Annotated in this window: 28 protein-coding genes and 6 pseudogenes; 20 read left to right on the forward strand and 14 right to left on the reverse strand. The window is 70.4% G+C overall.

Annotation, left to right across the window (positions count from 1 at the left end):
* Positions 1-550 precede the first annotated feature (550 nt).
* Genes ACZ5GT_RS05710 through ACZ5GT_RS05720 form a run of 3 tightly spaced genes read right to left on the reverse strand, consistent with a single transcriptional unit; the run spans position 551 to position 2,453 of the window.
* Positions 551-1,381, reverse strand: coding sequence for a methyltransferase domain-containing protein (locus tag ACZ5GT_RS05710; RefSeq protein ID WP_469014808.1), 831 nt, complete (start codon positions 1,379-1,381; stop codon positions 551-553).
* A complete protein-coding gene (locus tag ACZ5GT_RS05715) occupies positions 1,378-1,527 on the reverse strand; it encodes a hypothetical protein (RefSeq protein ID WP_469014811.1) in 150 nt (49 codons plus the stop codon). Before ACZ5GT_RS05715 ends, ACZ5GT_RS05710 begins: the two co-directional genes overlap by 4 nt.
* Positions 1,528-1,541: 14 nt before the next feature.
* The gene (locus ACZ5GT_RS05720; protein ID WP_469014814.1) at positions 1,542-2,453 is read right to left on the reverse strand and encodes a methyltransferase domain-containing protein; all 912 of its coding nucleotides are present in this window, start codon (positions 2,451-2,453) and stop codon (positions 1,542-1,544) included.
* Positions 2,454-2,990: 537 nt separating this feature from the next.
* On the opposite strand from ACZ5GT_RS05720, the gene ispH reads away from it, so the two are divergent.
* The 3 genes and pseudogenes from ispH to ACZ5GT_RS05735 all read left to right on the forward strand — a co-directional run.
* The gene (gene ispH, locus ACZ5GT_RS05725; RefSeq protein WP_469014817.1) at positions 2,991-3,941 is read left to right on the forward strand and encodes a 4-hydroxy-3-methylbut-2-enyl diphosphate reductase; all 951 of its coding nucleotides are present in this window, start codon (positions 2,991-2,993) and stop codon (positions 3,939-3,941) included.
* 262 nt (positions 3,942-4,203) lie between these two features.
* Positions 4,204-4,440, forward strand: a pseudogene (locus ACZ5GT_RS05730) (1-deoxy-D-xylulose-5-phosphate synthase N-terminal domain-containing protein); the annotation flags it as partial.
* Positions 4,436-4,798, forward strand: a pseudogene (locus tag ACZ5GT_RS05735) (transketolase C-terminal domain-containing protein); the annotation flags it as partial. The pseudogenes ACZ5GT_RS05730 and ACZ5GT_RS05735, both read left to right, overlap by 5 nt.
* Positions 4,799-4,871: 73 nt before the next feature.
* Here ACZ5GT_RS05735 and ACZ5GT_RS05740 read toward each other — a convergent pair.
* The gene (locus tag ACZ5GT_RS05740; RefSeq protein WP_469014819.1) at positions 4,872-5,174 is read right to left on the reverse strand and encodes a LuxR C-terminal-related transcriptional regulator; all 303 of its coding nucleotides are present in this window, start codon (positions 5,172-5,174) and stop codon (positions 4,872-4,874) included.
* Between the two features lie 587 nt (positions 5,175-5,761).
* On the opposite strand from ACZ5GT_RS05740, the gene ACZ5GT_RS05745 reads away from it, so the two are divergent.
* Both ACZ5GT_RS05745 and ACZ5GT_RS05750 read left to right on the forward strand, forming a co-directional pair.
* The gene (locus ACZ5GT_RS05745) at positions 5,762-7,102 is read left to right on the forward strand and encodes a jacalin-like lectin (protein WP_469014822.1); all 1,341 of its coding nucleotides are present in this window, start codon (positions 5,762-5,764) and stop codon (positions 7,100-7,102) included.
* 186 nt (positions 7,103-7,288) lie between these two features.
* Positions 7,289-8,665, forward strand: a complete 1,377-nt coding sequence (locus ACZ5GT_RS05750) for a glycoside hydrolase family 43 protein (RefSeq protein WP_469014826.1) — start codon at positions 7,289-7,291, stop codon at positions 8,663-8,665.
* Positions 8,666-8,724: 59 nt separating this feature from the next.
* Here the strand turns inward: ACZ5GT_RS05750 and ACZ5GT_RS05755 are convergent, their stop codons facing one another.
* The 7 genes from ACZ5GT_RS05755 to ACZ5GT_RS05785 form a co-directional block, all read right to left on the reverse strand.
* The gene (locus ACZ5GT_RS05755; protein WP_469014829.1) at positions 8,725-11,661 is read right to left on the reverse strand and encodes a glycosyl hydrolase; all 2,937 of its coding nucleotides are present in this window, start codon (positions 11,659-11,661) and stop codon (positions 8,725-8,727) included.
* Positions 11,662-12,118: 457 nt separating this feature from the next.
* Positions 12,119-13,870 carry a CocE/NonD family hydrolase gene (locus ACZ5GT_RS05760; RefSeq protein ID WP_469014835.1) on the reverse strand — a complete coding sequence of 584 codons (1,752 nt, stop codon included), beginning with the start codon at positions 13,868-13,870 and terminating at the stop codon, positions 12,119-12,121.
* A 19-nt stretch (positions 13,871-13,889) separates the two neighbouring features.
* Positions 13,890-14,831, reverse strand: coding sequence for an MBL fold metallo-hydrolase (locus tag ACZ5GT_RS05765; protein WP_469014839.1), 942 nt, complete (start codon positions 14,829-14,831; stop codon positions 13,890-13,892).
* A 49-nt stretch (positions 14,832-14,880) separates the two neighbouring features.
* Complete coding sequence (locus tag ACZ5GT_RS05770; RefSeq protein ID WP_469014845.1) at positions 14,881-15,804, reverse strand: alpha/beta hydrolase; 924 nt, start codon at positions 15,802-15,804, stop codon at positions 14,881-14,883.
* A gap of 5 nt (positions 15,805-15,809) precedes the next feature.
* The gene (locus ACZ5GT_RS05775) at positions 15,810-16,934 is read right to left on the reverse strand and encodes an FAD-dependent oxidoreductase (protein WP_469014848.1); all 1,125 of its coding nucleotides are present in this window, start codon (positions 16,932-16,934) and stop codon (positions 15,810-15,812) included.
* A gap of 25 nt (positions 16,935-16,959) precedes the next feature.
* Positions 16,960-17,913, reverse strand: coding sequence for a phosphotriesterase family protein (locus tag ACZ5GT_RS05780; RefSeq protein ID WP_469014854.1), 954 nt, complete (start codon positions 17,911-17,913; stop codon positions 16,960-16,962).
* Positions 17,914-17,963: 50 nt separating this feature from the next.
* Positions 17,964-18,938: a phosphotriesterase family protein gene (locus tag ACZ5GT_RS05785; protein WP_469014861.1), complete on the reverse strand. Its 975-nt coding sequence runs from the start codon at positions 18,936-18,938 to the stop codon at positions 17,964-17,966.
* 232 nt (positions 18,939-19,170) lie between these two features.
* On the opposite strand from ACZ5GT_RS05785, the gene ACZ5GT_RS05790 reads away from it, so the two are divergent.
* From ACZ5GT_RS05790 to ACZ5GT_RS05805, 4 genes are all read left to right on the forward strand, one after another.
* Entirely contained in the window at positions 19,171-20,343 is a 1,173-nt protein-coding gene (locus ACZ5GT_RS05790; protein ID WP_469014866.1) for a cytochrome P450, read from the forward strand.
* Positions 20,340-20,528, forward strand: a complete 189-nt coding sequence (locus ACZ5GT_RS05795; protein ID WP_360748075.1) for a ferredoxin — start codon at positions 20,340-20,342, stop codon at positions 20,526-20,528. The genes ACZ5GT_RS05790 and ACZ5GT_RS05795 overlap by 4 nt, the downstream gene beginning before the upstream one ends.
* Complete coding sequence (locus ACZ5GT_RS05800) at positions 20,525-21,667, forward strand: NAD(P)/FAD-dependent oxidoreductase (protein ID WP_469014875.1); 1,143 nt, start codon at positions 20,525-20,527, stop codon at positions 21,665-21,667. The genes ACZ5GT_RS05795 and ACZ5GT_RS05800 overlap by 4 nt, the downstream gene beginning before the upstream one ends.
* A 68-nt stretch (positions 21,668-21,735) precedes the next feature.
* Positions 21,736-22,659 (forward strand): LysR family transcriptional regulator, encoded by a 924-nt coding sequence (locus tag ACZ5GT_RS05805; RefSeq protein ID WP_469014879.1) that lies wholly within the window; start codon positions 21,736-21,738, stop codon positions 22,657-22,659.
* Positions 22,660-22,670: 11 nt separating this feature from the next.
* Here ACZ5GT_RS05805 and ACZ5GT_RS05810 read toward each other — a convergent pair.
* Positions 22,671-22,784, reverse strand: a pseudogene (locus tag ACZ5GT_RS05810) (DUF397 domain-containing protein); the annotation flags it as partial.
* Positions 22,776-23,112, reverse strand: a pseudogene (locus ACZ5GT_RS05815) (DUF5753 domain-containing protein); the annotation flags it as partial. The pseudogenes ACZ5GT_RS05815 and ACZ5GT_RS05810, both read right to left, overlap by 9 nt.
* A 108-nt stretch (positions 23,113-23,220) precedes the next feature.
* On the opposite strand from ACZ5GT_RS05815, the gene ACZ5GT_RS05820 reads away from it, so the two are divergent.
* Positions 23,221-23,574 carry a hypothetical protein gene (locus tag ACZ5GT_RS05820; RefSeq protein ID WP_469014882.1) on the forward strand — a complete coding sequence of 118 codons (354 nt, stop codon included), beginning with the start codon at positions 23,221-23,223 and terminating at the stop codon, positions 23,572-23,574.
* Between the two features lie 562 nt (positions 23,575-24,136).
* Here the strand turns inward: ACZ5GT_RS05820 and ACZ5GT_RS05825 are convergent.
* Complete coding sequence (locus tag ACZ5GT_RS05825) at positions 24,137-25,183, reverse strand: right-handed parallel beta-helix repeat-containing protein (protein WP_469014886.1); 1,047 nt, start codon at positions 25,181-25,183, stop codon at positions 24,137-24,139.
* A gap of 428 nt (positions 25,184-25,611) precedes the next feature.
* Between ACZ5GT_RS05825 and ACZ5GT_RS05830 the strand changes: the two are divergent.
* The 10 genes and pseudogenes from ACZ5GT_RS05830 to ACZ5GT_RS05875 all read left to right on the forward strand — a co-directional run.
* Positions 25,612-27,609, forward strand: a pseudogene (locus tag ACZ5GT_RS05830) (glycoside hydrolase family 2 TIM barrel-domain containing protein); the annotation flags it as partial.
* 45 nt (positions 27,610-27,654) lie between these two features.
* Positions 27,655-28,485, forward strand: a pseudogene (locus ACZ5GT_RS05835) (beta-galactosidase small subunit); the annotation flags it as partial.
* Positions 28,486-28,600: 115 nt separating this feature from the next.
* On the forward strand, positions 28,601-29,656 hold the full coding sequence (locus tag ACZ5GT_RS05840; RefSeq protein WP_469014889.1) for a LacI family DNA-binding transcriptional regulator: 1,056 nt from the start codon (positions 28,601-28,603) through the stop codon (positions 29,654-29,656).
* 432 nt (positions 29,657-30,088) lie between these two features.
* Complete coding sequence (locus ACZ5GT_RS05845) at positions 30,089-31,408, forward strand: extracellular solute-binding protein (RefSeq protein ID WP_469014892.1); 1,320 nt, start codon at positions 30,089-30,091, stop codon at positions 31,406-31,408.
* Positions 31,409-31,463: 55 nt separating this feature from the next.
* A complete protein-coding gene (locus ACZ5GT_RS05850; protein WP_469014894.1) occupies positions 31,464-32,414 on the forward strand; it encodes a carbohydrate ABC transporter permease in 951 nt (316 codons plus the stop codon).
* Positions 32,411-33,316 carry a carbohydrate ABC transporter permease gene (locus tag ACZ5GT_RS05855; protein ID WP_469014896.1) on the forward strand — a complete coding sequence of 302 codons (906 nt, stop codon included), beginning with the start codon at positions 32,411-32,413 and terminating at the stop codon, positions 33,314-33,316. The genes ACZ5GT_RS05850 and ACZ5GT_RS05855 overlap by 4 nt, the downstream gene beginning before the upstream one ends.
* Positions 33,317-33,328: 12 nt before the next feature.
* Positions 33,329-34,009, forward strand: coding sequence for a DUF624 domain-containing protein (locus ACZ5GT_RS05860; RefSeq protein ID WP_469014903.1), 681 nt, complete (start codon positions 33,329-33,331; stop codon positions 34,007-34,009).
* Positions 34,006-36,363 (forward strand): glycoside hydrolase family 95 protein, encoded by a 2,358-nt coding sequence (locus ACZ5GT_RS05865; protein ID WP_469014908.1) that lies wholly within the window; start codon positions 34,006-34,008, stop codon positions 36,361-36,363. Before ACZ5GT_RS05860 ends, ACZ5GT_RS05865 begins: the two co-directional genes overlap by 4 nt.
* 257 nt (positions 36,364-36,620) lie before the next feature.
* Positions 36,621-37,649: a hydroxyacid dehydrogenase gene (locus ACZ5GT_RS05870; protein ID WP_469014913.1), complete on the forward strand. Its 1,029-nt coding sequence runs from the start codon at positions 36,621-36,623 to the stop codon at positions 37,647-37,649.
* Between the two features lie 39 nt (positions 37,650-37,688).
* Positions 37,689-40,535 carry a hypothetical protein gene (locus ACZ5GT_RS05875; protein WP_469014917.1) on the forward strand — a complete coding sequence of 949 codons (2,847 nt, stop codon included), beginning with the start codon at positions 37,689-37,691 and terminating at the stop codon, positions 40,533-40,535.
* Positions 40,536-40,630: the final 95 nt, after the last annotated feature.

Raw genomic sequence — 40,630 nt, forward strand, 5'->3', positions numbered from 1 at the left:
CCCCGCAACAACAACACACACCAACACAGCATCCCAAAACCTCCCCCTCCCCCCCCCCCCCCCCAAACCCCCCCCCCCCCCCCCCCCCCCCCCCCCCCCCCCCCCCCCACCCCCCCCCCCCCCCCCCCCCCGGTCCCCCCCCCACCAGGATGCCGCCTGGACGCGCCTGGACGGACGTCGCGGATCGGTGGCCGGGTCCGCCCGCCGGTGATCTCGGCGCCGCGGATGAGCGGCAGCGCCGGCTGCGGCCCCGAGCGGGGCGTCGACGACGTCGTGGTGCGGGGCGCGGGCCTTGTCGCGCTCACGGCCGGATCGCACCGCGGAAACCCGGATCGGTCGGCCGTCGCGGAGACGACATGGCCGTCGGGGCGGGGATCACGACCAGGTCGGTGGGGCTCGCCGTCCTGTCGGGGTTCACACGTGTCAGGACGGCCTGCTCGGCCTGCACCAGTGCGTGGCGCAGGCCGAGGGGTGTGTGCGGCGAACAGGCCGACACCTTCGTGCGGGTGCCGTCAGGCGCCGGTCTGAAAACCGGGGACGGCGCCCGCGGTCATGCGCGGACCGCGGTCAGGAAGAGGTAGCCGCTCTCCGGGATGGCCCCGAACCTGCGCACGAAGTCGATGAGCGAGTCGGCCTTTTCCTTGCCGACCAGATCGGACAGCTTGTCGCGGACGGTCTCGAAGGCGTCGGCCATGAGCCCGAGGGTACGGATGACGTTGTCGGTGATGTCACGGATCTCCACGTCGACGAAACCGTTGGCGGCCAGCGCCGTCCGGTATTCGTCCACCGTGCCCAAGGAGCGCACCGCGTAGTTCTCGCAGATGTGGTCCAGGACCACGCGTCCCTCAGGGCTGACCGGGCCGCGCTGGATGACGTCGGCGACGGCGAGGCGGCCGCCGGGGCGCAGGACGCGGGCGGTCTCGGCGAGCACCTGGCCACGGTCGGGCATGTGCCACATCGACTCGAACGCCCAGGCCGCGTCGAACGAGCCGTCGGGGAAGGGCATGTCCATCGCGTCCGCGAACTGGAACGTGGCCCGGTCGGCGAGCCCGGCCTCGGCCGTGAGTTCCGTGGCCTCCGCCACCTGGATGTGGCTGACCGTGATGCCCACCACGTTCACGTCACAAGCGCGGACGAGCCGCCGCGCGGGATGGCCGACGCCGCAGCCGATGTCCAGGACCCGCTGGCCGGCCTCCGCGGCGAGACCTGAGATCATCAGGTCGGTCAGGCGGTCGGTGGCTACCTCGACGGAGCTGTCGTCGGCGTCGTTCTCCCAGTAGCCGTAGTGGATGTTGCGGCCCCACGCGGACCCGTAGATCCGGCCGAACCCGTCGTACACGTTGCGGACGTCGCTGTGAGCGGGAGCCTGTTCGAGCGTCATGACGAACTCCGTATTGTCGTGAAGGTGGCGGGAAGCCGGCGGCGGTTCAGCCGTACCGGCCGGCCGACGCCGTTCACCTCGGCGGCGGGCCTGTCCGCGGCGTCTTCCGTGTACCGGCCGTCGACCGTGCGGACTTCCGGCACCATGTCCCGTTCCTTGCTCACTTCTTCAGCTCGAAGCGCAAGAAACCCAGCTTCAAGCCCCCTGCTTGCCATTCGGCGCCAAGCGCCTGGTTCGCCATCAGGGATATCCTCAGATTCCTGCGGTCGACCGGCGAAAGGCTGCTGTCGCTGTCCAGTACCGCCTTCGTCCAGGCGGTGCTCTCCTCCCAGAACGGCGAGGTTTCCTGCGTGGCGTCGACGTCATCGACCAATTCAAAACCCGCGGACTTCGCGGCTTCTGCATAGTCGAGCACCGTAGCCGGTTTTGTGTAGAAGTATTCGGCCCACACGTCGGCCCCGTGAGGGCGTGTGATGAATACTTCCTCGATGCACACGCTCCCGCCCGGACGAAGCACGCGCGCCAGACGCTCGAACCACTGGGGACGGTTGAAGTATCCGCTGCTCTCGATCGCCACCGCCGCGTCGTAGGGGCCGTCCAGGGGAAGATGCATCGCATCACAGACCAGCGTTCGGACCTTCCCGTCCAAACCGCATTCCCGCACGAACCCGTCAATTATCGGCGCGTGTTCCTGCGCATTGGTGACCGCTGTGACGTCGGCGCCGTACTCCTGCGCCCAGAAGAGCGAGCCCCCGCCGAGACCGCAGCCGACATCCAGGATCCTCCCCGACAGTCGGTGTTCAGCGCCCCAGATCTTGGCCGCGTACCGCAGCAGACCCTCTTGGTGATTCCGTATGCTGTCGCGGATGGCATCCGGCGTCGCGTCGTGAGCATGCGGTGGCGTTTCGGAGGAGGGGTAGTGGCCTACATGATAGTGAATCCTGGGTCCAGGCCCGTATTTGCGAACAAGCCTGGCTGTTTTGTCGTCGTAGTATTGGCCGACTATTCTTACCTCGTCCTGAGACTCCAGCGCTGTTCGGGGTGAACTTGAAAATTCATCCAGATTCGACACGGTCACTCCTCCAGAGCTCGGATGCCGACGACATTGGCGAATTACCTGCTGCGGTCGTTGCGCTGTGGTCGTTGCGCTGCGCTCGTCATGATTCCGGCGAGGATACGCGGTTCGACAGGGATCGCTGGACCGGATTCCATGTTCAGAAGCGGTTTGCGGCACGAGCAGCGCCTCGCGAGAAATGCAGAGCCGCCCTCATGATCCGGGATCTTGAGTCGTCCCGAAATCAGGTGGCCGCTATTGGAATCCATCCTGTAGGGCAGCCCTGGTCGTGTCAACGACGTGGCCTGAGCATCTTCGACTTTAGGAAAAACCCCAAAGACGACGGCGTAAGGCCTGGATTGGACTATCCTGCGGAATGGTAACCGCCGGGCGGCACCGAAGGCCGCACTTCGAGTCCGGCTATCAAGCCGGCACCCGACGGCGGACAAGACTTCCTGAGAAGGACTCGGTTTCCACCGACCCGCAGGGATGCCCTGTTCGGCAACGCAAGCCAGGCGTTCCGACGCGGACGTCATGGCCCGGAACGGAGTGGGAATGAGTGGCGGTAAGCAGGTCCTGCTGGCCGAGCCACGCAGTTTGTGTGCCGGTGTACGCCGGGCGATAGCCATCATCGACCTCGCGCTGGAACAGCACGGCGCGCCGGTCTACGTCCGCAAGGAGATCGTGCACAACCACTACGTGGTGCGCGAGTTCCAGCGCCGCGGTGTCCGGTTCGTCGACTCCGAGCAGGAAGTGCCGGAGGGCGCGGTGTGTGTCTTCTCCGCGCACGGCGTCTCCCCGCAGGTGCGGCAGAACGCGGACGCACGCGGGCTGGACGTGCTCGACGCGACCTGCCCCCTGGTGGCCAAGGTGCACCAGGAGGCGCGCCGGTTCGCCCGGGACGGGCGGACGTTGCTGCTGATCGGGCACGCGGACCACGAGGAAGTCGAGGGCACCTACGGGCACGCCCCCGACCGGACCGTCATCGTCGAGACGGTCGCCGACGCGGAGGCACTGGACCTTCCCCCCGACGCACCGGTCGCGTACCTCACCCAGACCACGCTCTCGGTGGACGAGACCAGGGACATCATCGCCGTGCTCCGGCGCAGGTTCACCGACCTGCGCGGGCCCGCCACCGACGACATCTGCTACGCCAGCCAGAACCGCCAGGACGGCATCAGGGCCATTGTGGACCGGTGCGACCTGGTGCTGGTGGTCGGTTCGACCAACTCCAGCAACTCGATCCGGATGGTGGAGGTGGCGCGCAGGCTCGGCGGCAGGGCCGAACTGGTGCCGGACGTGACCCATTTCGACCCGGCGTGGCTGGCCGGCGTGAGCACGGTCGGCGTGAGCGCCGGGGCGAGCGCGCCGGAGATCCTCGTCGACCAGCTGCTCGACCGGCTCGCCGAACTGGGTTACGCGGACACGTCCGTGGCACGGGTGGCGACCGAGGACATCGTGTTCTCCCCACCCACGCGGCTGACCGGAGCGGCGGACGTGCCGTGACCGATCGGTACCGGGCGACCCCTGCCGCTGATGACGCCGGCAAGGACTCCGCCGGCCAGAGCGCATCAGCGGTGAGCCGCTTCGGCCGTCGTCCCGACCTGCCCGACCAGCCGCGGCCATCAACTGCTGTGCGGGTCCCTCCAGGCGTCGGCCGGCACACGAGGCCGTCGGCCGAACCGGCGTCGCGCCGGGCGGTCGGCCCGATCTGACCGAGAGGGCGGCCGCGGCCGCCCACCACACCCAGTGAGGAGCACTGTTCGACATGGCGCTCTTGGAAACCGTGCGCCACCCGGCGCGGCTGCGTGAGCTGACCGCCGGGGAGCTCCGCGACCTCGCCGGGGAGATCCGCGCGTTCCTGATCGAGCGGGTCTCCACGACCGGGGGACACCTCGGGCCCGACCTGGGGGTGGTCGAGCTGACCATCGCGTTGCACACGGTGTTCGAGTCCCCGCGGGACCGATTGCTGTGGGACACCGGGCACCAGTCCTACGTGCATCGGGGTGACGGTGGTGGACCCGAGGTGGGTCACCCCGGTCAACCCCGCGCTGGCCGATCTGGCCCGCCGCCACCGGCTCGCGATCACGGTCGAGGACAACAGCCGCGTGGGTGGTGTCGGTTCCGCGATCGCGCAGGCGCTGCGGGACGCCGACGTGCACACCCCGCTGCGCGAGTTCGGCATCCCGAGGCGCTTCCTCAGCCACGGATCCAGGGCCGAGGTGCTCGCCGCCTGCGGGCTGACCGCGCAGAACATCACCAGGGTCGTCGTGGAGCTGCTGACCGGCCTCGACACCGTACCGGCGTCCGCAGGCATCGACGACCCCGGCAACTGGCCGGTTCGCTCGGGGGAGGAACATTGACGACCGTCGATCCGGGAATGCGTCCCAGTTCATACGTGAACGCACGGATCACGAACTCGCGAACCGCCGAGCATCATTCGACAGCTTCACACGCAATGCGCGGGGGCCATGAATCTGTTCGCAGAATCTGGAGGACGAAAGCCCTGGAGACCAACGCGACACGATTCGGCGCCTGTAGCTTGTCGGACATGACGCGGACGTGATAGTCGATGGTCTTCGAGCTGAGGTACAGCTCTCTCGAAAGCCGCCCGCTGGAGAAGCCGGCCGCAACACCTTCCAGGATCCTGGCCTGAATCGAGCTGAAAACCCAGCCACCGACCGGCTGGAACACTTCGCGGCAACTCTGATCACCATGCATGGCACCCACCCATTCCATACAGCCCGGCTACGCCAAGACCGTAAACGGATAAATGCCGAGCGAGAAGTACCGGCATGTGAATCTAGGTGTACCCCTAGTTTTTGCCGCCGCTGCGCCGCCACAAGCCGTCGACTTCCGGCCAACTTGGAATTTCCGCCAAATTTTACGGAATTCCGGCCTTGCCCGTATTGAACTCTTTCCGACCCGTCGGGCGACATGGGCAGCCGGGCCGGCAGACGGGTGCGGCTCCTGTCGGATGAGTTTTCGGCCAAGCATCAGAGGCTTCGTGCGCTTGTCTACCCGTCGGGCGTCGGCGTGTCCAGTTCTGCCCCGCGTTCCCTGTCCGCTCTCCGGCCCCCGGGTCGCTCGCCGTCGCGTTCGGCGCGGCCGGGGACACGCCGGCGGCGGCCCGCGTGCGGCACCCCGCAGCGGTGGCCCGCCCCTGCGGCGCCGACGCGCCAGAACGGGACGCGCGGGAAGCGGCGGGACATCCGACCGTCCTTCACAGGTAACCCGAACATCGCCCGGACGAGGGGTAACCGGCGGTAAGTTCTGCCGTGCGCAGTTCTGTCATGTCCCCATCCACACCGCTCAGGAGACTCCCCATGCGCAGACTCCTCGCCTGTCTGGCGACGGCAGCCGCCGTCCTCGGCGGGCTCACCACCGCCGCCCCCTCCGCGGCGGCCGCCGACGGGGGCGCCTTCAGCGTCCTCAGCTACAACGTGGCCGGCCTGCCCGAGAGCCTGTCCAGCGCGCCGACACCCCGCGAGCCGAGCACCACCGAGATCGGCAAGCGCATCGCGCCGTACGACATCGTCCACGTGCAGGAGGACTTCAACTACCACGCCGCCCTCTACGCCGGCGACACCTCCCACGCCTACCGCACCCCCACCAGCGGCGGCGCGGGCATCGGCAGCGGGCTCAACACCCTCTCCAAGATCCCCTACGACGTGGACGACTTCGAGCGGGTGCGCTGGAACTCCTGCCAGTACGACTCCGGCGACTGCCTCACCCCCAAGGGCTTCACGTTCATGCGCGTGCGCCTCGCCGAGGGCGTCTACGTGGACTTCTACAACATCCACACCAACGCCGGCACCAACGACGGCGACCTCGCCTCCCGCGCCGACAACCTCAACCAGCTCAGCGGCTTCATCGCGAGCCACTCCGCCGGCAACGCGGTCGTGGTGATGGGTGACACCAACACCCGCTACACGCGCACCGGCGACACGATCGCCGAGTTCGCCGCCGCCAACGGCCTCACCGACGCCTGGGTCCAGCTGGTCCGCGGCGGCACCCCGCCCGCCAAGGGCAGCGACGCGCTGGTCTGCGACCAGTCCCAGCCGACGGTGCCCGACACCTGCGAGGTCGTGGACAAGGTCCTCTACCGCAGCAGCAGGCTGGTCTCCCTGAACGCCACCTCCTACGGCAACAAGCACGCCGGTTTCCTCACCGACGACGGGCTCATGCTCTCCGACCACGACCCGATCGCGGTGGGCTTCTCCTGGTCGCGCAACTCCGCCTACCAGCTGAGCGACCAGTTCGGCGGCCCGCACGGCGACTACTTCACCGACATCGACAAGGTTCCGGCGGGCGCCCGCGCCACCGCCGTCGGCCTGCGCGCCGGCTCCCGCGTCGACCAGATGAACGTCACCCTGAGCGGCGGCGCCACGCTCGCCCACGGCGGCACCGGCGGCACCGCGTCCTCCCTCACCCTGGGCAGCGGCGAGTACGTGACCACCGCCTACCTGTGCCAGGGCGTGAAGGACGGCCACACCCGGATCTTCTACGCCAAGTTCACCACCAACCTCGGGCGCACCCTGGCCGGCGGCTCGACCACCTCCGACTGCGTCACCCGCACCGCGCCCTCCGGCTGGCAGATCGCCGGGTTCCACGGCCGGAGCGGCGACGAGGTCGACAAGATCGGCTTCATCTACACGCAGCGGTAAGGGAGTTGCGGGCGTGGCCGGTGCGCACAGAAATCACCAAGGACAGCCCAGGTGATTGACGCGCACATGGCCACGCCCTACCTTCTGACCGATCAACCGAACTCTGTTCGGTATATCGATCACAACGTTCAGTGTCCTGCCGTCCTGCAGTCCTCAAGGGCCCCCCGCACACCCCTAGGAGCACGCATGGCAACGTCCCGCCGCCACTTCCTCGGCCTGGCGGCCACCACCCCCCTGGCCGTGACCGGGGCGATGAGCCTCGGCGCCGGTACCGCGCACGCCGCCGGCTCGGCGTACGTGATGTCCTACTTCACCGAGTCGACCAGCCTCGGCGACGGCACCGACTACGGTCTCCACCTGGCCGTCAGCACCGACGCGTTGAACTGGACGCCGCTGAACCAGAACAACCCGGTCGTCACGCCCACCGAGGGCGCGCTCGGGCTGCGCGACCCCTTCGTCCTGCGCAAGCAGGACGGCACCTTCGTCGTCCTGGCCACGGACCTCAAGGGCACCGACTGGAGCTACGTCAGCCAGTACGTCCACGTCTGGAACTCCACCGACCTGCGCACCTTCACCGGCTACCACCGGCTGAAACTGCACGACATGAACACGCACTGCTGGGCGCCCGAGGCGTTCTGGGACGCGGGCCGGGGCCAGTACGCCCTCATCTACTCCGCGGTGAACTCCAGCGGCCACAACGTGATCATGGTCAACTACACCACCGACTTCGTCACCGCCTCGGCGCCCCAGGTCTTCTTCGACCCCGGCTACGACGTCATCGACGGCGACATGGCCGTCGGCGTGAACGGGGTCAACTACCTCTACTTCAAGAAGAACCAGACCCTGGTGGGCGCGCGGTCCACTTCCCTGGACCCCGGGAGCTTCACGGAGTTCAGCACCCCGGCCGCCCACGGCGGCACCGAGGCCCCGACCCTCGTCAAGTCCCTCACGTCGAACACCTGGTACCTCTGGGGCGACACCTACACGCCGAACGGCGTCTTCTACGCCTGGCAGTCCACCGACCTCGCGTCGGGCACCTGGACCGCGCTCGACCAGCGGACCTACACCCAGCCGGTCAACTCCAAGCACTGCGGCATCACGGCCATCAGCACGGCCGAGTACGACAACCTGGTCGCCGCGTGGGGCACGCCGGCCTGGAACCGTCTCAAGTCCTACAACTACCCGGCGCGTTACGTCCGCCACTCCAACTGGGTGGGCCGGATGGACGAGTACCCGATCGACCCGTACAAGGACACCCTGTGGAAGCTCGTCCCGGGCCTCGCGGACGCCTCCGGGGTCTCCTTCCAGTCGGTCAACTACCCGACGCGCTACCTGCGTCACTACGACTACCAGCTCCGCCTCGACGTCAACGACGGCACGTCGACGTTCGCGGCGGACGCGACCTTCCACCGCACCGCGGGGCTCGCGGACGCGACCTGGACGTCGTTCCGCTCCCACAACTACCCCACGCGCTACATCCGGCACTCCGACTACGTCCTGCGCATCGACCCCGTCTCCACGGCCACCGAGCAGCAGGACGCCACCTTCCGCGTCGGGTACTGACGCGCGTCAGCCGCTGCGCGGTGCCCGTCTCCACCGGGGAGCCGGGCACCGCGGACGGATCAGGCGTACGGGAGGTGCACCACGGAGCGGCTGCCCGTGCCCAGGGTGCTGGACTTGACGCCGATGGCGCTCCAGACCTTGAGCTGGACCGTGCCGCCGTGCAGGTCGCAGGCGGTGCCGGTGGCGGAGGCGAGCCCCGTGCTCTCGGTGTAGTGCTCCCAGCCGGGGATCGGGTCGGTGGCGAAGTAGCGGTAGGTCTCGGTGCGGTCCCAGCTGCCGTCACCGGTGCAGTCGTAACCGATCTGCAGCTGAACGGCGTTGCCGACCACGGTGTCGGCGTCGACCGCCAGGTCGAACGAGGCGTTGCCCGCGCCGCGGGTCAGGTCCAGTCCGGTGGCGGTGAAGGTGACCGGCTTGTACGGGGTGCCGTCGTGGTTGCTGCCGTCCGCGGAGGGCACCGTGACGCTGCCGGAGTCGCCTTGGGCCGCGGTCAGTTCACCGCCGGCCTGGAGGTACAGGGTCGGTGAGGATCCGCCGCCGGGGGGTGTGCTGGAGCCGGTGGGCGACGGCGAGTCGGTGGGCGTGGCCGAGCCGGTGGGGGACGGGGAGTCGGTGGGAGAAGGCGAGTCGGTCGGGGAGGGGCTGGTGCCGCCCGTGGCGTTCCCTCCGCTCCACTTCAGGGCCCCGGTCGCCACGGTCCGGCCGGCCGGCACCTCGACCGCGGTGCCGTCGGAGAAGTGCACGGTCGCGTCCTGGCTCGTGACGTTGGCGGCGACGTAGGTGCGCTTGCCGTCCTTCACGAAGGCGGCCGCCAGCGGGCTGTCCGCGGTGACCGAGGTGTCGACAGTCCCCAGCGCGGCGAGGTTGCGGATCCAGTGGAAGGTGTGTGCCTTGCTCTCGCCCTCCTCGGAGGTGAAGGAGTTGTCGGCGCGGAAGGCGGAGAGCGCCGCGTCGCCGTCGCCGAGGGCCAGGTACTCGTACCAGATGTCGGTCCAGATGGTGGGCCGCGTCTTGCCGCTCTGGTCCAGCATCTCCTGGTAGTTGGCCTTGACGTAGTCCGGGTCGTCGCCCAGGTAGAGGTGACCGCCGGTCACCGGCAGCAGGTTGATGCCCTGGATCTGCTCGGGCGCGCTGGAGAACCAGGTCGAGTACGCGCCGCCGTTGCCCCACACCATGCCGACTTCCTTGTGCTTGAAGTCGCCGGGGTAGACGTCGTTCTTCGTGTCGAACCAGTAGTCCTGAATCGCGGCGGCCTGCGTGGTGTACATGTAGATGCCGGCGTCGCGGACGGTCTTGTTCCCGGTGGCGATGCCCCACTGGATCAGCGCGTTGTCGAAGTTCATGCCCTCCGACGACGACTCCTGGTTGTTGCCCGCGGCGAACGAGCCGTGCCCCGAGGCCCAGTCGTGGCCGCTGTAGATGTCGAAGTCACGCAGGTAGGGGAAGCGCTTGTCCGAGCGGTCGTAGTTGTTCGCGTCGCGGATGAGCAGGTCGACCATGCCGCCGTACTCGCTCGAGGCGGCCCAGGCCGGGTCGAACTTGGCGAGGGTCGCGGCGGCCGCGACGTAGTAGCCGTAGTGGAAGTGGTGGTCGTTGAGTTCCTGGTCGGAGCCGTAGGAGGCCGGGTAACCGATCAGGGTGCCCCACTTGTCGTCGTAGTAGAACAGGTGCCCCGTCTCGTTCTGCGACGCGGTGAACCAGTCCGTGAGCTTCGACTTGATCGTGGCCAGCGCCGCGTCGCGGACCTCGGTGTTGCCCGTCTGGTCGGCGATCTCCGCCAGACGCGCGGCCCGTCCGAGCCCCTTGCCGGTCCAGTAGGTGTCGTCGCTCTGCTGCCGGGCCGGGTCGGCCTTTTCGGCGTTCAGGTAGTTCTGCAGGGTGGTGCCGTCGGCGCCGGAGCTGTCGGCGACCGCCGGGACCTCGGGCAGGACGCCGTGGAAGACCATGGAGGTGGTGAACGACCCGATGCCCGCGAGGATCTTGAGGGGTCCGCGGGAGGAGACGTAACTCTGCGACAGGGGGCTGCCGGAGGCCAGGTTGCGCCACTGGTGCGGCAGCAGCGCGGCGACCGTGCCGGTCTCCGAGCCTTCCAGCGCCTTGGTGGTGTACCGGTACTTCGTGGTGACCGTGGCGGTGGCCTCGTCGTAGCTGTAGGAGACGGTGGTGCCGGTCACGTGGTCGTACGCGTACTTCGCGAACTCGGCGGCGAGGGCGGCCCGGTCGGAGTCCGAGGTGGACGACGTGGTCGGCAGCACGGCGACGGAGAAGTAGTCCTTGCCGGCCAGCGAGGAGGTGAGGGTGGAACCGTTGACGGACCAGGTGCCGCCGGTCGGTGCGAAGGCCACGTAGTCATGGCCGTTGACCCGGTAACCGATCATCTCGCCCGAGTGCGACCACACGCTGACGTCCGCCCCGGAGGCGGCCTGGATGCGCGCGTCGCCGCCGGTGGCACGGAAGTAGGCGAACGGCAGCCCGGATCCGATGGTCGCCCGCAGCGTGTGCGCTCCGTCGGTGAGCAGCGGGCTGACGGTCCAGTCGGTCCAGTCGTCGACCTTCACCTCGGGCGCCGCGAGACCCGCGACACCGACGGTGAAGTCCTCGGCGTAGTTGTAGTGGTACTCGCCGACGCCCTTGGCGCTGCCGGAGATCGCCGGGGTGGTGCTGTAGGAGACGCCGAGGCCGGCGGACTGCGCCCGGTAGCCGAGGGGCTGGGCGAACAGCGGCTCGCCGTATGCGCAGTTGGTGCGCTTCCACAGGATCGACGACCACCAGTCGTTGGTGGGCACGGCGCCGGAGGGCGCGTTCGACGTCACCCAGTGGCGCGGGTTGGTCGACAGGTCCGCGCAGCCGGAGGGCAGCGGGCCCGGCGGCTGGGTGGTGAAACTGCCCTGGCCGACCGTGCCGGCGCTGGCGGCGTGCGGGGTGAGCACGGTCAGGACGGCGGCGACCAGGGCGATCACGACCCCGGTCACCGTGGCGCAGGGATGGCGGAACACCCGCCGGGGACCCGGTGTTCTCGGGGATCTCAGGGATCTCAGGGTTCTCGGCGGCGGGGCACTGTCTATCGACATGCGGCATCTCCTGCGGGTGGACCGCCGGCGCGCGCGGCACGCGACGGTGACGGGGAGTCGTGCACGTGCGGGGGAACAGCCGAGTGCGGAGGACCGCCGGAAACGGTGGTCATGAGGCCGGGGAGACGGTTCCGCACTCGTTTTGAGAGCGCTCTCAAGACGGGGAGGCTAGGGACCGCCGCCGTCACGTGTCAACACTCCGCGCAACCGGAATTCACCACTCCGTCAACGCGCCGCAACGCGCGGCGGGCCGGAAAGGGCCGGTCGGAGGGCATGCGGAAAGCGCCTTCCGCGCGGAACGGCGGCCTTCGACAGGTCCCCGGCCGTCCTCGGCGGAAGGCGCTTCACCCGCGCGCCCCCGCGGGTGGTCGCCCGCGGTGCCCTACTCGTCCGCCTCCGGTGCAGTGGCCGTGGCCGTCGTCGTGGTGAACGGGAGGACCAGGCGGGAGGGGTGGGCGGCGTCGCGGTAGATCTTGTGGGTGACGGGGCGGCCCACCGGCAGGTGGAAGGCGTCCGGCGGCAGCAGCGCGTTGTGCGCGTCGGTCAGCGGCTCGTCGTTGGAGAGCTCCACGACCAGCCGGTGGCCCGGCAGGAAGGTCGCCGCGAACGGGTAGACCCGCAGCACGTACTCCTCGATCTTCCCCGGCTCGACCGGCACCGCGCGGGTGTGCGGGTGGTAGGGGTCGCCCTCGGTGGTGCGCTCCTCGTCCAGCTCGCGGTGGGAGGCCTTGAGGTAGGCGGTCGTGATCAGTTGCCGGCCGCCGCCGGGAGCCTCGTCCCACATGCGCAGGATGAAGTTGGTGTCGGGCTGGTCGATCTCGGCGAAGAGGTGCGCGGCGCCCTGGCCGATCAGCTCGGTCGGCTCGGTGAACGGCTCGGTGCTCCAGCTGAGGATCTCCACCTTGTCGGTGACCGTCAGCGGCGCCTGGTAGAAGCCGTCGGGGGCGGCGAACTCGGCGCCCATCGGCTCGGGCTCGAAGGAGAGCTTGCGGCGCGGGCGGAAGTAGAGCGACCTGTGCTCGACCGGCTTCGGCGGCCACTGGGCGCCGGTGACGGTCTCCCGGGAGCCCTCGACGTGAACGGTGACGGCGGGCTCGTCCATGATCCCGTTGTCGATGCCCTTGATCCAGTAGTCGTACCAGCGGAACATCTTGTCGTGCTCCTCGATGAAGGGGCGCGACTGCATCGGCGGGTACGGGCCGATGTCCAGCTTCTTCGGGCCGTTCAGCGAGTTGAACAGCTCGATCGTGCCGTCCAGCGTCCAGCCGCGGCCCTGGTCGATCTGGAGCCAGACCGGGATGTCGATGTTCGGCGCGAGCGTGACCGGGTTGCGCTCCTCGTACCACTCGCCGTCGACCTCGTTCAGCACGATGTCGAACCAGGCCTCGTGGTTCTTCGGGTAGTTGAGCACATGGACCAGGTTCGGCCAGGCGGCCACGTCCGGGTCCTTCAGCCGCTCGGCGACGCGCTCCTTGATCTCCTCCGGCGAGAAGGTCTCCAGCATGCGGGACTTGACGCGGTCGGTGAACGCCCAGCCGGAGTCGCCGCCGCGGCCCTCGCGGGCGGCGCGCGGCATGAACCACATGACGCCGCCGTGGTAGGTGGTCTCGTAGAAGTCGTAGTGGCCGCCGCTGACGAAGATCGCCTTCAGGTGCGGGGGCCGCTCGGCGGCGGCGAGCACCTGCATCGAGCCGAAGTAGGAGATGCCGATCATGCCGACGTTGCCGTCGCACCACGGCTGCGCGGCGACCCACTCGATGAAGTCGTAGGCGTCCTGGCCGAGCGGGACCCCGCCGGCGTTGTAGTTGCCGATGTGCTCGCCCTCGGAGGCGCCGGAGCCGCGCAGGTCGCCGATGACATGGACGTAGCCCTCCTCGACGACGCGCGCGATGTCGCCGGCCTCGATGCACCCGTCCCACATCGGGCTGGGCCGGCGCTGCGGCGGCGTGGTGAGCGCGAGGGCCTGCAGTTCCTTGCCGTACGGGCTCAGCGCCACCAGCGCCGGACGCGGCGTGTCGTCGACCCCGCTGTAGGTGTCGGCGGCCAGCGTGACACCGTCGCGCATCGGCACCCGGAGGTCCTTGCGGACGGCGATCTGCCGGTCGCCCGCCTGAATCTGCTGAAACTCACTCATGAGTGCGAAAGCTCCTGTGTCACAAGTTCTGGTCGAGGCTGGTGCGGTAGCCGTGCATCGAGGTGAAGAAGGGCGACGGCTCGAGCGTGGGGTCGCCGGTGTAGCCGAGCTCCTCGGCGGCGGGGGCGAACGGGGAGTACACCGAGTCGGTCTCCCGCAGCCCGGCCCGCAGGCAGCCGCAGGCGGCCTCACCGACCCGGCCCTCGACCGCGAGGCTCTGGGCGATGGCCTCCTGCGCCTGGGCCGCGTCGAGTTCCACGCCGTACGGGGTGCCGTCGGCGCGGCGGTAGGGGTGCCCGAGGTACAGGTGGCGCGGGCGGATCTCGTCGCGCAGGTACTCCAGACCGGCGCGGTAGGCGGCCGGGTCGGTGTACCCGGGGAAGCCGTTGGCGGCCCCGTGGACCTGCACGGCGTCGCCGACGAACACCGACCGCTGACCGTCGACGACGTAGGCCACCGAACCGGGCGTGTGCCCCGGCATCGCGTGCACGGAGACGGTGACGCCGCCGCCGAGGGAGAAAGTCTCCCCGCCCTTGACGAGCAGGGATGGCTCCATCTCGCCGGAGATGACGGCCTGTCCGGCGGCCGTCACCTTCGCCTCGCCGTCGGGGTCGCGCAGGTACCGGCCCCGCCCCGCGAGGTACTCCTCGACATGGGCCCGGCGCGAGCGGAGCATCGGCGCGTCGGCCTCGTGGATCACCACCCGCGCACGCCGGCCGGTGAGTTCCCACAGGGCGTGCGCCCCGCCGACGTGGTCGATGTGACCGTGGGTCAGCAGGATCCAGCGCACGTCCTCGATGCGCCGCCCGATCGCCGCCAGCGCGGGCGCCATCCCCTCGGCGGGCGAGGAGGCGATCCCGGTGTCGACGACGGCCGGTTCGGGCGCGTCGATGAAGAAGCTGTAGAGACCGAACCGCCCCCAGGGCGAGACCAGGGGATGGATGTCGACTGCGTGCGTCATGTCTCTCTTTCCGAACTCGTACGCGGGCTGGACTCGTGCGCGGGCCGGGTCAGCGCCGGTGGAGGAAGTCGCGCGTCTCCTCGAAGACCCGGTGGTACTCCGGGATCCAGGAGAAGTGCTGCACGAATCCGTGGCCCGCGCCGGCGTACCGGCTCACCGTCGCCGTCACCCCGGCCTCCCGCAGCCGTCGGCCGTACAGCTCGCCCTCGTCGCGCAGCGGGTCGTACTGCCCGGTGACGACGAGTGCGGGCGGCAGCCCGCTGAGGTCGGCCCGCTTGACCGGCGAGACCAGCGGGTCGGCGGGATCGGCGCCGCTGTCGAGGTAGAAGGCGTTGAACGGCTTAAGCCCGGCCGTCTCCAGGCCGTAGCCCTCGGCGTTCTCCCACAGCGAGGCGTAGCGGTCGACGTCGAAGTCCAGGTCCAGGGAGGGGTAGTACAGGATCTGGTGGGTGATCCGGTCGAAGCCGTCGTCGTGCGCCCGGGCCGCGACCGCGGCGACGAAGGTGCCGCCGGAGCTGTCGCCGGCCAGGGCCAGCGTCGTGCCGTCCCAGCCGAGGTCGGCGCCCTGCTCGGCGACCCAGCGGACGACCGCGTAGCAGTCGTCGAGGCCGGCCGGGAAGGCGTTCTCGGGCGCCAGGCGGTAGCCGACGGAGACGACCTTGAGCCCGGTCTCCTTCGCCAGCGACCGCGCGACGTGGTCGTGCGTCTCCAGGCTGCCGAGGAAGAACGCGCCGCCGTGGAAGTAGACCAGCACGCCGTGGCGTTCGGCCTCGTCCGGGGTGTAGATCCGCACCGGGACCTCGCCGGACGCGGTCGGCGCGGTCACGTCGTCGACCGCGTGCAGGGGCAGCCGCTCCGCGAGGGGCGCGACGTGCGCCTCGTCCGCGGCGCGCATGGCGACCGGGTCGAGCGGCCCCTCGGGCGGAGCCGGCAGGCTCGCGAGGACTTTCGCGATCTCAGGATGCAGCGGCATGGGCGTCAGTCCTGCGGCTGCTGGGCCGCGGGCTTCTGCCCGGGGAAGACGGCGTTGATCTCGTCCTCGCTCCAGCCCTGGCGCGAGATGCGCTGCAGTTCGTCGGTCTTCGGCTTGCGGTTGGCCTGGTACAGGGCCAGCGCCTCCTTGACGGAGTCCGCATCGCGCAGGGCGTCGGCGAGCCCGCCGGCGTCCAGGATGGCCGAGTTCGCACCCTGGCCCTGGTGGTGCAGCATCGAGTGGGCCGCGTCGCCCACGAGGGCGACGGAGTCCGAGTGCCAGGTGTCGACCGAGTCGATGTCGTAGACCGCGCGGACGTTCACGGCGCTCATGTCGAGGTCGCGCGCGATGTTGACGAGGCGCTCGTCGAAGCCCTCCACCGACGCCATGAGGTCGTCCTTGGTGGCCGCCGGGGACCAGGAGCTGTCCGCGCACAGGGTGGTGACGTCGAACGACACCTGGCCCCGGTGACGCAGCGGCAGCAGGTAGATCTTCGTGCCGCGGCCGATGTACATGCGCAGGTTGTCGTCGACGACCATCCCGTGGGCGTCGTCGAGGGAGATCACCGCGCGGTAGGCGTGCTCGCCCGAGAACACCGGGGCCCTGTCGCTGAACAGGTTCTGGCGCACCACCGACTTGATGCCGTCGGCTCCGACGACCAGGTCGGCCTCGACGGTCTTGCCGTTCGCGAAGGTGAGGACGGACGTGTCGCCCTTGTCCTGGATGCTCTCCAGTTTGTGCCCGAGCTGCACCATGCCCTCGGGGAGCACGCCGAGGAGGGCCTCGATGAAGTCGCCGCGGTGGATCAGGTGGGTCTTGGTCTCCTCGGCGAAGGCGTCGATCTCCGGCCAGGTGTCCTTCATGATCGGGTCGCCGGTGGCCGTGAGGATCTCGAAGTAGTCGCTCGGCGAGCTCACCTTCGCGATCGCGTCGAAGATCCCCCACTGGCGGAACCGGTCCATGCTGGAAGGACGCAGACCGATGCCGGCGCCGACCTCGCGGATCTGGCTCGCCTGCTCGTAGACGGTGACATCGGCGCCGAGCAGGCTCAGGGCCTTGGCGGATGCCGCGCCGGCGTACCCCGCGCCGACGATGGCGATCTTCAGGTTCTTCAGGTCCGAAGTCTGCATTGGGTGCTTCTCTCTGCTTCTGGTTCTACTTCTGGAGGGTGAGGAAGTCGGCAGGGTTCTCGACGAAGATCGTCTTGATGGCGGTCTCGTCGAGGCCGGCGCCGCGGAGGTCCGGGATGAGGTCCTCGAAGATGTAGTTGACGGTGTGGCCCTTGACGCCCGGCCAGCCCAGCGGGCTGCAGTTGGCGTCCGCGGAGGCGAGCACCTGCTTCAGCCGGCCGTCGCCGACGAAGCGCAGGAAGTGGTCGAGGCGCTCCTTGCGGGGGCGGGCCCAGAACGGCGGGTCCGGCAGCTCGGTCTCGTAGCCGAAGGTGTCGAAGCCGATGCGGCCGCCCTGCTCGGCGATCCAGACGTCGCGCGTCTTGTCGGCGTTCACGCCGTCGTCGACGTGCCCGAACAGGACGCGGTCCAGAGGCAGGCCCTCTTCGTGGAAGATCGCGATCGCGTTCTCGGCGTCGATCGCGAGGTGGGTCAGGATGGGTACGCCGGTGGCGAGCGCGGCGCGGGCGGCGGCGCGGTAGATGCGCTTGTCCAGGTCCGTCATCCGGCCGCCGCGGCTGACGCCGACCTTGATGACGCCGGCGCGGCTGCCGGTGGAGCCGATGCCGACGGTGATCTCGTGGACGAACTGACGGGTCAGGTAGTCCACGTCGGCCCGGGCGAAGTGGTGCAGGGCGGTGTCGCCGCCGACGAAGCCGGTGCAGGCGACGATGTGCACGCCGGTCTTCGCGGACAGGGACTTGTAGTAGTCGACGTCACGGCCGTTGCAGATGCCGGTCGCGTCGACGAAGGTGCCGCCGCCGTACTCGTGGAACTTCCGCAGCTTCGGGACGGTCTCCTCGTACCGCTGCTCCGGGGTCTTCCACCACTGCGTGTCCAGCTCGGATCCGGGCATGCCGTAGCCGATGTGCTCGTGGATGGCCACGAGACCCAGCTCCTCCGCCGGGATCGGCCCCAGCACGGTGTTCACTCTCGACACAACACTCACCTTTGGGGAAAGAGACTCGATGGTGGTTCGCGCTGCGGGGCTCAGCGCACCGTCAGCAGGTCGCGGGGGTTCGCGACGAGGATCCGCCGCACGTGCTCGTCGCTGAGGCCCTCGGCCTTCAGGAGCGGGACGAAAGCGGTCAGGACGTAGCTGTACGGCAGGTCGTTGATGGGGTGGCCCTTCGCCACCCCGGTCGCGTTGCTCGAGAGCAGGACCCGGTCGCCGAAGCCGGCCCGGACCAGGCCGGCGACCAGGGCGGCCCGCTCGGCGTCGGTGACGTGGTCGTCGTCCTGCACGCCGACGTGGTCGAGGGCGGCGTAGGCGCCGCGGCGGGCGACCTCCAGGGGCGCCGCGGCGGCCACGGCGTCCTTGCGGTCGAGTCCGCCGACGACGACGCGGTCGGCCGGCAGCTTCTCGTCCAGGACGACGTCGAGGTCGCGGACGGCGTCGGCGCCGTACCGGATGGAGACGGGGACGCCGGTGGCCAGGGCGGTGCGGGCCGCGCCGCGGAACAGGCTCTCGTCGGTCGCGGTCATGCCCTCGCGGGTGGCGGTGGTGGCCACCAGCCCTGCGGCGGCGCGGCGCTCCACGCGGGGGACCACCATGCCCTCGGTGATCTCCTTGGTGAACAGGTCGGCGAACTTCTCGGCCGGCCAGGGCGTCGGCGGATTGGTCTGCGGCGTGAGGAAGTAGCCGCCGAGCAGTTCCTCCGGGCCCTGCCCCGTGGAGGCGACGATGTGCACGCCGGTCGCGCGGGAGAGGGCCTCGTACAGCCGGACGTCGCGGCCGTGGAACATGCCGGTGCTGTCGACGACCGTGCCGCCGCCGTGGGCGCGGAAGTCGGTCAGCTTCGCGGCGAGGGTCTCGAAGATCTCGGCGCGGTCGAGGGTGATGTCGAAGGCGTACTCCGCGCCGGGAACCACCGAGAGCAGCGCCTCGTGGACCGCGACGGCGCCCAGCTCCTCAGCAGGCACCGGGCCCAGGACGGTGTTCACGGTGTTGCTCTTGCCGCTCATGCCTGCCTCACGTGTCCGGGGTGGGGTGCTCAGCACCCAGTGGCTGCGGCCACCGTAGCGATTCGGTTTACACGTCGTCAATGAAATGAACACCAAGAAAAAACACTGAACTGATAGTCAGGAGTGAGGCCGCGAGCCGTGCGATCCGACCGAGGACATGCAGCTCATGCATGGTTCGTCATGCAAATCATTCATTTGCTGCGTGTGAGGCCAGCCACTTCACTGGGGCGGCATGAGCACCCCACCCACCTCCGACATCGACCTCTTCGCCGACGAGGTCCTGCTCGACCCGTACCCCGCCTACGCCGAGCTGCGTGAGCAGGGCGCCGTCGTCCACCTCCGCGCGAACGACGTCTACGCGCTGACCCGCTACGACGCCGTCCGCGCCGCCCTCGGGGACTGGGAGTCCTTCTCCTCCACGTCCATCGCCTTCAACCCGATGGCCAACGAGGCGCTCACCGGCACCTCGCTCGCCTCCGACCCCCCGGTGCACACGCAGTTGCGCGCCACCCTCACCGCGAACCTCTCGCCACGTGCGCTGCGCGGACTGAAGGTCCGCATCGAGGAGAAGGCGGACGCCCTCGTCGCGGAGCTCGTCGACAAGGGCTCCTTCGAGGCGATCGACGCCCTCGCCCGCGCCTTCCCGCTGGAAGTGGTCGCGGACCTGATCGGCTTCACCGGCCACGTGCGCGACAACATGCTGCGCTGGGGCCAGGCCGCCATGCAGGTCATCGGCCCGATGAACCAGCGCACGGCCGAGAACTTCCCCGTCGCCGGCGAGCTCTACGGCTGGTGCTCCCAGGTCACCGCCGACGACCTGGCCGAGGGGTCGGTGGGCCGCGGCATCTTCGACGCCGAGGCGCGCGGCGACATCCCGCCGGACACGGCCGGCCACATCATCCACCAGTACCTCGGCGCCGGCGTCGACACCACGATCGCGGCGATCGGCAACATCGTCGCCCTCTTCGCCGCGCACCCCGACCAACTCGCCCTGGTCCGCGCGAACCCGTCGCTGGTACCGGCGGCGTTCAACGAGGTGCTGCGCTTCTGGCCCCCGGTCAACGCCTGGGGCCGGCGCGCCACCCAGGACGTCGAGGTCGACGGCGCCGTCATCCCGGCCGGCGCGCAGATCGCCGTACTGCTGGGCGCCGGCAACCGCGACCCGCGGCACTACGAGAACCCCGACGCCTTCCTCGTCGAGCGCAACCCGGTCGACCACCTGTCGTTCGGCTATGGCCCGCACGGCTGCGCGGGCCAGGGACTCGCCCGCCTGGAGGCCCACGCCGTGATCGAGGCGCTCTCCCGGCGCGTCGAGCGCCTCGTCGTCGGACCCGAGGTCCGCGTCCCCAGCAACATCACCCGGAGCATCGAACAGCTCCCCGTCCTGGAGGTGATCCCGGCATGAAGATCGTTCTCGACCGCCCCCGCTGCGAGGGCCACGGCCTGTGCGAGGAGGCCGCGCCCCAGCTCATGCACCTCGACGACGAGGGCGAACTCGTCATCGACCGCGAGGAGATCGGCGAGGCCGACGCCGCCGCGGCGAACGCCGCCGCCCGGGTGTGTCCGGTCGCCGCGCTGAGGATCGTATGAGCGCCGGCACGATCGGCCGCGTCGTGATCGTCGGCAACGGGATCGCCGGGCTCACCGCGGCCGACACCCTCCGCGACGCCGGTTTCGACGGCGAGCTGACCATCGTCGGCGACGAACCGCACCCGGCCTACAGCCGCCCGGCCCTGTCGAAGGCGCTGCTGCTCGACGGCGACGACCTGTCGTCCCACGAGCTGCCGCCGGCCGGCCACGGGGCGACCGAGCTGCTGGGTATGCGGGCGACCGGACTCGACCTCGACCGCCGGCTCGTCACCCTGGACGACGGCGCGGCCCTGCCGTACGACCGCGTCGTCCTCGCCACCGGCTCCCGGGCCCGGCGGCTGTCCGGCCTGCCCGAGGAGCTGACCCTGCGCGGTCTCGACGACGCGCTGGCCCTGCGCGGCCTGCTGGCCGCCCGGCCGTCGGTCGTCGTGGTCGGCGGCGGCCCGCTCGGCATGGAGATCGCCTCGGGATGCCTGGCCGCCGGCTGCCGGGTCACCCTGGTCTCCCAGGGCCTGCCGCTGATCGTCCAGCTCGGCCCGCACCTCGCCGAGGTCTTCGTGAAGGCCGCGCTGGACAAGGGGCTCACCGTCGTCGAGACCGGGTCGGCCCGGCTCGAACGGCGGTCGGGCGACGCCCGGGTCGTCCTCGACGACGGCGCGGTCCTGGAGGCGGAGGCGCTGCTGAGCGCCGTCGGTGACCTGCCCAACACCGAGTGGCTCGCGGACACGGGCCTGACCGTGAACGGCACCGTCCCGGTCGACTCGCGCGGGCTGGTCCGCCCCGAGGTGGCGGCCGTCGGCGACCTCGCGGCCTTCCCCACCGCCTCCGGCCTGCGCCGCGTCCCCCTGTGGAGCAGCGCGATCGAGCAGGCGAAGGTCGCCGCGCGGGCGCTCCTGCACGGCGATCAGGCGCCGCCGCTGGAGTTCCAGCCGTACTTCTGGACCGAGCAGTTCGGGCTGACCCTGAAGGCGGTGGGCCACCTGCCGCAGGCCGGGGAACCGGCCTACATCGACGGCGGCCCCGGCGGCGGCCCGGCACTCATGCGCTGGTCGCACGCGGACGGCACCGGCGTGGCCGCGGCGCTGAACTACCGCATCCCGATCCCGCGACTGCGCCGCATGACCCGCGCGGCCGCGTAGGCCGGTGCGGGCCGTGATGCGGGCCGTGATGCGGGCCACAGCGCAGGCCGCCGCGTAGGGTTTTCCGCATGGGCGACGACGGAGAGGGCACCACCGGTTCCGGGCTCGACCGGCTGGCGTCGGTCAACCTCAACCTGCTGGTGCCCCTCCTCGCCCTCCTCGAGGAACGCTCCGTCACCAAGGCCGCGCAACGGGTCGGCCTCTCCCAGCCGGCCATGAGCCACGCCCTGACCAGGATGCGACGCCTGCTGGGCGACGACCTCGTCGTCCGGCAGGGAGCCGGCGTCACCCTCACCCCGCGCGCCCTGGAACTGATCACCCCGCTGCGCAGCGCCCTGCAGCAGACGGCGCGCGTCGTGAACTTCCCCTGCTTCGACCCCGCCAGCGACGAGCGCGTCATCACGGCCGCCATGACGACCAGCACGGCGTTCGTCATCGGCCCCCGCCTGACCCGGCTCGTCACCGAGCGCGCCCCGCACGCCACCCTGCGCCTGCGCACCATCACCGTGCCGACCGAGGCCACCTACACCGACATGGGCGTCGACGTCGTCCTCGTCTCCGAGGGGCACTTCTCGCCGTACCCGCGCGAACGCCTCTACAACGACCGCGTGGTGGTGGTCGCCTCTCCCGAAACTCCCCCGGACGCGACCGCCCTCGATCTCCTCACCACCCAGCCGCACGTCGTCGTCGACACCGACCGCCGCGTCTTCCCCTACTCGGTGCTGGAGGACCAGCAGATCCCCTACCGCGTAGGCCAGTTGATCTCCGACTTCCTCCTCGTCCCCTACCTGGTCGCCCGCGCCGGCGGCGTGGCCCTACTCCGCCACCGCGTCGCCGTCACCATGAGCACCCTGGCCGACCTGCGCATCGAGGAGTTCCCCTTCCCCCTCCCCGGCCTCGGCATCGACATGGTCTTCAACCCCCGCCTGACGGACCAGTACTTCACGGAATGGCTGAGGGGGCTGCTGTTCGAGGCGGCGGGGGGTCTGTGACGCCGGGGCGGCTACGCCAGACGCCCGCTCTTGACCGCCGCCACGAAGGAGGACCAGCCACCGGCCGGAATCACGAGCACCGGCCCGTACGGAACTTTGCTGTCCCGCACCGGCACGCCGGCGGGGGTATACGCCACGGTCCTCCCCTCCGGAAGCAGTAGGTACCAGACGTCCAAGCTCCAACTGCTCGCGCCACTCCCCCGCATCCCGCAGGGGCGTCCGCAGCACCGCCTCCGACAGGATCATCCGGAACGGCGGCGCATTCTCCCCCTCCAGCAGTTCCCGCCGCCCCATCCGGGCCTCGACCTGCTGCTCCAGTTCCTTCCCTTTCAGCCCACCGGCCGCCAGCACCTCCCGCGCGTACCCCGGCGTCTGCAGCAGCCCCGGCAGGACGCTCACCGCGAAGTGCCACAGGCTGACCGCCTTCGCCTCCAATGCCATGTACCGCCGGTGGAAGGAAGTTCCCGCAACAGCCCGCCTGGACGGGTAAACCGGGGCACGTGGGTTGTGGTCTCACTTGAGGGAACCGAGGGAATCGACAACACGGAGAGCGAGAAGGCTATGGACAAGGGTGACGCAATCGTCGGGCAACTGGTGCAGGCCACCGAAGCGGCAAGGCTGGTCTGGCAGCCGCACGAGCTGGGAGGCTTCCGGACGGCGGCCGGTGACTTCACCTTCTCCGTCCAACAGGAGCGAGCCCACGAAGATGTCTACACCCTTGGCATCTCAAGTGGGAATCGGAGCGAGAGCATCAGCACACGGTCGAACACCGGCGATACGAGACCGACGCCCCTGACTGCCCAAGTCAACGATGACCTGAAACTGCTGTACGGGTTGGCGCGTAAGTCATCCAGCGGCCGATCTGCATTCTTCGACCGAGCACACCAAACCCTGCTCGACCTTCTGATGCACTAGCAGACGAATGCGGGGAGAGTCAAAGACCCTCCCCACCCTGCGACCGTGATCCACTGCGGCAGGCGGAACGCCGGCAACAGTGAGCGCGTTCCGCGTGCCGGCAGCTGCGGTACTGACGCCGAGGCATCACATTGTGACGCTCCATCAGAAAAGTCGGATCCGAGTTCCTCGCCGACCCGGAGACGTACCGACGGACGTGGACGGGTTGACGACGGCGCACTGGAATACGCGGTGGCTGAGCCTTCCGCCGCCGTCGGACGACGTGGATCACGCGAAAGGGGGAACGCCGTCGGCCGTGGGTACATTCGTCCGGTCAATCACCTGTGGGGATGGTCCCGCGCTCTTCCCACCCCGTGCGGCCCCGGCGTCGTGCCAGCGTGGTGGCCAATGGCCGGCTGACGGGTTGCTGTGGGGCTGTGGTGATGGGGACATTGGTCGAGTGCATCCTTCGGGAGGAGCAGCTCGGGGGCATAAGCCGATGACTCCAGCTCTCCCCGCGGCGGCGCGTCTCCGACCGCCGCCGCGTCAGCCCGGGCCCGGCTCCTGAACGCCGCCGGCCCGCTCAGGAGTTGTCGCTCACCGTGAACGACCCGTGGATGTCGTACTGAAGACCGCCGTTGCCGCTCGACGTGTTGTGGGTGACGCTACCGGTGCCGACGAGCGTGTGGACGCCGTCGGCGGTGTTGCCGCGCGTGGTGTTGCCGTCGATGACGAGGTTGTCGCCGGTCGCCATGATGCCGTCGCCGTCGTTGCCGTCGAACGTGTTGCCCGACAGGGTGACGTTCTGCGGCCGGTCCTGGATGTTCACCCCGTGGGCGGCGTTGCCGTCGAACTCGCTGTCCTCGATGGTGATGCCGGAAGCGGTGCCGGCCACGTGCAGACCGGTGCCGATGAGGGAATCGTCCATCGTGCAGTGGGTGATGAGCACATCGGTGACCCTGCGCAGATAGCTGTTGTGGAGCCAGTAGGCGATGCCGTTGTCGTGCAGGTCGTCGTGGTCCAGGGTCACCCCTTGGGCTCCCTTGATGTGGATGCCCATGGCCGTGTTCTCGATCTCGACGTTCCTGACGAGGATGTTCCGGTCGTCGTAGGTGAACGCCGCGAAGTAGACGCCGAGCGCGCCGGAGTAGGGGTTGTCCGCGTCGGGGTCGGTGGTGAGGGCGGAGGCGGGGATCCGGCCGTCGAGCCTCAGGTTCTCGACGATGACGTCGGTGCGCGGCTCCGGGCCGGTCAGTGTGATCAGGGGGTAGTCGTACACCGTGCTGGGTCCCCGCAGGACGGTGGCGGTGCCGCTGCCGTTGAGCGCGACGCCGGTCCGCAGTTCCAGGGACTGCCCGAGCGTCCAGGTGCCCGCCGCGAGGTTCACGCAGCCGCCGCCGGCGTCGGCGACCTGGTCGACGGCCGACTGGATGTCGCCGCCCGCAGGCACGGAGATCTGCAGGGCCGGATCCGGCTGGTCGCACCGGTCGGCGGCCGATGCGGGGGTGGCCCCGGCGAGGCCGAGCCCGTTCCCCGCCAGTGCGGCGAGCAGCAGGGCTACGGCGGTGGCGGTCGAGGCGGTGCGGACGGGTCGCCGGCGTCGTGACGGCCGGACGCGGGTCGCGAACATGGGGATCCTCTTCCTTGAGGGGAGACGAGAAGCGCACGAGGGGGGACCGCCTCGCACAGAGAGCGAGGGGAACGACTTGCGGAAGTGCCGGTAAGCCGGAGCACACGCCCGGACAGGCTCCGTCGCGGAGTCGGGCGGCGGGTTTCCGCGATGACGTCCGTTCCGTCAGACGAACGCACGCACCCGCCGGGGAAAGCGCTTGCCGAGAAGGTACACACCCGGCCTGGGCACAGCAATACCCGCGACGCTCCCCACCGCGACCCTCCGGGGAGCCCCTGCGATAGATCCGACCTATCAGCGATCGACACTCCGGACACCGCCCGCTCCAGAAAGCGTCCCCTGCCCAAGCCAGCACTTGAGCAGGGGATTCTCAGATCCACTTCCGACGGACTGGACAGACCGGCACTCCAGCTTGGTTAATTCATCCCATGCATACGAGCTACCACGCACGCTTCGAGCCCGGCCACGGCGCCCTGCCGCCCCGCGCGGACTTCCGCTCGGACGCCGCCCGCCTCGACCTCGGCGGGACGTGGCGGTTCCGGCTCTCGCCGAGCGTGCCGGACGACGAGACGTGCGCCCGGCCCGACCACGACGACTCCGCCTGGGACGAACTGCCGGTGCCCTCCATGTGGCAACTGCACGGCCACGGGCGTCCCGCCTACACCAACGAGACGTACCCCTTCCCCCTCGACCCGCCCCACGTACCCGACGACAACCCGACGGGCGACCACCGGCTGCGCTTCACCGTGCCCCGCGACTGGGCGGGCACCGGCGCGGTGCTGCGGTTCGACGGGATCGACTCCTGCGGGAAGGTCTGGCTCAACGGGCGCGAGCTCGGGGTCGTCCTCGGCAGCCGGCTGCCCTCCGAGTTCGACGTGACCGGCATCCTGCGGCCCGGCGCGGAGAACGTGCTGGCCGTCCGCGTCCACCAGTGGTCCGCGGGCAGTTACCTGGAGGACCAGGACCAGTGGTGGCTCTCGGGCATCTTCCGGGACGTCACGCTGATCGCCCGCCCCGCGTCGGGCGTCGGCGACTTCTTCGTCCACGCCGACTACGACCACCTGACCGGGCGGGGCACGCTCCGGGTCGACTGCCAGGACCCGGTCCGCGTCGACGTCCCCGCCCTGGGCCTGGCCGGCCTGGAGCCGAACCGTCTCCACGACGTCGGGGAGGTGCTGCCGTGGACTGCGGAGACGCCGCACCTCTACGAGGGGAGCGTCGCGTCGGACGGCGAGACGGTACCGGTGCGGATCGGCTTCCGGAGCGTGCGCGTCGAGGACGGACTGCTCACCGTCAACGGCCGCCGCATCCTGTTCCGCGGGGTCAACCGACATGAGTTCCATCCCGGGTCGGGCCGGACCGTGCCCCTCGACGTGGTCCGCGCCGAACTTGCCGAGATGAAACGGCACAACATCAACGCCATCCGCACCAGCCACTATCCCCCCGCCCCCGGCGTGCTGGACCTGTGCGACGAACTGGGCTTCTGGGTCGTGGACGAATGCGACATCGAGACACACGGCTTCTGGCAGCCCGACCGGGGCAGCTACGCCGACGACGCACCCGCCGCCGACGAACGCTGGGCCGCGGCGTTCCTCGACCGCATGAGCCGGATGGTGGAGCGGGACAAGAACCACCCGAGCGTCGTCATGTGGTCCCTCGGCAACGAGAGCGGATACGGACCCAACCACCGCCTGATCGCCGACTGGACCCGCGCCCGCGACCCGCACCGCCCGATCCACTACGAGGGCGACACGGAGTGCCGGGTCACGGACGTCTTCAGCAGGATGTACGCCTCGCCCGCGGAGGTCGACCTGATCGGGCGCCGGGCGGAGGAGGCCCTCGTCGACCCCGCACAGGACGCCCGCCGCCGGGCCATGCCGTTCGTGCTGTGCGAGTACGCCCACTCCATGGGCAACGGCCCCGGCGGGCTGCGCGCCTACCAGGACCTGTTCGAGCGCCATCCGCGCTGCCAGGGCGGCTTCGTGTGGGAGTGGATCGACCACGGCATCGCCCACCCCGAGTTCGGATACGCGTACGGGGGCGACTTCGGCGAGGAGGTGCACGACGGCACGTACTGCTGCGACGGCCTGGTGTTCCCCGACCGCACCCCCTCTCCCGGCCTGGCCGAACTGGCGAAGGTCTTCTCCCCGGTCACGCTCGCCGCGGCCGGCGAGCACGGGGTCCGGATCGCCAACCGCCACGACTTCCTCCCCTCGGACCTCCTGCGCTTCGACTGGACGCTGGAGGAAGAGGGCCGCCGGATCGCCGAGGGCCCGCTCGACGTGCCCCGCCTCGCCCCCGGCGAGGAGACCGTGGTCCCCTTGCCGGCCCTGCCCGCGACCGCCGAGGAGACGTGGCTGACGGTGTCCGCCCGGCTGGCCCGCGCCACCGCCTGGGCGCCGGCCGGCCACGAGGTGGGGTGGGGGCAGGTGCGGATACGACAGTCCGCCGGCCGGCCGGAGGGCCCGCGCCGCGGGGCGCCGCCCGTGGTGTCGGACACGATCCGGCTCGGCCCGGCGGTCTTCGACGCCCGGCGCGGCACCCTGCGTGAACTGGGCGACCTGACGGTCGGCGCCGCCCGGCTCGACGTCTGGCGCGCCCCCACCGACAACGACGCGACTCCCTACGGCGACGTCCGGCTGGCCGCGCGGTGGCGGGCCGCGGGCCTGCACCGCATGCACGAGCGGGTCCTGGACGTGCGCCCCGGCGACGACGACCTGCTGGTGCGCACCCGGACGGCCGCCGCGGGGCAGCGAGCCGGTCTGATCGCCGACTACCGGTGGAAGGCCGTCGACGGCGAGCTGGAGCTGGAGCTGCGCGTCGAACCGGACGGCGTCTTCGACGTGCCGCTCCCCCGCCTCGGACTGCGCCTGTCGCTGCCGGACGGGTTCGAGCGGGTGGAGTGGTACGGACGCGGGCCGGGTGAGGCCTACGCCGACTCCTGCGAGGCGGCGCGCATCGGGCTGTTCGCCCGGACGATCGAGGAGATGCAGACCCCCTACGTGCATCCCCAGGAGAACGGCAACCGGATGGACGTCCGCTGGTCCGCCCTGCGTGGGCCAGGCCTGGCACTGCGCGTCACGGGCCACCCCCGGTTCGACTTCTCGGTGCGCCGCTGGACGTCCGAGGCGCTGGACGAGGCCCGTCACCGTACCGATCTGACGCCGGACGGGGCTGTCCACCTGCACCTGGACGCCGGTCACACCGGCCTGGGCAGCGCCTCGGCCGGTCCCGCCGTGGCGCCCGCCTTCCAGCTCGCCGCCGCTCCCGCCCTGCTGCGGGTGTCGCTGCGGCCCAGGTGAGGAGACTTCGGCTCCCTTTCCCCCGTTTCGTTCCCCTGTCTCTATGAAACGCAGTGGTATACGGTTTCTCAGTCGAGCATCACACGGGCCCTCCGGCCCTGGGAGGGAGCCCACCGTGGGCAGGCAGAAGACGGCGGCGGACGAGGCGCGCATCACCATCCGGGACATCGCGGCCCGCGCCGGCGTGTCCGTGGCCACGGTGTCCAGGGTGCTGTCGAGCAGTCATCCCGTCTCCGACGACCTGCGGACCCGCGTCATGGACGTGGTGCGCGAACTGGACTACGTGCCCAACGCGCACGCGCGCTCACTGGCGGGCGCCGGCCCGAAGACCGTCGCCATCCTCATCGACGACATCACCGGGGCGGCGTTCGCCCACGTGGCCAGGGGGATCGAGGAGGAGGCGTCGGCAAGGGACTGGCTCTCCCTCGTCTGCGTCACCGGCGGCGATCCGGAGCGCGAACTCGCCCTGGTCCACCTGATGCGCCAGCAGGGCGCCGCCGCCGTGGTCCTGCTCGGCGGCACCTACGACCTCGCCGACTACCAGCTCAGGATGGCCCGGTTCGCCAAGTCGCTCGACAGCGCGGGCTCCCGGCTGATCCTGTGCGGCCGTCCTCCCCTCCAGGGCGACGTGCCGGCGACGACCATCGAGTACGACAACGCCAACGGCGCGTTCGCGATGACCAGCCACCTGTTGTCCATGGGCCACCGCCGCATCCTGGTCCTGCCAGGACCCGAGAACTTCACCACCGCCCTGGCCCGGCTCGAGGGCTACCGCAACGCGCTCGACGCCTACGGAGTGCCCTTCGACCCCGGTCTCGTGCGGCACGGCCCTTACGAGGACGCCGCCGCCCAGCGGATCGTGCAGGACGCCCTGCGGGAGAAGCTCGGCTTCACGGCCGTGTTCGCCGGTACCGATGTCGTGGCCACCGGAGTGATGGAGGGAGTGCGCGAGGCCGGGCTCGGCGTGCCCGACGACATCTCCGTCGTCGGCTTCGACGACATTCCGCTCGCCCGTCACCTCACCCCCGGGCTCACGACCGTCCACGTGCCCTATGAGGAGATGGGGCGGATGGCCGTGCGCCTGATGTCCTCGTCCCGCCGGGACAGCGACCACGTGGTGCTCGGCACCCATGTCGTGGTGCGGCGGTCCGTACGCCCGCTCGCCATCTGATCCGGCGAGATCACCGGTCGGTTCACCGACCCCCCTCACCCCCGAAAGGTCGGACCTCTTGCGAGTCCGACGTCGGGGTCTTTCGGCATACCCAACCCCTGAAGGGCGCCACGCCGACCCCTCTCACCAGGGATTTTCCGCATCGCCTGGGCACTTCCGGGCCCTTCCCGCAGCATGGGGCGCCATCCGGACATCCGATGGAAAACTTCAGGCATCCCACCTCTTGACGACCGACGTCCGTCCGGTGGACTCTACTGCCCAAGCCGAAACACACGCGTAACGCTTTACAGGAGCGATACACGAGCCGCCGTCCATGAGGTCCCGTCAGCCTCCTGGGCCTTCTCTCCTCTCCCCCACCAAGGTTTCATGGTCCCGATGTGCCCCGGATCCGGCCCCAGGCCGACTCCGGCCCAACGAGAAACTGGTTTCGACATGTTTTCAGGCAGACCGGCCGTCGCTTCCCGCCTCCCCCGGCCGCGCATCCTCGTCCGCCTCACCGCGGTAGCCCTGACCGGCACCGTTCTGGCCGCCTGCGGCACCGGGAACGACACCGCCTCCTCCGGCGCTGCCAAGGACGCCGACCCGGCGTCGGTCACCGGCACGCTGCGCGTGCTGACGCCGAGCTACGGCACCAGCACGGACGGCCAGGAGGCCCTCCAGAAGGTCATCGACACCTTCCACAAGACGTATCCCAAGGTGAAGGTCGAGGCGGACAACGCCACCTTCGACAACCTCAACCAGAAGATCTCCACCGCGCTGGCCGGCGGCCAGGGCTACGACGTGTACGTCACCGGCATCGGCTGGATCCCGCCGTTCGCCTCGAAGGGCCTGTACACGGACCTGTCGAAGTTCGGTTTCACCAAGGACAGCCTCAACACGGACTTCGACTCCTCGCTGTACAACGCCGTCCAGTACGGCGGCAAGATCTACGGAGTCCCGCTCATCGCCGCCCCGAAGGTCGTGGCCTACCGCAAGAGCATGTTCAAGAAGGCCGGCCTCGACCCGGAGAAGCCCCCGGCGAGCTGGGCGGAGCTGCGCTCGTACGCCAAGAAGCTGACCGAGCGCAGCGGCTCGGGCAAGCTGGAGCGGGCGGGCTTCGACTTCTGGTCCGGGCCCGGCGCGCTCACCCAGCCGTACGTCTCCTTCCTCGGTTCGCTCGGCGGCACGCAGTACTCCGCGGACGGCAAGCCCGCCTTCAACGACGCCAAGGGCGTCAAGGCGGCCCAGTTCGTCACCGACCTGATCAAGAAGGACAAGGTCACCGACTTCGGGTACGTCTCCAGCGACACGACCCCCATGGTCCTGAAGGGCAAGGCGGCCATGGGCTTCGCCGGCGGCTACATCGACTGCTCGGAGAAGACCGGCGTGGGCCAGGACGTCTGCGACGACCTCGGGTTCTTCAACATCACCGAGGACAGGCCCGCGCTGTTCACCGGCGGGCAGGTGGCCTCGGTGGCCGCCGGCTCCAAGCTGCAGGCGGCGTCGTACAAGTTCGTCCAGGCGCTGTCCTCGCTCCAGGCCGAGAGCGACATGGCGAAGCTCAACTTCGCCGTCCCCGCCCGCCAGGGCGCCACCGCCGACGACCCGGCCGGCCGGTTCGTGCTGCAGAACCTCAAGTACGCGGTCTTCCAGGGCGGCTCGACGGGCTACCTGGACACGCGGACCAAGTTCGGCCCCGCCCTCGACGAGATCGTCCTGGGCAAGAAGTCGGCCAAGTCGGCTCTCGACGCGCTGGCGCAGGACGAGCGGTGACATCCGCCCGGCCCTGCTGACCCCGCGCCACCGCTCTCGACAAGGACCCCCGGCCATGACGCTGCTCTCCTCCACCCGCAAGACCCCACGACCGCCGAAATCCCCCCCACCGGCCTCCGCACGGACCGAGGTCCGTCCCGGGGAACGTCGTCAGCGTCGGGCCGGCTGGGTCTTGTTCTCCCCCTACCTCGTGCACGTCGTCGTCTTCACCGCCGTCCCGATGGCGGTGGCCGTCGCCCTGAGCTTCACCGACTACGGCTTCCTCGGCGACACGCACTGGGTGGGCCTGGCCAACTACCAGGAACTGCTCGGCGACGAGCGGTTCCGGAAGGCCACGGTCAACACGATCCTCTACTCGATCGTGGCGGTCCCCGTGACGATGGCCGTGGCCCTGGGCATCGCCTTGGCCCTCAACCAGCGCGTCCGCTTCCAGCGCACCTACCGGGCCGCGTTCTACCTGCCCCAGGTCACCGCGACCGTCGCCGTGGCCCTGGTGTGGAAGTGGATCTACGACCCGAACGTCGGCATCGCCAACGCCGCGCTGGCCTTCTTCGGCGTCGGCGAGATCCACTGGCTGACCGATCCCGACTGGGCGCTCCCGGCCGTGATGCTCCTCGGCGTCTGGCAGGGACTGGGCGCGAAGATGATCATCTACTTGGCGGCCCTGCAGCAGGTGCCGCGCGAACTCCTCGAGGCGGCCCGGATGGACGGCGCCGGACGGTGGCAGACCTTCCGGCACGTCACCTGGCCGATGCTGGGCCCGGCCACCTTCTTCGTCCTGATCACCTCCGTCGTCAGCGCCTTCCAGGTCTTCGACCAGGTGTACGTGATGACACCGACCGGCGGTCCGCTGCAGAGCACCAACGTCCTCACGTTCGACATCTACCTCAACGCCTTCGACGGGCTGCGCTTCGGCTACGCGAGCGCCGAGTCCGTGATGCTCTTCCTCCTGATCGGCGTGGTGACGCTGCTCAGTCTGCGGATGCGAAAGGCCCACGACGCATGACCACCACGACCGTGCCGGCCGCCGCGCCGGCCTCCCGGCCCCGCCGCCTTCCCGCACCCGGCCGGATCCTGCTCCACCTCTTCCTGGCCGTCGGGTCACTGGTGATGATCACCCCGTTCGTCTGGATGATCCTGAGCTCGCTGAAGACCCGCAAGGAGCTCGCCGAGTTCGGCTGGCTGCCCGAGGCTCCCCAGTGGCACAACTACAGCGACGCGATGAGCGTGGCGCCCTTCGGCCGCTACTTCTTCAACAGCTTCGTCATCGCGACCGGCCAGACCGTCCTGACCCTGCTCTTCGCCACCGCCGCCGGCTACGCGCTGGCCCGCGTCCCCATGCGCGGACGGGGAGCGCTGTTCACCTTCACCCTCGCCATGCTCATGGTGCCGGGCTACGTGACGCTGATCCCCCAGTTCGTCATCGTGAAGTCCATGCCGCTGTTCGGTGGCAACGACATCCTCGGCCAGGGCGGCACCGGCTGGCTGGACACCTGGTGGGCGCTGCTCGTGCCGGGGGCCGTCGCGCCGTTCTACGTCTTCCTGGCCCGCCAGTTCTACCTGGGACTGCCCAATGAGCTGGCGGAGGCGGCGCGCCTGGACGGACTGTCCGAGTACGGCATCTTCGCCCGCATCCTGACCCCGCTGATCAAGCCGGCGCTGGCCACCATCGCCGTCTTCCAGTTCCAGGCCGCCTGGAACAACTTCCTGTGGCCGCTCCTGGTGACCAAGGACGACCGCATGCGCCCCATCCAGCTCGGACTCGCCGTCTTCTCGCAGGACCTCAACGTCCAGTGGGCCTATCTCATGGCCGGGGCGACGCTCGCCGCGCTGCCGATGGTGCTGCTGTTCCTCTGCGCGCAGCGGTACTTCATCGAGGGCATCGCCTCCGCCGGGCTCAAGGGCTGAGGGGAGCACGCCATGGCCCACACCGTCGCCGAGACACGTGCCGGTTCCCGCGGCGGGATCGCGGTGCCCCGCTGGATGGTCTTCACCGGCAACCTGGCCGTGCTGAACCTGTGCTGGCTGGTGGCCGCGCTGCCGCTGGTGACCGCGCTGCCCGCCGCGGTGGCGATGCAGCGGGTCATGCACCGCTGGCTGGAGGAGGACGAGACACGGCTCGCCGCGGCGTTCGCCGCGGAGTTCCGTACGACGCTGCGCGGCTGGCTGCCGCTGGGAGCGGGCGTGCTGCTGCTCACCGGATGCGGGTGGTTCGCCCTGTCCTTCTGGCTCGCGGTCTCCCGCCCGGTCCTCGCCGTCCCCGCCCTCGCCGTGGTGGTGACGCTGCTGCTCCTGGGCGCCGCCTCGCTCGCCGCGCTCCTGGAGGCCGCCGGGATCCACCCGCGGTCCCGCCCGCGCGAGCTGTCCGGCCCGGTCCTCGCCGTTCTGGTGGGTGCCCCCGGGCGCGTCGCCGGCGTCCTCGTGCTCGGCGCGACCTGGCTCGCCCTGGTCACCGCGCTGCCCGGCCTCGGAATCGGCTTCGGGGCCAGTCTGCCCGCGTTCCTCGCACACCGGCGGCTGCATGCGGCGGCGACACACCCACGGGGGCGGTCGGCGGGCACCCCGCTCCCCCCTTCCCACGCACACCTGGACTCCGTGTGAACCCCTCTCCCGCATCCCCGTCCGCCGGCGCGGGCGCAGTCGAGCCCGATGTCCTGCTCCGGTACCGGCGGCCCGCGCGTGAATGGCTGGAGGCCCTGCCGGTGGGCAACGGCAGGCTGGGCGCGATGGTCTTCGGCGGAACCGACGACGAGGTGCTCCAGCTCAACGAGGACACCCTGTGGTCCGGGGGCCCGCACGACTACGCCAACCCCGCGTCCCGCGACGCCCTGCCCCGCATCCGCGACCTGGTGTTCCGGGAGGAGTGGACGCGGGCGCAGCGGCTGATCGACGCCGAGTTCATGGGCCGTCCCGCGCAGCAGGCGTCGTACCAGCCGGTCGGCTCCCTCCGGCTCGCGTTCCCCGTGGACCCGGCGTCGGGCGGGGTGTCCGACTACCGCCGCACGCTGGACCTCGACGAGGCGGTCACGGCGGTCCGGTTCACCCGCGACGGGGTGCGTCATCAGCGCGAGGTGTTCGTCTCCCCGGCCGACCAGGTCGTCGTCGTGCGGGTGTCCGCGGACGTGCCCGGCCGTACGGCCTTCACGGTGTCGTTCGCCTCGCCGCAGGAGACGTCGGTCTCCTGCCCCGACCCGATGACCCTGGCCCTGGACGGCGTCGGCGGCGACGGGCCGGGGGGAACCGGCACGGTCCGCTTCCGGGCCCTGTGCCGGGTCCTGGCGGAAGGCCGGGCGGAGGTCCGCCGCGAGGGGGACGCGCTGCGGATCGCGGACGCGGACTCCGTGACGCTGCTGGTGGCCGTCGAGACAAGCCACCGCGGCCGGCAGGACACGAACGGGGATCCGCACGCCGAGGCGTCCCGGGTGCTGGAGGCCGCCGCCGCCCTCCCCTACCCGACGCTCAGGGCCCGGCATGTGCGCGAGCACCGCGCCCTGTTCCGCCGCAGCACGCTGGCGGTGCCCGCCGGCCCCGCCTCGGATCTTGCCACCGACGAACGGGTCCGGCGCTTCGCCTCCGGCGACGACCCCCGCCTGGTCTCCCTGTACTACAACTACGGCCGCTACCTGCTGATCTCCTGCTCCCGGCCGGGCACCCAGCCCGCGAACCTCCAGGGGCTGTGGAACGACCTGATGGCGCCGCCCTGGGGCTCGAAGTACACCCTCAACATCAACACGCAGATGAACTACTGGCCCGCCGGGCCGGCCAACCTCGTCGAGTGCTGGGACCCCCTGTTCGACCTGCTGCGGGAACTCGCCGAGTCGGGCCGCCGCACCGCTCGCGCGATGTACGGGGCGCGCGGCTGGGTCGCCCACCACAACACCGACCTGTGGCGGGGGACGGCCCCCGTGGACGGCGCCTTCTGGGGCATGTGGCCCACCGGCGGCGCCTGGCTGAGCACGGCCGTCTGGGACCGCTACCGCTTCACCGGCGACGCCACCCACCTGGCCCGGCACTACACGGTGCTGGAAGGGGCGGTCGAGTTCTTCCTGGACACCCTGGTGGCGGATCCGGCCACCGGACGGCTGGTCACCTGCCCGTCCGTCTCCCCGGAGAACGCCCACCACCATACGGCCGGCGCCAGCGTCTGCGCCGGGCCGGCCATGGACCAGCAGCTCCTGCGCGACCTCTTCGAGGCGTACCTGTCGGCCACCGACGTCCTCGGCGCCGGCCCCGGCCTCCGGGAGGAGGTGCTGGACGCCCTGCACCGGCTCGCCCCCGGCACGCGGACCGGCGCCCGAGGACAACTGCGGGAGTGGCAGCGGGACTGGGACGACACCGCGGAACCCGGCCACCGTCACCTCTCCCACCTGTACGCCCTCCACCCCGGCGCCCGCATCACCCCGCGGGGCACCCCGGACCTGGCCGAGGCGGCCCGGCGGGTGCTGGAGGACCGCGGGGACGAGGCGACCGGCTGGTCGACGGCCTGGAAGATCAACCTGTGGGCGCGTCTGGGGGACGGCGACCGGGCCCACCGCCTGCTCGCCCGGCTGCTGACCCCGGGGCACACCGCCCCCAACCTCTTCGACCTGCACCCGCCGTTCCAGATCGACGGCAACTTCGGGGCCACCGCCGGCATCACCGAACTGCTGCTGCACAGCCACGCCGACGAGCTGCACCTGCTGCCCGCCCTGCCCGCGGCGCTGCCCGACGGCGACGTGCACGGGCTGCGGGCGCGCGGCGGGGTCGAGCTGGACCTCTGCTGGCGGGCCGGCCGGCTCACCGAGGCGCGTCTGCGCAGCCTCCTGGGCGGCACGGTGACCGTGCGGCACGCCGGACCGCTGGTCGTCCGCGGCTCCGAGGACGACCCGGCGGTGGACCGTCCGGAACCGGACCTCACCGTCCTGCACACACGTCCCGGGGCCGCCTACCGCCTCAGCCCGGCACGGAACCCGTAACCGCCGCGCCGCCAACCGCCTCAGCCCGGCACGGAACCCGTAGCCGTCGCACCGCCTACCGCCTCAGCCCGGCACGGAGACCGTAGCCGTCGCACCGCCAACCGCCTCAGCCCGGCACGGCACGGCACGGCACGGAGACCGTAGCCGTCGCGCTGTCCGCCGCCCCGCCCATCACCCTCGTCCGCCCCTGTGAGCCGTCGTGCCGCGTCCCGTCCACATCGGCGCGCCATGCCGTGTTCCGCGAACCGGAGGAATTCATGCGCTCCCCCCGCGCTCCCCGTCTGCCCGTCGTGGCCCTCGCCATGGCCGCGGACCTGCCGCCCCGTCTGTTCGGCCCCGATCTGGCGGCCGCTTTCACCGGGCTCGCGGCCGAGCCGCCCGCCCGGCACCCGGTCACCGACTTCCGGGCGCCCGGTGTCGGCCGCCTGCTGCATGACGTCGAAGTGCTGGTCACCGGCTGGGAGTGTCCGCCACTCGGCCGCGAGGAACTGGCTCTGCTGCCCTCGCTGCGGGCGGTCGTCCACGCCGCCGGGACCGTGAAACCGATCGTGCACGAAGCCTGGTGGGACCGCGGACTGCGGGTGTCGTCGGCCGCGGCGGCCAACGCCCTGCCGGTGGCCGAGTTCACCGTGGCCACCGTTCTACTGGCAGGCAAGCAGGTGGGCGTCGCGCAGCGGCACTACCGGCGCCGGCGCGCCTTCATCAACACCAGGGAGAGCTACCCCGATTCGGGCAACTACGGCCGCACCGTGGGACTGCTCGGCGCGTCCGCCATCGGACGCCGGGTCGCGGAGCTGCTGCGCCCCTTCGACCTGGAGATCCTCATCAGCGACCCCTATCTGGACGAGGCGGGGGCCCGTGCGCTGGGCGGGCGCAAGGCGGACTTCGACGAACTGCTGCGCCGCAGCGACGTGGTCAGCCTGCACGCGCCGGTCACCGCCGAGACCGTCGGCATCCTCGACCGCCGTCGCCTCGCCCTGATGCGGGACGGAGCCACCCTCATCAACACGGCGCGCGGCGTCCTCGTCGACCACGAGGCGCTCACCGAGGAACTCGTCGCGGGGCGGCTGCACGCCGTGCTGGACACCACCGAGCCCGAGCCGCTGCCGCCCTCCTCACCGCTGTTCGACCTGCCCAACGTCCTGCTCACCCCGCACATCGCCGGATCCGTCGGCAACGAGATACGGCGGCTCGGCGACACCGCCCTGGCCGAACTGGGCCGTTACGCCCGTGGTGAGCGGTTCGCCCATCCGGTGTCCCCCGACACCCTCCCCATCAGCGCCTGACCACGAGCCGCAACGACCAGGAACACGAAGGGACATCTCGTGTCGCAGAACATCGCACGCCGCAGACTGCTGCTCCTCGCCGCGGGCGGCGGCCTCGCCCTCGGTCTGCCCCCGCTGACCGGTACCGCCCGGGCGGCGACGGAGGCGCTCGCGGAGGCGTCCGCCGGGGCCGGCCTCACCCACCCGTGGATCTACACCGACGCCTCCGAGAAGGAGGCGCTGATCGCCAAGGTCACCGGCAGTGACTGGGCGAAGTCGTCGTACGAGCAGATCAAGGCGGTCATCGAGCCGCTCGCCGACCGGCACCGGACCGATCCGGAGTGGATCCTGTCCCGGATGTCCATGTACTGGAAGGAAGGGCAGCGCTACACCCAGGTCTACGTCAAGAAGCAGAACTTCGACTACGGCGAGGGCGACGCGCCGGTGCCGACGCTGCGCTTCGACGCGACCCGCGGCTGGAACTCCAACAAGAACGCGCCCCTCGCGCAGCGTCTCGCGTACAGCGAGGACGGATCGATGGTCAACCAGGACGGCGTCACCGTCCCGTACGCCCAGACCGGTCACATGATCCGCCTCAACAACCAGGAACTCCTCGACCTGGCCCAGCGTTCGGCCTTCCTGCACTGGATCACCGGCGAGGAGAAGTACGCCGCTTTCGCCTCCGACATCTACTGGCAGTGGCTGATGGGCGTGTACTACATGAAGCCCATGCTCGACCCCGCCAAGTCCCTTGGCGGGCCGGGCGGTTACGAGCCGGGCGGCATCTGCGGCTACTACGACTACGAGGTCATCCACGACCCGATGGGCGGCCAGGCCGCGGTGGTCTACGACTTCCTGTACGACTATCTCGACGCCCACCCCCACCCGCACGCCGTCGAGATCGGCAAGGGCCTCAAGGAACTGTCGGCCGAGGTCTTCAAGCGCTTCATCGACATCGGCCTGGTCCGCGGCGGCGCGACCGGCAACTGGAACATCAACGGTTTCGCCTGCATCCTGCCGGCGATCCTCGCCCTGGACCCGGACGACAGTTACGCCGACGGCAAGGGACGCGAGCACTACCTCGCGTCCTACACGACCACCACGACCCAGTACCACACGGCGCTGCCCGACATACTGAAGGAGTACGACAAGGTCACCGGCCTGTGGCACGAGTCGCCCCTGTACTCGTTCGGCACGGTCGGCTCCCTGCTGGACTTCGCGGTGCCGGTCGGGCGGCAGGGCACGGACACCATCGCGGGCAACGACATCCTCCGGCGCGCGGCCCTGGCGATCGGACCCTGGCTGGACGCCCGGGGCAACATGGTCGTCTTCGGCGACGGCCGCGGTGGGTCGCCCGGGTACACGGCGTTCGAGCGGCTGCTGACCTACTACACCGGGACTGGGGACAGCGCGCACGCCGCCCAGGTCGCGGAGGTGATCGGCAACGCCGTCGCGGCCGGCCAGTACAGCCGCGGCGCCCTGGGCCTGCTCGACATCCTCGTCGACGTCGACCTGCCGGCCGCCGGGGCGACGACGTCGCAGGTGCGCACCGCCTACTCCCCGCACCACCGCCACATCACGATGAAGAACAGGAACGACGTGGCGACCGGTCTGATGGCGACCGTGTACGGCGGCTACAACGGCGACGACCACCTCAACCCCAACGGCCTCGCGATGCAGTTGTACGGTCAGGGCTGGGCGCTGTCGCCGAACTGCAAGTCCTACGAGTCGTACACGAGCGCTGACTACATCTACAGCAAGGGTCCCGCCGGCGCGAACACCATCGTCCCCGGCTACGCCTACGGCCCGATCACGGTGAACGCCATGGAACCGGCGCCGCCCGCGGACTCCTTCACCAACACGACGCAGATATCGGCCTACGCCCAGTTCACCGACGTGTCGGCGGCCGAGAAGCGCCGCCTGGTCGCCATCATCAGGACCTCGGACACCACCGGCTACTACGTCGACGTCTTCCGTTCCGACCAGGCCGACAACGACTACATCCACCACAACCTCGGTCACCGCCTGGTCCTGGCGGACGCCGACGGCCAACCGCTGGACCTGACCGCGGCCGGCGACCTGGGCACCACGGCCAACGCCGCCTACAAGTACTTCACGAACCCGGTCAGCGCCCTCCACGACGGCGACCTGCGGGCGACCTGGACCGTCGACGCCTCGACCGCCAACCCCCGTATCGACATGCGCATGTGGATGCTGGGCCAGGAAGGACGCACGGTGTTCCGGGTCGACGGCCCCGGCACCACCCTCAACACCAACGTCACGCCCGGCGCCGTCAACCAGGCGCCGCAGACCACCCCGACGCTGATCGTCCGGCAGCAGGGCAACAACGCGGCGACGGCGCCCTTCGTGTCCGTCTTCGAACCCGCCGCGGGCGGCACCGGGTCGGTCACGGAGGTCACCCGGCTGGACGGGGACGGCACGTTCGCGGCGCTGCGGGTCCGCAGCGACGGACCCGGCGAGTTGCGGGGCCGTGTCGAGTACATCCTCAGCTCGGCCGACGGCGAGGCCCACTCCCCGCGCCGGGACCTCGACTTCACCGGCACCTTCGGTGTGGTCAGCGCCAACAACGGCCGGCTCGGGTACCTCTATCTCGGCAGCGGCCGGGATCTGCGCCACCGCGACCACCGCATCACCGCCGACGGCGACACGGACGTGGCCGCCGGCCTGGTCAGGTCCCGGGACGACGTGCGGTATTCGGCGAGCGCGTGGGTGCGCGTCACCCTTCCCTGCGACGGGCCCGCGCACCGGGCCCGGATCGCCTACGAGACGGAGGACGGCTTCGTCTTCGCCGAGACGACAGCCGACCCGGCGGCCGGAACCGTCACCGGACTCCTCCCGGCCGGATACGACGTGCGGATCAAGGTCGTCACCCCGAACCGGACCTGACCGGCCGTCCGGCCCCGGGGGGGGGGGGGGGGGGGGGGGGGGGGGGGGGGGGGGTGGGGGGGGGCGGGGGGGGGGGGGGGGGGGGGAGTGGGAGA

The sequence above is a fragment of the Streptomyces sp. NPDC031340 genome, from assembly GCF_055569945.1.

Coding starts and splice junctions, on each gene's coding strand:
- ACZ5GT_RS05770 (WP_469014845.1), bottom strand. CDS start 15,804: ATGCCGCTGCATCCTGAGATCGCGAAAGTCCTCGCGAGCCTGCCGGCT.
- ACZ5GT_RS05805 (WP_469014879.1), top strand. CDS start 21,736: ATGGGCGACGACGGAGAGGGCACCACCGGTTCCGGGCTCGACCGGCTG.
- ACZ5GT_RS05775 (WP_469014848.1), bottom strand. CDS start 16,934: ATGCAGACTTCGGACCTGAAGAACCTGAAGATCGCCATCGTCGGCGCG.
- ACZ5GT_RS05795 (WP_360748075.1), top strand. CDS start 20,340: ATGAAGATCGTTCTCGACCGCCCCCGCTGCGAGGGCCACGGCCTGTGC.
- ACZ5GT_RS05715 (WP_469014811.1), bottom strand. CDS start 1,527: ATGGTGCCGGAAGTCCGCACGGTCGACGGCCGGTACACGGAAGACGCC.
- ACZ5GT_RS05850 (WP_469014894.1), top strand. CDS start 31,464: ATGACGCTGCTCTCCTCCACCCGCAAGACCCCACGACCGCCGAAATCC.
- ACZ5GT_RS05800 (WP_469014875.1), top strand. CDS start 20,525: ATGAGCGCCGGCACGATCGGCCGCGTCGTGATCGTCGGCAACGGGATC.
- ACZ5GT_RS05790 (WP_469014866.1), top strand. CDS start 19,171: ATGAGCACCCCACCCACCTCCGACATCGACCTCTTCGCCGACGAGGTC.
- ACZ5GT_RS05860 (WP_469014903.1), top strand. CDS start 33,329: ATGGCCCACACCGTCGCCGAGACACGTGCCGGTTCCCGCGGCGGGATC.
- ACZ5GT_RS05740 (WP_469014819.1), bottom strand. CDS start 5,174: ATGGAATGGGTGGGTGCCATGCATGGTGATCAGAGTTGCCGCGAAGTG.
- ACZ5GT_RS05710 (WP_469014808.1), bottom strand. CDS start 1,381: ATGACGCTCGAACAGGCTCCCGCTCACAGCGACGTCCGCAACGTGTAC.
- ACZ5GT_RS05855 (WP_469014896.1), top strand. CDS start 32,411: ATGACCACCACGACCGTGCCGGCCGCCGCGCCGGCCTCCCGGCCCCGC.
- ACZ5GT_RS05765 (WP_469014839.1), bottom strand. CDS start 14,831: ATGACGCACGCAGTCGACATCCATCCCCTGGTCTCGCCCTGGGGGCGG.
- ACZ5GT_RS05750 (WP_469014826.1), top strand. CDS start 7,289: ATGGCAACGTCCCGCCGCCACTTCCTCGGCCTGGCGGCCACCACCCCC.
- ACZ5GT_RS05870 (WP_469014913.1), top strand. CDS start 36,621: ATGCGCTCCCCCCGCGCTCCCCGTCTGCCCGTCGTGGCCCTCGCCATG.
- ACZ5GT_RS05785 (WP_469014861.1), bottom strand. CDS start 18,938: ATGAGCGGCAAGAGCAACACCGTGAACACCGTCCTGGGCCCGGTGCCT.
- ACZ5GT_RS05760 (WP_469014835.1), bottom strand. CDS start 13,870: ATGAGTGAGTTTCAGCAGATTCAGGCGGGCGACCGGCAGATCGCCGTC.
- ispH (WP_469014817.1), top strand. CDS start 2,991: ATGAGTGGCGGTAAGCAGGTCCTGCTGGCCGAGCCACGCAGTTTGTGT.
- ACZ5GT_RS05845 (WP_469014892.1), top strand. CDS start 30,089: ATGTTTTCAGGCAGACCGGCCGTCGCTTCCCGCCTCCCCCGGCCGCGC.
- ACZ5GT_RS05825 (WP_469014886.1), bottom strand. CDS start 25,183: ATGTTCGCGACCCGCGTCCGGCCGTCACGACGCCGGCGACCCGTCCGC.
- ACZ5GT_RS05820 (WP_469014882.1), top strand. CDS start 23,221: ATGGACAAGGGTGACGCAATCGTCGGGCAACTGGTGCAGGCCACCGAA.
- ACZ5GT_RS05745 (WP_469014822.1), top strand. CDS start 5,762: ATGCGCAGACTCCTCGCCTGTCTGGCGACGGCAGCCGCCGTCCTCGGC.